This window comes from Aliidiomarina sp., assembly GCF_022565475.1.
Taxonomy (GTDB): domain Bacteria; phylum Pseudomonadota; class Gammaproteobacteria; order Enterobacterales; family Alteromonadaceae; genus Aliidiomarina.
This window is the reverse complement of the sequence record NZ_JAIUMR010000016.1, coordinates 1-41,041: the sequence shown is the minus strand read 5'-3', so window position 1 is coordinate 41,041 and position 41,041 is coordinate 1. Positions and strand designations below refer to the sequence as shown.

Sequence of the window (41,041 nt, the reverse complement as noted above, 5' to 3'; positions counted from 1 at the left end):
CGCTACTGCCAATTCACTTTCAAAACGCATAAAAAAATCCGCAATTAGAGAACCTAATTACGGATTTTGAACCCTTCTAAGGATCGGTCAACCGATCGCGAAAATTTCTTAACTGATCGGCATTACCGTCAGGGTGGCTTTTTATTCAATAAAGAAGGAGAAAATAATAATGGGATTGGGATTATCGTTTATCGGCTTAGCCGTGGTGTTGGTGTTAGTGATACTGGGCGTGATTAAAGCCTATGAAATCATGACCAAGAATAATAAAAATAAAGAGGACTAAACTATGGCAAAAGGAACAAACATAAAAATTGTGGGCGGCATTGTTGTCGGCCTATTTATTCTTTTACTGTCGGTCGGCAGTTTTTATACCGTCGACGAAGGTGAACGGGGTGCCGTCATTCGCTACGGTAGTTTAATCAAGATTTCCGACCCGGGACTTCATTTTAAAATTCCATTGGTTGACAGTATTCGCAAAATCTCTGTCCAGGAACAGGTTGAACTGTATCGCAACATGGAAGCTTACAGTAACGATCAACAGCCGGCGGTAATGAATTTATCGGTGCGTTATCAAATTGATAGCAGCCGAGTTGACGAAGTTTATCGTAACTTTGGTACGCGCCAAGCTTTGATTGACCGTCAGGTTACGCGTATTGTCTTGGAAGAAGCAAAAACCGTGCTTGGTCAATTTAATGCTGCAACGTCGATTCGTGAGCGTGGCCGTTTAAATGCTGAAATGGCTGCTGCGGTTCAGCGGTCAGTGACCGGCCCGGTGATTATCCTTGGTGTGCAAGTGGAAGATGTGTCGTTCAGTGCGGCCTATGAGGAAAGTGTAGAGCAGCGCATGCTTGCCGAAGTTGCGGTTGAACGTGAGCGCCAGAACCTTGAGCGTGAGCGTGTCGAGGCGGATATCGTGCGGACTCGTGCCGCAGCCGAAGCAGACCGGGTGCGTGCGCAAGCGCAAGCAGAAGCGGACAGTATTCGTTTACGCGGTAACGCGGAAGCGGAAGCGATTCGCGAGCGTGCAGCGGCACTCGCTGACAACCCGTTATTGGTTGAGCTGGTGAAAGCGGAAGCATGGGACGGTAAATTGCCGACCACCATGCTGCCGAATAGTACAGTACCCTTTATCGAAGCCAATAAGCAGTAATCCTACCAAGCGGGGCTTCGCCCCGCTTTTTCTTTTCATTCCGCTAGCAAAGCAGGTATCATCCGCTGCCAATATAGTGGCCTTTCGATTTTTCTGGCGGTGGCAAGGTTGTTCCATGAGTAAACTCTTAATGCTCGATAACTACGATTCGTTCACCCATAACTTGGTGCGCTATTTTCGTGAGCTTGAGCAAGAGGTGCAAGTTGAACGCAATGACGCCTTAACCGTCGCTGACATCCGCGCCATGAAACCCGATGGTATTGTGATCTCACCTGGGCCGTGTACGCCAAATGAAGCAGGCATTTGTCTGCAAGTCATTCAGGAGCTCGCTGGCGAAATACCAATGCTTGGTGTGTGTTTGGGACACCAAGCGATTGGTCAGGCATTTGGTGCAAAGGTGGTGCGAGCGCAAGACGTGATGCACGGTAAGACGTCAGTAATTCGCCATAATCAAAGCCCGATCTTTGCTGGGACGCCAGACTCTTTCAGCGTGGTGCGCTATCATTCGCTGGTCCTTGCCGCAGATTCCTTGCCTGCTTGTCTTGAAGCAACAGCGTGGGTCGATCAAGCCGGTTTAGCACCTGAAATTATGGCGTTGCAGCATAAAAATTTGGCTATTTTCGGTGTGCAATTTCATCCAGAATCTGTGCTCAGCGAACATGGTCATCAAGTGCTGGCGAACTTCCTCAATATTGTGAATAGTCGCCTATTAAATCAATTGGTTACGCCAAATCAACAGCAGTGTGAACAGCTCCCACAGCGAGCGAGCTAACACTCGCTGCATGCATACTTATGCGAGCGTGTCGCAATTCTAAATTCCGGTCGCAATTTCTTTCCGTCGCCACCTCGACAGAACACAGACATTTGGCTTTGAACATGCCATAATGTGGCCACAATTGACTTGTCTGTACAATTACAATTTTGGCAACAGGAGAAGCTTTTTTATGTCAGATCAAATGCCAGTTACTCGTGCGCTTTTTGATGAAGTTATGGTTCCAAATTACAACCCGGCGGCGATTATTCCAGTGCGCGGTGAAGGTTCGCGAGTTTGGGATCAAGAGGGTCGCGAGTACGTTGATTTTGCCGGCGGTATCGCGGTGAGCTGTCTTGGTCACTGCCATCCAGTCATGGTCAATGCGCTGACTGAACAAGCGAACAAATTGTGGCATTTAAGTAATGTGTTAACCAATGAGCCTGCCCTGCGGTTGGCGAAAAAATTGACCGACGCAACCTTTGCCGAGCGGGTGTATTACGCTAACTCCGGTGCTGAAGCGAACGAAGCTGCACTGAAACTGGCGCGTCGTTGGGCATTGGAAGAACACGGTGAGAGCAAACAGGAAATTATCGCCTTCCACAAAGGCTTCCATGGCCGTACCTTCTTCACTGTAACCGTCGGTGGTCAGCCAGCTTACTCGGATGGTTTCGGTCCGAAACCAGCGGGTGTGCAGCATGTTGAGTTCAACAACCTCGAAAGCCTGGCTGCAGTCATGTCGGAAAAAACCTGTGCAGTGATGATTGAGCCGTTGCAAGGTGAAGGTGGCGTTGTACCGGGCGACAAAGCATTCTTAAAAGGTGTACGCGAGCTTTGTGACCAGCACAATGCATTGTTGATTTTTGATGAAGTGCAAACCGGCTTTGGCCGCACGGGTACGTTGTACGCTTACGAGCAAACGGGTGTCACGCCAGACATTCTGACCACGGCGAAAGCACTTGGTGGAGGCTTCCCGATTGGTGCGATGTTGACGACTGCAAGCATTGCAGCGCATTTGAAGCCGGGTACTCACGGCAGTACTTACGGTGGTAACCCACTGGCTTGTGCAGTGTCTGAAGCCGTGATGAGCGTCGTCAATACGCAAGAAGTGCTCGATGGTGTGAAGCAGCGGGAACAATGGTTCCGTGAGGCGCTTGCTAAAATCAATGACAAACACAATGTCTTCAAAGAAGTACGCGGTATGGGTCTGTTATTAGGTGCTGAGCTGACCGAAAAGTACAAAGGCAAAGCGCGCGAATTCCTCAATGCTGGTGCCGACGAAGGCGTGATGGTCTTGGTCGCCGGTATGGATGTGATTCGTTTTACACCGTCACTGATTATTAGCGAAACCGATATTGCGCAAGGTATGGCGCGTTTCGAACAAGCGGTTGCAAAAGTCGTCGCAGCTCACGCCTAACCCAAGGACTCAGTATGTTAGTGATTCGACCTATCGAAGCACGTGACTACGAAGCGTTGTATCAGTGTGCAGTAGAATCCGGGCACGGCTTCACGTCGTTGCCCGTTGATGAAGATCTGTTGCACCGTCGTATTGAACGTGCCGAAGAAGCCTTTGCGAAAAATCAGATCGCGCAACCGGGCGAAGAAGGTTACCTATTTGTCATGGAAGACACTGGTAGCGGCGAAATCGTCGGTGTCAGCGGTATTGAAGGTGCGGTAGGGCTCTCTAACGCGTTCTATCATTACCATTTAGGTAAAGTGGTTCACCATTCGACGAAACACAATGTTTACAATGCGTTACAAACCTTGACGCTGTGTAACGATTACACCGGTGTCAGTGAGCTGTGTACGCTGTTTTTGCGTGAACCCCTCCGCCAAGGTCGCAATGGCCGGGTGTTATCGAAATTCCGTTTGCTGTTCATGGCACAGTTCCGTGAGCGCTTTGCTAAGCAAGTCATTGCTGAGATGCGTGGGATTTCCGATGAGGACGGACGCTCGCCGTTTTGGGCTTGGCTAGAAAAGCACTTTTTCACCATGGACTTCCCGAGTGCAGATTATTTAACTGGGATTGGTGAGAAAACCTTTATTGCCGAACTGATGCCGCGTTTCCCAATCTACGTCAATATGCTCGATAAAGCCGCGCAAGAGGTGGTCGGAAAAGTCCATCACAATACCTTGCCGGCCTTGAAGTTATTGCAGTCGGAAGGTTTCCGTTTTCGCGGATATGTTGACATTTTTGACGCAGGGCCGACGGTTGAGGCGGAGGTCAGTCAATTGCGGACGATTCGCAATAGCCGCATCGTTACGGTTCGCATTGGCCAGCCCGAAGTCAGTGAAAACGTTCTGATTTGTAATTCCAAATTAAAAGATTTCCGCGCCTGTCAGGCGGATGTCAATCTCTGTGGTGATGACGTGGTCCTTACCCAGCAACAAGCCGATGCACTGTTGGTGAAAGCTGGTGACCAAGTCCGAATTGCCCCTCTGTAAGGAGAATTGTTCATGAGTTCGAGTAATAGTTTATTTATTAATGGTGAATGGCTTGCCGGTGCAGGCGTCGCAATGGAGTCGATTGATCCGGCCAAAAACCAGGTGGTTTGGCAGGGCCAAGCAGCCTCAGCTGAGCAAGTTGATGCAGCCATGACGGCTGCTCGCGCTGCATTTCCGGCATGGTCATCACAATCGTTTTCAGAGCGATTAGCTGTGGTCAAACGATTTGCCGAGCTGTTAGAAGAAAACAAAGAACATCTTGCTTTGGTCATGGCCAAAGAGACGGGCAAGCCTTTGTGGGAAACGCGTACCGAAGTGGCCGCCATGATGGGTAAAGTCGGTATATCTGAGCGTGCTTATCATGAACGTACCGGCACCGTCGAGAATGAAATGCCGGGCGCGAAAGCATTTATCCGTCACAAACCGCATGGCGTTGTTGCAGTATTTGGCCCGTATAATTTCCCGGGGCACTTACCGAATGGCCATATCGTACCCGCTTTATTAGCTGGTAACGTGGTGGTGTTTAAACCAAGCGAATTAACCCCTTGGGTTGCGGAAGAAACCGTGAAGTTGTGGCAACAAGCCGGCATTCCAAACGGCGTCGTCAACCTCGTTCAAGGTTTAGTGGAAACGGGTAAAGCATTAGTTTCACATCCGCAGATGGATGGTCTCTTTTTCACCGGTTCGTCCACCACGGGTAAGTTGTTACACGAGCAATTCGGTGGTCGTCCAGACAAAATTTTAGCGCTGGAAATGGGCGGCAACAATCCGCTTATCGTTAAAGATGTCAGTGACATCGACGCTGCTGTGCACAATATTATTCAGTCGGCGTTTGTGACGAGCGGACAACGTTGTACCTGTTCACGTCGTTTGTTCTTACCGAATGGCGCGCAGGGTGACGCTATTTTGGCGCGCCTCATTGACGTCACCAAGAATATCGCGGTCGGTGACTATGACGCTGATCCACAGCCGTTTATGGGTGCCATGATCTCAGCAAAAGCAGCTGCTGGTATGGTTGCCGCCCAAAACCAGCTCGTCGAGCTGGGTGCTCGGGCTCTCGTTGAAATGGTTCAACCTGATGCAGCGAAAGGGTTTGTGACCCCTGGCATCCTCGACGTAAGCGCGGTTTCAGCCATGCCAGACGAAGAGCATTTTGGTCCCTTATTAAAAGTGTATCGTTACGACGACTTCGATGCGGCGATTGCCGAAGCGAATAACACGCGTTTTGGCTTGTCAGCGGGCTTACTGGCCGACAATCGTGCCGACTGGGATCATTTCTTTGCCCATATTCGTGCTGGTATTGTCAATTGGAATAAGCCGATTACTGGTGCCAGCAGCGCAGCTCCGTTTGGTGGTATTGGTGATAGTGGTAACCATCGTCCAAGTGCGTATTATGCAGCAGACTATTGTGCGTACCCAGTGGCGTCGGTTGAAGCAGACAAGATGGATATGCCGGCCGCATTAAGCCCGGGCTTAAAGTTTTAAGGAAGTCAGCATGAGCGCAGCAATGACAGCGAAAGTACAGTGGCTCGACGGCATGAAGTTTGTGGCGACATCAGGAACCGGTCACAGTGTGGTCATGGACGGTAACCGCGAAGGTCATGCACCGACGCCAATGGAAATGGTTCTGATGGCCGCAGGTAGTTGTTCGTCGGTCGATGTCGTTAGTATTCTGGAGAAGACCCGCCAGCAATTTGTTCGTTGCGAGGTCGAACTTGAAGGCAAGCGCGCAGACGGCGTTCCGGCCGTATTTACCGATATTCACATGCATTTCAAAGTGTTCGGCAAAGACGTTGCTGAGCAGCATGTCGAACGCGCGGTAAAACTCAGTGCTGATAAATATTGCTCAGTCTCCATTATGCTCGGCGCAAGTGTGAACGTGACGCATAGCTTCGAAGTGATTGACGGTTAAACGCTGATATTTCAGAGCGGGCAAACGATTAAAAGGCTGTCATCTTCAACGATGACAGCTTTTTTAATTCGTCCTACTCAAGGTTGTAATTTCAGTTAGTTGACTTAGTCGTTCAAAGCGATCCGGCGTTTTTCTTGTAAGCGCTGAATTAACGGCGTCAGGATCAACTCCATCGCAAAGCCCATCTTGCCACCGGGCACGACCAAGGTATTCATTCGCGACATGAAGGAGCCATCGATCATTTGTAGATAATAAGGGAAGTCGACGTCGGTAATGCCGCGGAAACGAATCACCACAAAACTTTCGTCCATGGTTGGAATGTCTTTGGCACTGAATGGATTCGATGTATCGACGGTCGGAACGCGCTGGAAGTTAATATGAGTACGCGAAAACTGGGGAACAATGTGGTGAATGTAGTCGTCCATACTGCGCACGATACTTTGCGCCACCGACTCGCGTGAATGACCACGCTCCGAGGTGTCGCGAATCAGTTTTTGAATCCACTCTAAGTTGACGATGGGCACCATGCCAATTTTTAAATCGACAAATTGTTCAACGTTATGTTGTTCATTGGCAACTGCACCGTGTAGGCCTTCGTAGAAGAGCATATCGGTTGCTTCTGGGAGTGGTTCCCAAGGTGTGAACGTCCCCGGCATTTGGTTATAAGGCACGGCTTCGTCAAAACTATGAAGGTAGTGTCGGTGCTGGCCTTGTCCGCTCTCAGCATAACTCGCAAAAAGTTGCTCAAGGGCATCAAAGTCGTTCGCTTCAGGGCCAAAATAACTAATATGTTTACCTTGTTCCTGAGCTTTGCGAATTGCGACATCCATTTCCGGACGGGTATAGCGATGAAAGCTGTCACCTTCAACAAATGCTGCGTTGATTTTGAGATGCCGAAAAATGTGTCGGACGGCTTGACTGGTTGTCGTGGTGCCTGAGCCCGATGAGCCGGTGACGGCAATAATAGGGTGACGCTGTGACATGCATGCTCCTTAACTGTGGTGCGTCCGAATTAGTAATGTGGAGGACGCTCATCAAGCGGTTGTTGGTCCTGGCTGTCGCGCATTTGTTGCATGCGCTCGACGAGCAATTGCAGATGCTTTTGCAGGGTCTGCAGCTCTTGGTTTTGTTTTGTAACCAGCTGATTCAAAGCATCGATGGTTTCTTCTTGAAACGCCAATTGCGATTCGAGATCGTCGCTGCGACGCTCAAGCTCGGAAATGCGCTGACGGGTGTCATCAATTGCGTCTGAAAACGACATTCTTAATCTGCCTCATGGTAATTTGTATGCGTTTGCGTATATGATAGTGCACTTGTTGATTAGGTACAGTACCACGCCTCTTGCGTTAAAACTTACATCATAACGGAGAAATCCATGAAGTTAATGTTTAAATTCCTTTCAGTTGCTTTCGCGACGGTTATTCTTGCTGCCTGTGGTGGCGCGCCTCAGCAAAGCGACTTATCGGACGAGCAATCGTTGCGCTCTTATGCAGTTGGCGCAGCTTCATTGCGGGAAGCGCGTCAGCTTCTTGATAATGTGAAGGAAGAATATCCAGACCTGCAAAATGCGGAAAAGCAGCACATTATGCGTGCTGGCTTTGTTGATTTACTCCATCTGGAGCCTCAGGTTGACGCTGAGCGTTTTCAGTTCGAACTGATGAGCCGTGGTTTAAACGAAAATCCGGTGATGGCAGGTCTGCCGGCTATGGAAGCAATCGACATCGCTGAAGAAGACGAAGCAGCCAACATGCTGTACACCTTAGGTGCATACATGGCGGTGCAAGTACTTATGGTGCATGACTTCCTGTCAGAAATTGATCAGCCATTGAACGGCGGCGCGGTTGTCGAAGGTTTCACAGATTCATTGGCCAACGAAAGTCGCATGAGCGATGAAGAAATCGACGAGCAGTGGGACCAAATGCTGGTTGCATTGACAGAACAGCAGCAGCAATCACAAGAGCAAGCTGGCGCCGAAAACCTACAGATCGGTTTAGCCTATCAAGAGCAAAATGCGCAACGTGATGAAGTGACGGTGACCGCTTCGGGTTTGCAGTACGAAGTGTTACGTGAAGGCCAAGAAGACGGCGCTTCACCAGGCCCAACCGACATTGTCGAAGTGCATTATGAAGGCACTCTCGTAACTGGCGAAGTGTTCGATAGTTCTTACCAGCGTGGTGAATCGATTAGCTTCCCGCTCAATCGTGTTATTTCCGGTTGGACTGAAGGTCTTCAGCTAATGAAAGTCGGTGCTAAGTATCGCTTTGTGATTCCAGCCGAGTTAGCTTACGGCGCAACTGAACGCGCAAATGGTGTGATTCAACCCAATTCGACATTGATTTTTGAAGTCGAATTGCTTGACGTTGTTGACGCGAACGCCAACTAAACCAAGCGTTTTCAAGAAATTTTAAGGCCCGCGGCGTTTTTCGTTGTCGTGGGCTTTTTTATTTCTATACCACCAGACTGGTTTGACCTTTACAAAATAGCCAACAATACTTGCGAATACAAAAAAACAACAAACAACAATGGGGAATCTCCATGAAACCGCTTAGTAATTTGACTCGGTATGGACTGCTTGCAGCTGCATGCAGTCTCGCCTTGACCGGCTGTTTTAGTTCATCTAGCAGCAGTGGTACCTCGCTACCAACCAATCCACCTGACGGCGGTACACCGCCACCACCGCCACGACCCAGTTATTCCTTTCCTGCGGTAACCACGTTTGCTCCGGGTGAGGTGTCTGCGGAAATACGCCGCACCGATTTTGGTGTTCCCTATATTACCGCCGATAGCCTTGAAGGGATTGCTTACGGCACCGCCTATGCATTCGCCGAAGATAATATTTGTATTTTAGCGGACCAGATCGTTCGTTTTAATTCACAGCGTTCTGCCTTCTTTGGACCAGACGCGGTGCTCGGTTCTGGCGATAGCGCGAATGTCATCAACGATTTAACCTACAAAGCGCTGGGCATTCGCGAGCTGGCAGAAAGTAATTACAGCTCGCTCAGTGAGCACAGTCGCGCTTTAGTTGAAGGTTATGCTGCTGGCTATAATCAGTACCTAACCGACACTGGTGTGGCCAATATCGCGCCCCCTTGCGCAGGTATGCCGTGGATACAACCAATAGAGCCTGTCGACATGTTGGTGTACGCGCTTGGTGTCGCATTACTGCCGGGGGCGGCAAACTTCCTTGAGCCGCTCTTCATTGGCACACCCCCGGGTGTGGACTTTGCCCCACAACCGGTCGGCGCGTCGTCATTTGATATGAATTTCGATGCCGCGAGTGTCGGTATCCCTGAGACAAATCCGTCGGATTTAGGCTCCAACGGCTGGGCCTTAGGCAGCGATATGACCGAGAACGGACAGGGCATGTTATTGGCGAACCCGCATTTCCCGCACGTCGGCAATCAAAGGTTCTGGCGTTTTGGTATTGAAATCCCAGGTGAAATGAAAGTAGTCGGCGGCTCACTTTCCGGCATGCCCGGCGTCGTTAATATCGGCTTTAACGAAAACATTGCGTGGACGCACACTTTCTCTACCGCAGAACGTTTTGTAGTGTATCAATTGCACTTAGACCCGAGCGACGCCAGCGGTATGACGTACTTGGTGGACGGTGAGCGTCGTCAAATCCAAGAGAAAACCGTGCAAATTCAGGTGGCCACAGGTCCCGGAAGCAGCATCACGTTAGAGAAAACCTTCTATCATAGCTCGTTTGGACCCATGCTCTCGATCCCGGGCGCATTCCAATGGGGTATGGACTTAGTCGGAACCAAATCGGCGTTTGCGCTGTATGATGCCAACCTACCCAACTTCGACATTCTTGATCATTGGCTTGGCTTGAATCTGGCCTCGGATATAGACGAAGTTGAGCGTCTGTTCTATAACAAAACTGGTCTCATTTTTAATAATGCTATGGTGGCGGATCGCCACGGCGACGTCTTTTTTGCCGACGGATCATCGGTTCCGGATATCGACCCTGAAGCATTAGCCGATTTGCGTACGGACTTAGCGTTTCTTGCTATTCGTGGTCAAGCGCCATTCACGCTTATTCCAGCCAACAGTGAGCGTTTCCGTGCGCAAGGTGTCGTCCCACACGAGCGCGCTCCACGCTTACGGCGGACGGATTTTGTGCAGAACTCGAACAATAGTTATTGGCTCACCAATCCGGCTGCGCCAATTATTACCGACGACGAAAAAGACCTTTTGTTGTTCGGTCCTGCGTTGGATCAACAAACCTTACGGTCACGAATGGGGCAGAAAAAGTTAACCGAACTGAGCGCTGTCACGTTGGCGGATCTTGAGGAAGCATTACTGAGCAACCGCGCATATTTCGGTGAAGAAATCCTTGCTGATCTGCTAGCGATCTGCTCTGCACATGGCGAAACGCCTGTCACGGTTGACGGCCATGACGTCAACGTGGCCCCGGCCTGTTCGGCCTTGTCGCAATGGGATGGCCGGATGAATAAAGAAAGTGTTGGAGCGCACGTATTCCGTGAGTTTGCTCAACAATTCAACCGTAATCCGCAATGGGCAGTCCCGTATAACCGGATGCAACCGCTGACAACGCCGAATGGCTTGGCTAATCCGCCGGTAATCTTGCAACACTTAGCACGTGCAGTACTGACGATTGCCCAAACCCCATTTGCGCTTGATGCGCAATTTGGCGACGTTCAGTTTGTTGAGCGTAGTCTGCCCAACGGCCAACCGAGTGGTATGCGTTTGCCGTGGGGTGGAGCTAACAATATCGAAGGTGGCTTCAATGTATTTGCCTCGCAAGGCGCACAGGACGGTACCTTACTGCCACGTCATCGCTATCCGAGCTTACCGGGGTCGCAAATGACAGAACACGGCTACCACATTACCAGTGGTTCGAGTTGGATGTTTGTCATGCGTTTCACGGAAGACGGACCGGAAGGCCGCGGACTATTAACCTACTCGCAGTCATCTGATATTCGTTCCCCCCATTATCTCGACCAAACGGAATTTTATTCGGAACAACCGCGCTTGGCACCGATTTGGTTCCATCGTGAAGACATTGAAGCGAACACCTTGTCTGTTCGTGTTGTCGGTGGCGACGAGTAATCTAACCACCAATAAAAAAGGCGTTGCAGCTCTGCTGTAACGCCTATTTTTATCGTCAGTGAGGGTTAATTTTCGACCACATCCTTTTCAGCAAGCATTTGAATCAGTTGATCTTCTAACTCGAGTCGTGTTTGCAAGGCTTCCCCTAACGACGAAATATCACGGGTAAAATTCGGTAAGGTATCGGTATCACATACCTCGGCGTAGGTATCATGAAAGTCCAACGCCGTCTCTGTTGTTGTATGAATTTGCGGGTATATCTTGTCACTGAATTCAGCAGTAGACTGATTGTGCGCATTCGCTTCTTCGAGAATATGATCATAGAGCTCAAAATGACCTGCGGAAATATAGTCGACTAAGATTTCGCAAAATGCGCGAATTTCTTGTGCTGGAGGCAGTTGTTCCCAATGTTTGTCATAAGGCGGTAAACTGGCAATCTGACAATAGCGTACAAGTAACTCCTGACGCTCTTCGAGCCAACGGTCTAATGCTTGATGCAGACCCGCCCATTGCTCTTTGGCGGCTTTATTTCGACGTAACATGTATGCTCCTTTTGTCGACCTCTGTTGACTCTTTGCTGTCACTGTACTGCGAGGGTTCACAGAAAATCAACAACTATCGCTGCAATGATCGCGTAAATTAATGGAACGAAAGACAGGGCTGCATCACCTGTTAATGTATTTCCAGCAAGGAGTTAAGCAATGATCAAGCCTGATATCACACCACCAGATGAGCACGCAGTGTGGTGGTTTATTGTCAGCGGCACGCAAGTGTTGGCGACAGCGAGCGAAAATGATGCGGAGCCAATTCCCTATGGGAACGCAAACTTTATCCCCGGTGCCAAAAGCGAATACACCGCGCAAATTGGCGAGTATCGGGGCAAGCCTGCTTTTGTGCTGTCATTAACTGAACCTACCTTGGTGCTCGGTGGTTACGCATGGCAACCCTTACGACAATTACTGCGATTTGGTGATAGCGAACTGTTCGCCATTGCCGGCCGTGGCTGCCAGTTACAGCACTTTCTCACGACCCATCAGTTTTGCGGTAAGTGTGGAACACAGACAGTACAAGACCGCAACGAGCTTGCGGTGCTTTGTCCAGAATGTGAGTTTCGCTGTTATCCGCGCATATCGCCCTGCATGATTGTGGCAGTGTACCGAGATCGTCAAATTCTGTTGGCGCGCGGCGTTCGCCATCCGGAAGGACTGTATTCAGTGTTGGCGGGTTTCGTCGAAAGTGGCGAGTCATTCGAACAATGCGTTCATCGCGAGGTATTCGAAGAGGTGGGTGTACGAGTTCGCAATATACAGTATGTAACGAGTCAGCCGTGGCCATTTCCACATTCATTGATGGCGGGTTTTATTGCTGAATATGACAGTGGCGAGCTGGATCTTCAGGATGACGAGATAGTCACCGCGGACTGGTTTGATATTGATCAACTCCCGAAGACGCCGCCACTTGGTACCATTGCCGCCCGGCTAATCGCAACGGTAAAAGCTGAAGTTTCGGCGTGAAACTGATAGAATCGCGCGCAACTGATTGAAAGGAAAAAAACATGAGCCAAGAGTTAAAGAATGATCGTTATTTGCGTGCCCTGATGCGTCAGCCTGTGGACCGCACACCGATTTGGATGATGCGCCAAGCCGGACGTTACCTGCCAGAGTATCGTCAAGTACGCTCACAAGCTGGGGACTTTCTTAGCCTGTGTAAGAACGCCGAGTTAGCCTGTGAAGTAACCTTGCAGCCACTGCGCCGTTTTCCACTCGATGCTGCGATTTTATTCTCTGACATCCTAACCATTCCAGACGCGATGGGACTTGGTTTGTACTTCGAGCAAGGTGAAGGTCCGCGTTTTAAGCATCCAATCCGCGACGCCAAAGCGGTTGCCGCATTGCCGGTGCCGGATCCGGAAGACGAGCTTGGTTATGTTATGAATGCGGTGAAAACCATTCGTAAAGCCTTAAATGGCGACGTGCCTTTGATCGGCTTTTCGGGTAGCCCGTGGACCCTCGCGACTTATATGGTCGAAGGCGGCAGCACCAAAAACTTCTCGATAGTGAAGTCATTGATGTATCGGGAACCCAAAGTCATGCATCAGTTGCTTGACAAGTTGGCGCAGTCGGTCACCTCCTATTTGAATGCGCAAATCGCCAACGGTGCTCAGTCCGTCATGATTTTTGATACGTGGGGCGGAGTGTTGTCACCGCGTGATTATCAAGAGTTTTCCTTGCGGTATATGCAGCAAATCGTTGATGGTTTAGTCCGCGAAGCAGACGGTCGTCGCGTTCCGGTCACATTATTCACAAAGAATGGTGGCCAATGGTTAGATATTATGGCGGCGACGGGCTGTGACGCATTGGGGGTCGATTGGACCACCGACTTAGGCACTGCGAAAGTACTTACTGGTGGCAAAGTTGCGCTGCAAGGTAATATGGATCCAAGCGTACTCTATGCTGCGCCTGAGCGAATTCGCGAAGAAGTTCAGTGCATTTTAGCCAGCTATGGCGAAGGTACTGGACATGTCTTTAACCTTGGCCATGGTATTCACCCAGAAGTCGATCCTGCGCACGCGGAAGCGTTCATTAAGGCTGTTCACGAATTCAGTCCTGCCTACCATAAGTGATCGTTTTTGCGACCAGTTTCGATATATAAGCGTTGAAGGTGCCCGGAGGCTGGGTGCCTTTAGTTTACAATACCGTCAACGCTAAAGCTGATTGATGTATATAAGGACGCTGGGAGCATTATGTCGAAACGATCTTACTTCACCCCTCTCACGGTTGTTGCTGTGGTCATGGCCGTCGTGGTCGGTTACCTCTTTTTTTATGAAGAAGACCCTACTGGGGGCATGCGACCGCAAGGTGCAGCGAACGTCGTTGGTGCTCGCGCGGAAATGATGGAGTTTCGTGACATCATTGAAGGGTTAGGAACAGCACAAGCACGTGAATCGGTCGATATTATGGCTCGGGTTTCGCAAACTGTTCGCGAGATCCACTTTTCCGACGGTGAAGATGTCGAGGAAGGGCAACGCCTTGTCTCGTTGAATAACCGCGAAGAGCGAGCGCGGGTTCAGGAACTTGAGTTCCGCTTAGCCGATAGTCAGCGTCAATTGAATCGTCTTCGCGAGCTTGCTCAAGAGAATGCAGCGTCGCGCAGCATGATTGAAGAACAAGAAGTCCGTGTTGAACAAACGTCGGCAGAACTTGAAGTGGCGCGCAGCCGTCTTGAAGAGTTAAACATTTATGCACCCTTCACGGGTCGTTTAGGAACGCGTGGTGTCAGTGTCGGGCAGTTAGTGCGACCTGGTGACATCATCTCAACCCTGGATGATATCTCGCCCATTTTTGTCGACTTTGCAGTGCCGGAACTTTACTTACCAAGTCTCGCAGTCGGTCAGCGTGTAATTGCGTTATCTGCTGCCTATCCGGGGCGCGAATTCGAAGGTCAAATTGCGAGCTTAGCTTCGCGAGTCGACCCCGTCACTCGTTCGATTATGGTTCGCGCTTCGATTGCGAACGATAATATGGAACTCCGTCCGGGCATGTTGTTACGCATGCAATTGGAACGCAGTGTTGATTTGACACTGATGGTTCCTGAGTCCGCGGTCATTCCAATTCGCAATGAGCATTTTGTTTATACAGTTGACGATGAACGTGCAGTGCGCACCACCGTGACTGTGGGACGCCGCCTGCCGGGTTGGGTCGAAATCACCAGTGGCCTCGACGAGGGCGACCTGATTGTGGTTGAAGGCACAATTCGTGTTCGTGATGGCTTACCTGTCAACGTTACATTACGGTAACGAAGGAGAGTAGGTCATGATTTTATCAGACATGTCGGTAAAACGACCGGTATTTGCCACGGTTATCAACATCATCCTGATTATTTTTGGTGTCGTTGCCTTTAGCTCGTTACCTTTGCGTGAATACCCAAATATTGATCCACCGGTTGTTTCTATTTCGACGTCCTATCCGGGCGCCAATGCAGAAATTATCGAAACCCAAATTACGCAAGTCATCGAAGAGCGCATCAGTGGTATTCAGGGCATTAAAACGATTTCCTCGAATAGCCGTGACGGCCGCTCACAAATCACCATCGAATTTGAAGAAAACCGCGACATCGATGCAGCTGCAAACGATGTTCGTGAACGTGTGCAACGTGTTTTGCGAAGTTTACCGGAGCAGGTGATGCCGCCGGAGGTCACCAAAGCGAACTCCGACGAAGACACCATTGTTTGGTATAACCTGCGCAGCGAAAACATGACCACGTTGGAGCTGACCGACTTTGCTAACCGATACATTGTCGATCGTTTGTCGGTCGTTGATGGTGTTGCGCGAGTTAACATCGGTGGTGAGCGCCGCTATGCAATGAAGCTGTGGCTTGACCGCAATGCAATGGCCGCCCGCGGCATCACAGTGTCGGATATTGAGAGTCGCTTGCGAGCAGAGAACGTCGAGTTACCTGCCGGTAGCATCGAGTCACGTGACCGTGAATTTACCGTACGTGTTGCACGGAGTTACTTGTCCGCAACTGATTTCGCCAATATGTCGATTGCCACGGGCAGTGATGGTTATCTCGTTCGACTCGGTGAAGTCGCGCGCGTGTCACTCGAGGCGGAGAATGATCGTTCTGAGTTCCGTGGTAACGGCATTAACATGGTCGGTTTGGGCATTATTCGCCAATCTGATGCGAACACGCTTGAGGTGGTTGAAAACGTTAAACGTGAAATCGAACGTTTGAGTGCGACACTGCCTGCCAGCATGTTCTTGGTGCCGAGTTATGACTCTTCGGTGTTTATTGCCGACTCAATTCAAGAAGTCTACAACACACTATTCATTGCCATGGCGATGGTGGTCATCGTTATTTATCTATTCCTTGGCAATTTGCGGGTGACGCTGATTCCGGCGATCACCGTTCCAGTCGCCTTGATGTCTTCGTACATCGTGCTTTATGCCATGGGCTTCTCGATCAACCTCTTAACCCTCTTGGCTCTCGTATTGTCGATTGGTCTTGTGGTGGATGACTCGATTGTTGTCCTTGAGAATATTTATCGTCGCGTCGAAGCCGGCGACCCGCCTTTACTTGCCGCGTATCGTGGTGCGCGCGAAGTTGGCTTTGCCGTCGTCGCAACGACCTTAGTGTTGATCGCTGTATTTGTTCCATTGGTCTTCCTCGAGGGTAATATTGGTATGCTCTTTACCGAGTTTGCCATAGCATTGGCGGCGGCCGTGGCGTTCTCGAGTATAACAGCCCTGACGCTGTCACCCATGTTGTGTTCGAAGTTGCTGAAGAAAAAAGAGCGCAGCAAAGGTTTCGGTGCTGCTCTTGATCGCGGTTTTGCACGGATTGAAGAAGGTTACGAGCGCACAGTACGTAAAACCATTAGTTTTCCGCTCATGGCATTTGTTCTGGTTGGTCTGTCTGGTGCCGCCGCTTACCTCTTGCTCGATAACATCGGACAAGAATTCGTGCCACCGGAAGACCGCGGAAACTTCTTCGTCATGGTCCGCAGCGCAGAAGGTGCTAGTTACGAGTCGAACGCGCGCAACATGGCTAAAGTGGAAGAAATTTTGCTGCCGTATATCGATGAGGGCAAAGTCGACCGCTTGATTATTCGTACGCCAGGCTGGGGTAACAGCGCGGGTATTGCCATTGTTGGTACTGTGCCATTCAGTGAGCGCGATTGGAGTTCTTTTGAGCTTCTCAATGAGGTTCGTGCGAAATTAGAAACAATTCCAGACGTTGTCGCCTTTGCGAACATGCGAAGTGGTATTCGTGGTGGCGGCAGCTCGCGTCCGGTCGAATTCGTTTTGCAGGGCAACACCTTCGAAGATTTAGCGCGTTACCGCGATATCATTTTCGAAGAAGCAGCGAATAACCCGGGGCTTGTTCAGCTTGATAGCGACTACGACGAAACCGTTCCGCAGTTGTTGATTCAAATTAATCAAGAGCGCGCTGCTGACTTAGGCGTGTCGGTCGGGGATATCGGTCGGACATTGGAAAGTATGTTGGGTACTCGTCGCGTGACGACCTATCAAGATCGTGGTGAAGAATACAATGTCATCTTAGAGGGTGAGCGCGAAGATTACCGGACACCGCAGTCGATCGATAATATCTATGTGCGCTCACAACGAACGGGCCAATTGGTGCCGATGTCGAACTTAGTCAGTGTCACTGAAGGCGCCACTGCACGTCAGCTCAACCGTTATAACCGGATGCGGGCGATTACAATTACTGCCAACTTAGCCGACGGTTATTCTCTCGGAGAAGCATTGGGCTACCTTGAAGGTCTGGTTGAACAACACCTTCCTGACGATGTCATGATTGATTACAAAGGCCAGTCAATGCTCTATCAGGAGGGTGGGAGCACGATTATCTTCATCTTTGCTCTGGCACTCGCGATCACTTTCTTAGTGCTCGCTGCGCAATTTGAGAGTTTCGTCCATCCATTTGTGATTATATTGACCGTCCCGCTCGCTGTATTCGGGGCCTTATTTGGTCTTTGGGCGACGGGAATGACGATCAATATATACTCGCAGATAGGGATCATCATGTTGATCGGCTTGGCGGCGAAAAACGGTATTTTGATTGTTGAATTCGCCAACCAGCTGCGTGATGCGGGTATGCGTTTTGAAGACGCTTTGGCACGTGCATCGCGCATGCGTTTACGTCCAATCGTCATGACTGCGTTCACCACGCTAATGAGTGCATTGCCGTTAGTTTTGGCTTCCGGCCCTGGTGCTGAAAGTCGAGCGGTAATCGGTGTGGTAATTTTCTGCGGTGTTGCCTTCTCAGCCTTTATGACCATTTTCCTCGTGCCTGCGTTGTACATGGGCCTAGCGAAGAACACGGGTTCGCCGAAGCAGTTGGCGAAAAAACTTGAAGCGCTCGAAGCCGAGTATCCAGATCGCCGCGGTGAGGATATTGCCGCTGAAGAGGCGATGCAGGAAGCAAACAAAGCTTAACTGCTACAGAAATGAAAGAGCTCCCGTTTTTATGGGAGCTTTTTTTTAACGATACGCTTTTCTAACTGTAAAAGGGTGACGCGCTCGTGTGTCCATAAAGGACATTGCGGGCATGCTGTGGATGGTTCGAAAAGATACCGTCGACGCCCATCTTCTGTAACTCAAGAATATCTTCTGGCTCGTCGACCGTGTAGACATAGACGACCAGTCCGCGTTGATGGGCGTCTTTGACAAAAGCCTCAGTAATGAAGTCAACGTCAATGTGTACTGAATAGGCGTTTAAGTCTGCAGCGAAATGAGCATAGTCAAGTAAGCAGCCTGCATTGAGGGCGCCGTAGCGAATCTCTGGGCGATGTCGTTGCAGAGTTTTTAACCAGTGATGATTAAATGACGACACCAGCAATTGCTCAGGTTGAAAGCCAAACTCAGCTTGTGCGCGCTGCAATGCACGGCTTAATAGCTCGGGTGAGATTTCACCTTTCAGTTCAACATTCAGCACACATTTCCCGGCGATAAATTCGAGCGTTTGTAACAAGGTAGGAATGGGTTGCTGGTTGAACACTCGCAAGCGTTCAATTTGCTCTGCGGTTAAATCTTGGAAGCGTCCCGGCTGAGCAGCGAGGCGGCGCAAATAACGGTCGTGAAAGACGTAGATTTCGTCACCCACTTGCATAATATCTATCTCGATCCCGTCGGCATGGGCATCGAGAGCGCGCTGAAAGGCCGCTAAGGTGTTTTCAGGCGCTTCGAAGCTTGCACCACGGTGGGCGAAGATAAACATGCCTCAGTCCTTGCTAGCCACGTTTCCGAGTACCTGCCCCATCCGAGTCACGACGCCGGGAGCGAGTTCGTCCGCGAAATTCATGGTGTCTTTCGGGAAGACTAAAACCACGGTTGAGCCAAGTTTGAAACGGCCCATCTCTTCGCCTTTGTGTAAACGAATCGAATTTAAGCCTTCAGTTGGGTAGTCCCAAGTATGAATGCGCGGTCCTGTCGGTGGTGTGATGGTTCCAGCCCACACGGTTTCGATACTAGCAACAATCGTGGCACCAACGAGCACCATAGCAAATGGCCCGATCTCGCTATCGAATACTGCGACAACGCGTTCATTGCGCGCGAACAAATTCGGCACATTTTCGGCAGTGAGTGGGTTAACGGAAAATAAATCACCGGGTACATAAATCATTTTGCGCAAGGTGCCAGCCAGCGGCATGTGGATGCGGTGGTAATCTCGCGGTGCCAAATAAATCGTCGCAAATTCACCGTCATTGAATGGTTCAGCAACGGCTGCGTCGCCTCCAAGCAGCGCTTGCATAGAATAGTCATGATTCTTGGCTTGAATAATACTGTCACCACGAATCGGACCGAGCTGACTGACAGTCCCGTCAACGGGATGAGCAAGCTCACCGTCTTGGGCCACGAGTGGCCGCGCGTCAGCTTTCAGTGGCCGGGTGAAGAATTCATTAAAGGTCGGATAAGCACGCGGATCTTCTTCAATTGCCTCGCTCATATCGACGTTGTATTTACTCACAAACCATTGGGTGAACATGCGGGTTAGCCAGCCGGCACGGGCACTGGCAAACTTACCCATGGCGCGCGACAGAAAATGTTTTGGTGCAATGTACTGCAGAGTGATTTTTACACGATCAAAATTGGCCACCGCGGGCTCCTTCACTTTGGTCTAACGATTGAATAATACGATGATAATTTTCTAAACGACCGGCGTCTAGCTTGCCGTCAGCGACGGCTCTTTGCAGTGCACAACCGGGGTCGTCGGCATGTGTGCAATCACGAAACTTACACGTGCCTAAAAATGGCTCAAAGTCGCGAAAACACGCGGTAACGCGGTCCGCTGCGATGTGCCACAAACCAAACTCTCGAATACCCGGTGAGTCAATTAATGCGCCGCCGTTTTCGAGCGGATACCAGCGCGCCACTGTAGTGGTGTGTTGACCAAGACCAGAGTTATCGGAAATGGCGCCAATAGCTAAGTCAACTTCGGGTAAGGCTGCTTTTACAAGTGAGGACTTACCAACCCCAGACTGACCGACAAACACTGATATGTGGCCTTGCATGGTGTCACGAAGCAATTGAATGCCTTCGCCGGTTACGGCACTGACGTGCAAAACGGTGTAGCCGATTTGCTCGTACACGCTGAGCCGCGCGAGAATATGCGCGCGCTCTTCCGGACTGATTAAGTCGGTTTTGTTCATGACAATGACAGCGTCAATTCCGGCATCTTCACACGCGACCAAATAGCGATCGATAATTTGGTCAGAAAACGCAGGCTGCGGACTGGAAATGATAAACACGCGTTCAACGTTCGCCGCGATAGGTTTGATGCCATCATACATATCCGGACGGGTAAGCACTGACTCCCGATCTTCGACCGCTTCGACAACGCCTTGCATACCTTGTTCGGTTTCATCTGCGCGGCGCCATGCCACCCGATCACCGGTCACTAACGAGGAAATGGTACGACGAATATTGCAGCGGAGAATGTCACCTTCAGCGGTTAGGATATCGGCATGTTGGCCAAAGCGACTGACTACGCGCCCATGCTCAAGGCTACCGAGTTGACTATCAATAAACTCAGCTTCCTGTTGGATCTGCCGCTTAGCCAACCGCTTCTCTTGATTGGCTCTAACCCGCCGCATTTGGCCTTTTGTTAGTTTAGCTCGCTTTGCCACGAATTCTCCCGTGCGATTGAGGGGCGCCATAGGCTGCGCCCAAGTTAACTGCATGATACCAAAACTCGCTGAGATCAGTTACTCTCTTTGTCATTGTAGACAGAGGAGTGTATTGATGAGCGAAAATGCTGGCCGCCTAATTTGGATTGACCTCGAGATGACCGGGTTAAGTCCAGAGCAAGATGTGATTATTGAGATTGCGACGATTGTGACTGATGATCAATTAAATATTATTGCCGAAGGCCCGGTGTTAGCGGTCCATCAAAGCGATCAACGGCTGGCGGCTATGGATGACTGGAACACCAAGACACATACCGAGTCAGGCTTAGTAAAGCGCGTGCAAGCAAGTCAGTACCGTGAAGCTGAAGCGGAAGCAGCAACCATTGAGTTCCTGAAGCAATATGTCGAGCCGAACACGTCGCCCATGTGTGGTAACAGTATTTGCCAAGACCGTCGTTTCCTTGCGCGCTACATGCCAAACCTTGAAGCTTTCTTCCATTATCGTAATTTGGACGTGAGCACTGTGAAAGAGTTAGCAAAACGCTGGAAACCTGAGATTTTGCCTGGATTTACCAAGCACGGTAAACATGAAGCATTGGCTGATATTCAAGAATCGATCGCTGAATTACAGTACTATCGTGAACATTTTTTCAGCGAACAAACAAAATCTTGAAAAAAGGGGGTTGCATTACCCCCTAAATTCAGTAAAATGCGCTCCGCAGTCAACAGACAGCGATACAAAAATGCGGGAATAGCTCAGTTGGTAGAGCACAACCTTGCCAAGGTTGGGGTCGCGAGTTCGAGTCTCGTTTCCCGCTCCAAATTCGATAATAAAGCCACCTTCGGGTGGCTTTATTGCTATGTAGGTGATGGAAACGAGACTACGTCTCGATTGCGAGCGCCATCCATGGCCCTCGCCCTACGGGCTCCCTGCGGTCGCGCTCACGCGCATCCATCAGTTCCCCAACCAGCGCGTTCGGGTGACAAAACCGATACCGAATGCGTTTGGTCCTGAGTCGTAGTTGAGGTGGACACCAAATTTTTCGCCGATGAATGCGATGCCGATATTACCGTTGAGACGATGACGCGACTGTGTGTCGTAATTAAAGAACGTTTGCCGCTGATAGGAATAGCCGGGACCACCAAATAGATAGACATTGTCAGTCACTTGGTACGTTAGTCCAGCACTCACGACAGTCACTGAATGCCGATTGACGTCAGATGATTTAAATAATTCAGCTTCTGGAATCCCCACGTTCAAGTAATAACCGGTTTCCCGCGTAAATGCGCGTGGCTGAGCCACCCAGAGCGGCAAATAAGCGCCGCGCTGGCTCGACTCTTCACTAAAGCTCGGCGCACTGGCAAAGCCTAATGTGATTAATAGTTCATCTTGTTGAGCTGTAGCAGTGTGCGTACTTAAAAGTAGTCCGAGTGAGAGAAGTAGAGTCGCTGGGCTATTAAATCGAGAGGTCATGTTGATGATGTCCTTGTAATGTGTCAGTCCTGTTGGAAGCAGAATAAAATAATCGGCAGTCAACTTCGAGGCTGCCTGACACTTGTTGACAAAATCAGTCTAAGGACACCGGCTCACGATCAGCCTGCAGCGCACGTCAGTTGTTAAATTTTAATGAAAATAACCGAAAAAGATTGACAAAGTTTTTTTTCACCTCTATATCGTCACCTGAGCACGGCAGTTAGCTGCCTAATAGGAAAGTTGTCTGAATGGTGGAAATGATATGGCGACTGTAACCCGTGATACCCTACTTCGGAAGCCCTTTAATGACTTCCGTAATTATCCTTATGGTTTTTCGCGCTCTGGCGACTTTTCAATTCGCGAGAGTGATGCACTGCTACATTATGGCTGCTTAGTTACTGCGATGTTGAATGGCGAGTTTGTGCCAGAAACTGCAGAAGATAAGGCGCTATTAGCCGTGGCAAAGGGCGAACAAACAGCAGAGACAGCGGTTGAGAAAGCGTGGGCGAAATATCAAGCACGCATTAATCGACCGAAAGTTGGCAGTATGTATGGACGTTCGAAAGTTGTCGATGACGACAGCGACTTTGACTCCAGCACTGCCGATGATGACTTAGTCGTCGAAGATTAAAACAATGGCTCCCGAGGGAGCCATTGTTGTTTCTGGGGACTATTTTTGTTCGCGACTGATGGCGCGGTGCGCGATATCGGTGCGGAAATAAACGTCTTGCCAGTGAATGGCTGAGACCAATTCGTAGGCGCTTTGCTGGGCCTGTGTCACGCTGTCGCCCAGTGCAGTGCAACAGAGCACACGACCACCGGCGGTGACAATGTGATCATTGGCCATGGCAGTACCGGCGTGAAATGTTTTGCTGGTTGTGGTTGCCGCCGGAATACCCGTAATCACATCGCCTTTCTTGTAGCTGTCTGGATAACCGCCTGCGGCCATCACAACACCGACTGCAGCGCGCGGGTCGAACTCGATGGGGGTTGCGCCTAAGCGGCCTGCTAGTGCGTCTAAGCACAGTTCAACTAAGTCTGACTGCAAGCGCAACATGATCGGCTGTGTTTCTGGGTCGCCAAACCGGCAGTTGTACTCGAGTACTTTCGCAGTGCCGTCAGGGGCGATCATTAATCCCGCATACAGGAAGCCGACATAGGTATTGCCTTCGGCTTTCATCCCTTCAACGGTCGGCTTCATGACATGCTCCATCACCCAAGCATCGACTTCTGGGGTGACCACTGGCGCCGGTGAATAGGCACCCATACCGCCTGTGTTCGGGCCTTTATCGCCATTGTCGCGTGCTTTATGATCTTGGCTCGAAGCGAATGGTAAAATGGTGTCACCGTCGACCATGGCAATAAAGCTTGCTTCTTCGCCAACTAAGAACTCTTCAATCACCACACGACTGCCAGCGTCACCGAACTTATTGCCAGCGAGCATATCGTCAATGGCTGCATCGGCTTGCTCGAGTGTTTCCGCAATAATTACGCCTTTACCGGCCGCAAGGCCATCGGCTTTAATGACGATCGGCAATTGCTGAGCGCGCACATACGTTTTCGCAGGAGCGATTTCAGTAAAGTTTTCGTAGGCTGCTGTGGGGATATTGTGACGTGCGAGAAAGTCTTTACAGAACGCTTTCGAGCCTTCTAGTTGAGCTGCTTGTTGGGTCGGCCCAAAAATCGCTAAACCATGGCTTTGGAATAAATTGACCACACCTTTCACTAGCGGTGCTTCGGGACCGACGATGGTTAAGTCAATGTGCTCTTTCTGTGCGAACGCCAATAAACCGTCGATGTCTTCGGCGCTAATAGCGACATTGGTCATGCCAGACTCGACCGCGGTTCCGGCATTGCCCGGGGCTACGTAAACGTGCTCAACCCGTAAAGACTGTGCGGCTTTCCACGCCAACGCATGTTCGCGACCACCGCCACCGATAATTAATACTTTCATTCTGATGCTCCTAAATTCGTGTCAGGGCAGTTAGTGACGGAAATGGCGCATGCCAGTGAACACCATGGCAATACCTTGTTCATTAGCTGCCGCAATAACTTCGTCGTCACGCATGGAACCGCCCGGCTGAATAATCGCTTTCACGCCCGCTTCGGCGGCGGCATCGATACCATCACGGAACGGGAAGAAGGCGTCTGACGCCATCACTGAGCCAGCAATCGTGAGGCCTTCGTCTTGGGCCTTCAAAATAGCGACTTTGGCGCTATAAACACGACTCATTTGCCCGGCGCCGACACCGACGGTCATCCCGTCTTTGGCGTAAACAATGGCGTTTGACTTCACATACTGCGCCACTTTCCACGCAAACATCAAGTCTTCCAACTGTTTTGCATCGGGCTTGATGTCAGTGACAATTTTCAGTTCGGACTCGCTGACCACACCGTGATCAATGTCTTGTACCAGTAAGCCACCTTGTACGCGTTTGAAGTCAAACTGCGCGCGACGCTCAGCGAACTCGTCGGTGACTAACAGGCGCACGTTCTTCTTCGCGGCAACAATCGACTGTGCTTTCTTGCTGCAACCAGGGGCAATGATCACTTCAACGAACTGTTGGTTAATAATCGCATGCGCCGTCGCTTCGTCAAGTGGACGGTTAAACGCAATAATACCGCCAAATGCTGAAGTTGGGTCGGTTTTAAAGGCACGCGTGTAGGCTTCTTGAATGGTTGCACCGACGGCAACGCCACATGGATTGGCATGTTTGACAATTACACAAGCGGGCGCCTCGAAGGTCTTCACACACTCAAGTGCGGCGTCGGTGTCGGCGATATTGTTAAAGGACAGTTCTTTGCCTTGCAGTTGCTGTGAACTTGAAACTGATGCTTCGCTGTGGCTTGGGTCAACATAAAACGCTGCTTGTTGATGGCTATTTTCACCGTAGCGCAGGTCTTGTTTTTTGTGCAGCTGGAAATTAAGCGTGCGCGGGAAGCGCTCTGGTTGCTCAGGGTTTAAGCGCTGACCGAAGTAATTCGCAATCATGCCATCATACGCGGCGGTATGCTCGAAGGCAGCAATGGCGAGGTCGAAACGGGTTGCATCGGTCACTCCATCAAACTCTGCAAGCTCACCAAGGACGCGATCATAGTCATGAGCGTTGACAATAATGGTGACGTCACGGTGATTCTTGGCCGCAGCGCGCACCATGGTCGGGCCGCCAATGTCGATATTTTCGATTGCATCTTCGAGGCTGCATCCTGGCTTCTTTACTGTCTCCGCAAAAGGGTACAGGTTCACCGCAACCAAATCGATAGGGGCGATATTTTGCTTTTCCATAACTGCTTGGTCAACGTCACGACGTCCAAGGATACCGCCATGAATTTTGGGGTGTAAGGTTTTCACGCGTCCGCCCATGATTTCCGGCTGGCCAGTATGGCTGGCGACTTCAATCACTGGGATACCGGCTTCTTCTAGTAGCTTGGCGGTGCCACCAGTAGAGAGGATTTCAACAGAGCGCTGATGCAACGCGGTGGCAAATTCAACAATGCCGGTTTTATCAGAAACACTTAACAACGCACGACGAATAGGGCGGATCTGGCTCATGGTCAGTTCTCGTAATTAGCTTGTATGGAAGAGTAAAGCCTGTTTCATATTTTGCGAGTTGGTTAAAACATGAACAGTGCTTGTGCGGGTGCATATTATACGTAAAACGGCTCAATAAGGCGAACTTCTGAGCCGTTTTATTGCGTGAATTGACAATCTAAGTGTTACTGAGCGCTGCGCAGGCGCGCGATAATCCGCTCAGCCGGATTATATCCGGGAAGAATACCGCCTTGAGACAGAACAATAAACGGTGTACCACTAATGCCAATTTCTTGTCCTAAATCGAAACCATTGGCTACATGCTCACGACAAGTGTCGGTTACCGTCACGGTATTAAAATCATCGACATTTGTACCTGTCTTAAATGCATGCATGGCAGCGGCTTTGTCGTCAGCGCACATGATTCGAGTTAACTGGTCATAGTCGCGGCCACCACTCATTAAACCTGAACGTGGATAGGGTACATAGATGACTTCAACCCCAGCTTGCGCATAGGCGTCCGCCTCATCGTGAAAACGCTGGCAGTATGGGCATGTGGGATCGGTAAATACCCAAACCGTACCTAATTGCTCGACTTCGTTCGCGGCGGGTAGCGTGACGACTTGTTCAGCGTTAAGTTGCGGCAATCTCGCCAGAGCAATACGTTCCATGTTCTGTTCGCGACGCTCAGCGGACAGGTTTGTGACCGTACTCAATGCAAATAAATCACCAACGACTGCATACTGACCACTCGCATCGACCACCATAGTTTGGCCGCCGAGTATTATTTCATACAAACCAACCATGCCGTATTCCGATAATTCTTTGACGACACTGATGGGTGCATTGGCTAATTGTGGATTACTGCTACGAATCGCGCTAATCAATTCAGCTTCGGACACCGCGGCGGGTGTGGCGTTAATATTCGTGTCGGAGGAGGTGGTACTGTCATTACAGCCAGTCAAAGCGAGCGTAGCAGCGACGAGAGCGCCCGAAAAAAGCAGTTTAAACTTCATAACGCGTCCATTGTTGTGCGAATTCATTGTGGAGAAATACTCTATCTGAACTGCCCGGTCTTGGCAAAAGTATTCACGCCAAAAAAAAGCGCCACCGAAGTAGCGCTCTTGCAAATTAATTCATGCCGTATTTTTTCAGTTTCTTGCGTAAAGTACCGCGGTTGATACCTAACATGGTTGCCGCACGGGTTTGGTTACCACGAGTGAAGGTCATCACTTCTTCCAATAACGGTGCTTCAACTTCAGACAATACAAGCTCGTATAAATCGTCTGGGTCCTGACCATCAAGTTGCTTCAGGAAGTTGTTCAGCGCCTGCTTTACCGAATTGCGCAGAGGCTTCGGGTTAGAGTTTTGGCCAATGGTAGTCAAAGGCGTGGATACTGCATCACGATTTCCGTTTTGGTCAAACATAATAGCGCTCTTATCTCTCGTCTAAGTTAACAAAATAGGTTTCTAGGGCATCTAACTGCTGTTGAGGGTCTTCAATTGCGTTAAAGTCGCGCTTGAATTGCTCACTGCTGTCAATGTGCTGCAGGTTTCCCTGCAAGTACCAACCGATGTGCTTGCGTGCAATCCGAGGACCACGGGCACCATAAAACTTATGCAGCGCATGCAAGTGCCTGCGCATGACATGGGCGATTTCAGCTCCCGTTGGCGGAGCATGTTCTTTCCCAGTTTGGAGAAAGTGGACAATCTCACGAAATATCCAAGGATTCCCCTGTGCACCGCGGCCGACCATCACGGCATCTGCGCCGGTATAGTGCAAAACCTCGTGTGCTTTTTGCGGCGTTGTCACGTCACCATTGGCAATCACAGGGATTGAAATTGCCTGTTTAATCGCGCGAATCGTGTCGTACTCCGCGGAGCCTTTATACATGCAAGCTCGAGTGCGGCCATGAACCGCTAAAGCTTGAATGCCAGCTTGTTCTGCGATTTTCGCAATCTCAACGCCGTTGCGATGTTCCGGGGCCCATCCGGTTCGAATCTTGAGTGTTACGGGAACATCAACTGCTGCCACCACACTCCGCAGAATTCGCTGAACTAGCTCGGGCTCTTGCAACAATGCTGAACCAGCTAGCTTTTTGTTTACCTTCTTTGCTGGACAACCCATGTTGATATCGATGATTTGCGCACCTTCAGCAACATTGTGCTGAGCTGCTAAAGCCATCAATTCTGGATCAGACCCAGCAATTTGTACCGAACGAATTCCCGGCTCATCGCCATGCACCATTCGCGCTCTAGACTTGTCAGTTTGCCAAACTAGCGGATTACTCGAGAGCATCTCGGATACCGCTAGACCAGCACCTAACTCCACACATAAGCGACGGAATGGCAAGTCAGTGACACCTGCCATGGGTGCAAGAATTACGTTGTTTTCTAATTGATAAGGACCTATCCGCATCGGTTATTTTCTGTTCAGCGAAAGGGGAGAGAATTTTAGGGAATTTGCTCGCGAAAGGAAAGGCGATAAAGTGACCAAAATCACAGAAAATTGCAATTTTTGCTCTTGACTTTATCGCGCCTGGCGCGCTACCCCTGGTGAAATGTTAAGCAGGTGTTAGCAGACTCATGCACCGCCGCGTTGACCATGAAGAAAAGTCCACTCTTCCTGATAACGTGCTTCAGCGAAGCTAATCGTTGGACGATACGCGTCTTGCACCGCCTCTGCTTGCCGGCGGAGGATACCCGACATACCGAGTAAACCATGCGGCTTTAAGTATTGCAGCATAATTGGGGCTAAGTCTTGTAACGGGCCGGCTAATATATTGGCAATAACGACGTCAGCTTCAATCGCTGGGGTTTGTTCTGGTAAATACACCTCGAATCGATCAGCTACACCATTTAATTCTGCGTTTTCACGTGTCGACAGCAGCGCTTGCTGGTCGATATCGGTGCCAATGCATTTTGCCGCGCCGAGCTTTAATGCAGCGATACCGAGCACGCCTGAACCACAGCCAAAGTCGACCACGGTTTTACCTTGCAAATCTTGCTCAGCCAACCAGCGTAAACACATCGCCGTCGTCGGGTGCGTGCCAGTACCGAACGCCATACCCGGGTCCAACAAGATATTGGCAGCGTCAGCGACCGGCGGTGTATGCCATGACGGCACAACCCAAAGGCCATTGCCGAAGTCGATAGGTTTGAAATTATCCATCCACTCGCGTTCCCAGTCTTTGTCTTCAAGTTGGTCGGTTTTATATTGCAGCGGCTTTTGCAGAAAACTGACTTTCTTTAAATTGGTTAAAACCGGCGTCATGTTGGTTTCGGCAGGAAAAAGGCCAGTGACTAAGGTTTGTTCCCAGAGTGGAACCTCGCCCGGTGCCGGCTCAAAGATCGGCGCATCTTTCGCATCTCGATAGGTTACTGCCTGCGCACCGTTCGCCATCAGAATGTCGCCAAGCTGGCGACCATAGTCTTGTTTTGTGGTGAGCGTTAGTTGTAACCAAGCCATGCGTGAATCCCCGCCTTTACTTATATCGGTGCAGAAATAAAGAAGCTCAGGGTGAACCTGAGCTTCTATTCAGAATGAGCTTAAGTTTACCACAAGGGAATTAGCTCATGCCTAGCTTTTTCTCAAGATAATGGATGTTGGTTCCACCATGTTGGAAGTTCTCATCCGCCATAATATCTTTTTGTAGCGGCACGTTGGTCTTGATGCCTTCAATGATCAGTTCGCTCAATGCATTACGCATCCGCGCAATAGCAACATCACGATTCTCACCATAGGTGATTAATTTGCCGATCATCGAGTCGTAATTGGGTGGTACACGATACTCGGTGTAAACGTGTGAGTCCCAACGAACACCCATTCCGCCGGGCGGATGGAAGCGGGAAATAGTCCCGGGTGACGGCATGAAGGTCTTCGGATCTTCAGCATTGATACGACACTCAATCGCGTGACCACGAATTATAATGTCTTCTTGGCTAATCGATAATGGCCGACCAGCGGCAATACGCAACTGCTCTTTGACCAGGTCGATACCGGTAACCATTTCGGTAACTGGGTGTTCAACCTGAATACGGGTGTTCATTTCGATGAAATAGAACTCGCCGTTCTCGTACAAAAACTCAAATGTACCAGCGCCTCGATAACCAATTTCAACACAGGCACGGGCACAGCGCTCGCCGATATTCTTGCGCATTTCGGCGGTAATTCCTGGTGCTGGCGCTTCTTCTACTACTTTCTGGTGGCGGCGCTGCATTGAACAGTCACGTTCACCAAGATGAATGGCATTACCTTGTCCGTCTGCCAAGACTTGGATTTCGATATGACGTGGGTTTTCAAGGAATTTTTCCATGTACACCACAGGATTACCAAATGCAGCACGCGCTTCGCTTTGGGTCGCGGAAATCGACTTCATTAAATCTTTTTCTTCGCGAACCACACGCATTCCGCGGCCACCGCCACCACCGGCAGCTTTGATGATTACCGGGTAGCCGATGCGCCGCGCAATCTTCTTGTTCTTTTCTTCGTCGTCATCCAATGGTCCACCTGAACCCGGCACACAAGGAACACCCGTTTTTTTCATCGCTTCAATAGCCGAGACCTTGTCACCCATGATGCGAATGACGTCAGGCGTTGGGCCCACGAAAATAAACCCAGAGTTTTCTACTTGCTCAGCAAAGTCGGCATTTTCAGCCAAGAACCCATAGCCGGGATGAATAGCTGCCGCATCGGTAACTTCGGCAGCACTGATAATGCGTGGAATATTTAGATAACTTTCAGTTGCTGACGCCGGACCAATACAAATTGACTCGTCCGCGAGCAACACGTGCTTTAAGTTTTTATCCACCGTCGAGTGAACGGCTACGGTTTTAATGCCGAGCTCTTTACAGGCTCGTAAAATCCGAAGCGCAATTTCACCGCGGTTGGCGATGACTACTTTATCAAGCATAGTTGTTGCCTTTTTATTCGATGATGAACAGCGGTTGGTCAAACTCAACAGGTGCTTCGTTATCCACCAAGATTTGCTTCACAACACCGGCAACGTCAGCTTCGATGTGGTTCATCATTTTCATTGCTTCGACGATACATAACGTGTCGCCAACATTGACCCGCTGGCCGACAGTAACAAACGCTTTTGACCCTGGCGCTGGTGACTCGTAGAAAGTACCGACCATCGGTGAACGCACAATATGACCGCTCACTTCTTCAGCCGCTGCTGGGGCTGGTGCGGCTGGCGCTGCAGCAGGTGCAGGCGCTGATGCTTGTGCTGGCGCGGCCATTGGCATTTGCATATGTGTCATTTGTGGATAAACAGGCGCAGAAGAGTGACGACTGATACGAACTGACTCTTCGCCTTCCGTGATTTCTAATTCAGAAATACCTGACTCTTCGAGTAGTTCGATTAGTTTCTTAATTTTACGAATATCCATTGTTTCAATAACCTTTTGCTGTGAGCGTAAATGAGTCGTTTTAATTGTTTTGTTTTAAATAGTTCACGGCAGCTGCCAAAGCGAACTCATACCCTTGCGCACCGCATCCGCAAATGACAGCGTGCGCAAGGTCAGAAAAATAGGAATGACGACGAAATGCTTCGCGACTATGCACATTGGACAGGTGCACTTCAATAAAGGGAATGGCTACCGCCGAGAAAGCATCGCGCAAGGCAATACTGGTATGGGTATAAGCGGCTGGATTAATGATGATAAAGTCGATGGCGTTGCGGGCATCTTGTACTGCTTCAATCAGTTCATGCTCGCGATTGCTTTGCATAAACGACAGGGTGACACCCAACTGCTCTGCCTGCAGTTGCAGTTGACGCTCGATATCACTCAGGGTTAACGCGCCATAAATTTCAGGCTCGCGAGTACCGAGCAAATTGAGGTTTGGTCCATTGATGACCAAGATTTGATTCTTTTTCGCCATTAAGCTGCCATTGTGTCGCTATTTGCTACGAAGTTTAGTTTATCGTGCCCATAATAAAAATGACCCGACACTTTTCGAAAAGTTCGGGTCATTATACGACTAATTTTTCAATTCGCAGCAAAATACTGGTCTAATCAGCGACGTTCGCAGCAAACTTCTATCGTTCCATGATGCGCTCGAGATGAGCTTGAAACCGTTCCGCGTTCATAAAGCCGGTCACACGATATTCGCTAAGTTCGTTACCGTCGCGGTCAAAGAATAAAATAGTCGGTAACCCGAGCACCTGATAGGCGCTGAGTAGTTCCGTATTGGTGTTATTCACAGCGGTCACGTCGGCTTGCAACACAGTAAAGTTTTCGAGTGTTGTCTGTACCTCTGCGTTGGCAAAGGTGTAGCGCTCAAGTTCCAAACAGGCGGTGCACCAGTCGGCATAGAGATCGAGCATGACCCATTCGCCACGCGCGGCCGCTTCGTCGACTTTGACTTCGAGTTCACTCAAGGACGTCACGTAGGTGAACTCCAGTTTATTCGCATGGAAGGTACCGTCGACATAGGGCTTTTGCCAAAGTGTTCCAGCGGCTGCATAGGTAATCAGCAATACAGCGGCCACGATTCGCCCGCGCAATTTAAGTTGCTGCTGAAGTTCACGATAAACCAGCACAGCACTGACTACGAAAAAGCTGATCCACAGCCAGCCGGCAACGGTAACGGAGAGCAGACGTTCGACTAAGAACAGGGCAACGGCGATCATCAGCACGCCGAAGAGCATTTTCACGGTGTTCATCCACTGACCACTCTTCGGTAGCAGCTTACCGCCGGAAACACCAATCAACAACAAGGGTACACCCATACCTAAACTAAGCAGGTAAAGAGCGATACCACCGAGAGCAATGTCTCCCGACTGAGCGATAAATAGGAGCGCGGCCGAAAGCGGCGCGGTTGTGCATGGTGAGGCGATCAATCCTGACAATGCGCCCATCGCGAACACACTAGGGTAAGCACCGCCTTTTTGGTTTTGAGAAATTTGATTAAGGCGGTTCTTCCAGCTCGCAGGCAGATCAAAATTGAAAACACCAAACATAGCCAGAGCGAAAACGACAAATAGCGCAGCGAGTGTTCCGAGCAAAATCGGGTGTTGCAAATAGGCTTGATACTGCATGCCAGCAAGTGCAACGACAATGCCGAGCACAGTGTAGGTAATCGCCATGCCTTGCACGTAGACAAATGACAACGCAAAGCCGCGGCGCGCGGTCAGTTTCGATTGACCACCTTGTTGTTGGCCAATGATGATGCCAGACAAAATAGGGTACATCGGAAAAACACAGGGTGTGAATGCAAGGCCAATGCCTAGCACAAAGAAGATGCCGGCAATCCACCACAGATTATCCGATGCCAACACGGCTGCAAGTCCGGTTGGCTCGCCAGCGGTCGAGAAATCTTGCAGTTGATAACCACCGGACGCAAGCTCGCCCGAGGTTGCTTGCAGATAAACTTCAGTGGTCGTAGGGGCATAACAGAGTCCCGCATCCGCGCAACCTTGATAGCGGACCGTGAGGACATCACCAGTCTCGACTTCAGCTAAATGAACGGTAAGCGCAACATAATGGCGAAAAATGTTCACGTCCCCGAAAAACTCGTCGTTGTAAGGCTTACCTTCAGGTACTTCAAATTCACTGACGAAATGTTCAGGCGTTAAACCAAAGCGATGTTCGTAGAGGTAATAGCCTTCAGCAATCTCGAAGTATAAATGCAGAATATCGCCGTCTTGTTCATAGGAAAACGGGAAGGCTTGCTGAACGGGCAAGAACTCACTGCTATTGTTCCCGAAAAACGACTGTTGTGCCTGTGCCGTGGGATGCGCTGACAGCATGAAAACGGCGGCAAAAAGCAATAAGAAACGAGAAAAAGTGACAGACCATAAGGTTCGAATATCTTGCAGGTTTAACATAGTACGGCTTCTACTTATCAGTTGATTCAGGTCGCTAAAGGTCGTTAACCTCGCGTGTTTGTCGTTATCCATGCCAAGTAATCTGGTGCCCCCATGGCAATCGGCACAGCAATCACCTCGGGTGTATCGTACGGATGCAAGGCGAGCAGTGATTGCTCCAGCTTAGGGTAACATGCTTGGGTCGTTTTGATTAGGAGTAGGCATTCTTGGTCTTCCTCGATTTTGTCCTGCCAACTGTATACAGACAAAATAGACGGCAGAATGTTCACACATGCGGCATAGTGTTGTTCTACCACTTCTGCAGCAATACGTTTGCCGGTATTGATATCTGGAACCGTGCAATAGACCACGACAGCATCAGTGCTCATGAAATACCCCTAATTATGTCAATTACGTTTTTTGTCAGAAAACGATTACTTTTTGTCCGTGCAGCCTTGAATTTGCTAACACTATGCCCCATCTCAGCAGAGTAACCAAGATAGGAAAGCTTATGTTCCCACTTTTACTACTTTTATTTATCGGCATGCCCATTATTGAGATTTTAGTACTCATTCAAGTGGGACAGGTCATAGGCGGTATCAACACCGTATTACTATTAATTGTCACTGCGGTCATCGGTGCGTCTTTGGTCCGAAGCCAAGGTCTCCAGTCTTGGCAACGTGCTCAGCAAAAAATGGCAATGGGTGAGTTACCCAGTATTGAGCTTGCGAGCGGAATCTTACTTTTTGTTGCCGGACTCATGTTTGTTACGCCCGGATTTGTAACCGATTTATTTGCATTGGTGATCGTGTTGCCGCCCGTGCGCGTTAGCCTTGCGAAGAAAATGATGCAACGAATGCAAGTTCAAATGGTGCATGGTCAAGCTTTCGGTTTTCACCAACGCCAGCGCCCGTCTCAGCAAGACCGTCAGCGCGGAGACGGTGACGTTTTTGAAGGCGAGTATGTCGATCCGGAGCGGGACCGCTTGCGCCGTGATGATGACGACGCAAAAAAATAAAAATTTTTTCGCTGGGGGCTTGGAAATCCATAGCTAGCCCCCATTGTTAGTGCACAAACATCTTTAACACCGGCCATTGGGCCTTTCGTTAATCGTAAACATAGATATGGGAGTATCTCGAATGAAACTTCGTCCATTACATGATCGTGTGATTGTTAAGCGTGCTGAAGCCGAAAGCAAATCACCGGGCGGTATTGTTTTAACCGGCTCTGCAGCAGAAAAATCAACGCGCGGAGAAGTGGTAGCCGTCGGTAACGGTCGCATTCTCGACAGTGGTGATGTCCAGCCATTGGACGTAAAAGTTGGCGATGTCGTTTTGTTCAATGATGGCTACGGCGTCAAAGCTGAAAAAATTGACGGCGAAGAGTACTTAATCATGAGCGAATCGGACATTTTAGCGATCGTCGAGTAATGATTAAGTCAGACGTGAAATAGCACATCATCAATTTCAGAAAAGGAAAAGAATCATGGCAGCTAAAGAAGTAAAGTTTGGTAACAGTGCCCGCCAGAAAATGTTGAAAGGCGTAAACGTACTCGCTGACGCAGTGAAAGTCACGCTAGGTCCGAAAGGCCGTAACGTTGTTTTGGAAAAGTCATTTGGCTCTCCAGTCATCACGAAAGACGGTGTCAGTGTTGCCAAGGAAATCGAGCTTGAAGACAAGTTCGAGAACATGGGCGCACAGATGGTGAAAGAAGTTGCGTCAAAAGCCAACGATGAAGCGGGTGACGGTACGACGACTGCGACCGTACTTGCGCAGTCAATTGTCACCGAAGGTTTGAAAGCGGTTGCTGCGGGTATGAACCCGATGGACCTGAAGCGCGGTATCGATAAAGCAGTGATTGCTGCGGTTGCCGAATTGAAGAAGATTTCTCAGCCATGTGCGGACAACAAAGCGATTGCTCAAGTCGGTACGATTTCTGCGAACGCCGACAGCACGATTGGTGAAATCATTGCGAAAGCGATGGACAAAGTCGGTAAAGAAGGCGTCATCACCGTTGAAGAAGGTCAAGGCCTTGAAGATGAATTGGAAGTGGTTGAAGGTATGCAATTCGACCGCGGTTACCTATCGCCTTACTTCATTAACAACCAAGAGTCTGGTTCAGTTGAGCTCGACAACCCGCTAATTTTGTTGGTTGACAAGAAAGTGAGCAACATCCGTGAACTGTTGCCAGTTCTCGAAGGTACTGCGAAAGCAGGTAAGCCACTTTTATTAGTTGCTGAAGATGTTGAAGGTGAAGCGTTAGCGACGTTGGTTGTCAACAACATGCGCGGTATCGTCAAAGTTGCCGCAGTCAAAGCACCTGGTTTCGGCGACCGTCGTAAAGCCATGTTGCAAGACATCGCTGTGTTAACCGGTGGTACTGTGATTTCTGAAGAAATCGGTATGGAACTGGAAAAAGCGACTCTTGAGCACTTAGGTAGCGCGAAGCGTGTGGTCATCAACAAAGACAACACCACAATTGTTGACGGTGCTGGCGATCAGAAAGCGATTGAAGGTCGGGTTACGCAAATCCGTCAGCAAATCGAAGAAACGTCTTCAGACTATGACCGTGAAAAACTGCAAGAACGTCTGGCTAAACTCGCTGGCGGTGTTGCTGTGATTAAAGTTGGCGCGGCAACTGAAGTTGAAATGAAAGAGAAGAAAGACCGCGTTGAAGATGCGCTACACGCAACTCGCGCTGCGGTTGAAGAAGGTGTGGTACCAGGTGGTGGTGTTGCCTTGGTTCGCGCTGCGAGCAAGTTGCAAGACCTGCGTGGTGACAACGAAGAACAGAACGTTGGTATTAAGCTTGCATTGCGTGCAATGGAATCACCATTGCGTCAAATCGCCATGAACGCTGGCGCTGAAGGCTCGGTTGTTGCTAACAACGTCAAAAACGGTGAAGGTAACTTCGGTTACAACGCGGGTAATGACACTTACGGCGACATGCTAGAGATGGGTATTTTGGATCCAACCAAAGTGACACGCTCAGCGTTGCAGTTCGCAGCATCAATCGCTGGTTTAATGATTACCACCGAAGCCATGATCGCTGAATTGCCAAAAGATGACGCACCAGCAATGCCTGGTGGCGACATGGGCATGGGCGGCATGATGTAATTGATTTAAAATTCAATTACTTAATTTCCAAGAGAAACCGCGCTTCGGCGCGGTTTTTTTTGCAGTATTCTTACATTTCTTGACAAAATCGACCTTGTTGTTTACCCCCCAATCCCCTATAACTAAGACAGGCACTTAACATTGATATAAGGAGGGCCTATGTCGAAGGTAATCGCTTTTGCCATGGCAGCAGGTCTCATGCTGCCCATAACTGGCTTATCCGCTGCAAACGCTGCGGACGTAAAAGTAACTTGGGAAGAACCAAGTAAATATGTGGACGTGCAAGCGGCTGATGGCAGCCAAAAACGTTTTCAAGAGAATGTCTTTGCGCGCTTTGAAGAAATATTCGCGGAGCTCGCGAGTGAGTTGCCGAGCGATCAGACGCTGCATATTACGGTCACTAATGTGGACTTAGCGGGTGCGATTGAGTACCACAATATTAACGGCATCCCACGTGAAATGCGTGTGGTTCGCGGTCATGACTTCCCAATGATGCAGCTCTCCTATCAATTGGTTGGTAGTGACGGTGAAGTCATTCAAGAAGGTGAATCGCGCATGCGCGGACGTGAATTACCTGGACAAAGTCGTTTGTCGACCCCGTCAAGTAGTCGCGGCGGTAACCTCTTAGAGTACGAGAAGCCTATGGTCGCTGAGTGGTTTAAGAACGAGTTTAAGCAGGACTAATCTAGTTTCACAGTAACCCCTTCAGCCTGACCCTCGTGGTCAGGCTTTTTTTGTGGGTCAAAGTGGCGTTTTATTGGGTTCGCCAGGGATCTCACGAACCAGCGTGGGGACTAAAAAACCGGGCAGTTGCTTACGCAACTCCGCACTCAAGCGCATAGCCTTCGCGTCATCTACAGCGAAATGTGCCGCACCGGCAACCGTATCCAGTTGGTGTAAATAATAGGGCTGAATGCCTGCTTGAAACAGCGCTTCGCTCAACGCCGAAAGTGCTTCGACGGAATCATTGATGTCTTTTAGCAACACGCTTTGATTCAATAGCCAAACCCCCTGTTGACGAAACTTCGCAAGCTGGTGCTTTAATTCGGGAGATATCTCACGGGCATGATTCGCATGCAGTACCAAAACGCTTTGTAAGCGACTCGACGTTAACACCTCCAGTAATGACTGTGTCAAGCGCGACGGAATGACAATTGGCAGGCGGGTATGAATCCGCAGACGTTTGATATTGGCAAACTGCTCAATGCGCTGTATTGCCTCAAATAGGTGTTGTTCTTTAGCCATAAGTGGATCGCCGCCACTTAATATGACCTCGTTAATTTGCGGGTGATCGTTCAAATAGCGCTCAATTTTGTCCCAATCTTCTCGCTTTAATTGATGATCTGCATAAGGAAAGTGACGTCGGAAGCAATAACGACAGTTCACTGCGCAGCCGCCGCGAAAGATAATTAGAACACGACTCGTATACTTGTGTAGCAATCCGGGAGCGGGAGAATGTTCCGCTTCAGCAAGCGGATCGACCTGATAGCCGGGCACCTCGAGGAACTCATCTGTTAATGGCATGACTTGCAGGAGTAATGGATCCCGAGGATTACCTTTTTCCATGAGTTCAGCAAAAGGACGCGGAACACGCATCGAAAATAACTTTCGCGCTTGCCCATGCTGAGCTGCCCACTCTGGAGAAAGTTCAAGAAACTCAGCCAGTTGTGCGGGATTAGTATAGGACTGCGCGAGCTCTAGCTGCCATGGTTCACGAATTTCTAACGGCACAGATAAAACAACCTTCTGCTTTTCATTACGGATTTGCTATCATTTTACCTGAAAGTTATCCGGCTTTGGTTTATTATTACGCCGGTTTAATTAGTGCTTTAGGGTATGAGGGGCGTATGGCCAATTATAGTACGAATGAATTTAAAGCTGGTTTGAAGATTATGCAGGACGGCGAGCCGTGCGCAATTCTTGAGAACGAAATGGTAAAGCCTGGTAAAGGCCAAGCGTTCAACCGTGTGCGCATTCGCAAGTTATTGTCAGGCAAAGTGGTCGAGAAGACGTTTAAGTCAGGTGATAGTGTTGAAGGTGCTGATGTTGTCGATGTCGAGTTAGCTTACCTCTACAGCGATGGTGAGTTCTGGCACTTCATGAACAACGAAACGTTCGAGCAGCTCGCTGCTGATGACGCAGCGGTTGGCGACAATAAAAAATGGTTGGTCGAGCAAGACGTGTGTACCTTAACCTTATGGAACGGTAAGCCGATTAACGTTGCCCCACCTAACTTTGTTGAATTGGAAATCACTGAAACCGATCCTGGCCTGAAAGGCGATACTGCTGGTACCGGTGGTAAGCCAGCAACATTATCAACAGGCGCAGTCGTCCGTGTACCATTGTTCGTACAAATTGGTGAAGTGATTAAAGTGGATACTCGTAGCGGCGAATACGTTTCACGCGTGAAGTAAACATGACTGAACTTGACTGGCGGCCTGCAGCAACGTTGCAAGCTATCAAAGAACGCGCGGATTTGCAGGCGAGCATCCGCGCTTTTTTTCGGCGTCGAGGTGTGCTCGAAGTCGAAACGCCGATATTGGCGCGGGCCGGTGTAACCGACTTACATGTGCACAATCTAAGCACGCGCTTGTCCGGACCGGGTATGCCAGAGCCGACGACGCTCTTCCTGCAAACCTCACCTGAATATGCCATGAAACGCCTCTTGGCAGCGGGAAGCGGTCCTATTTTTCAACTGTGTAAAGTGTTTCGCGACGATGAGATTAGCCGTCGGCATAATCCTGAATTCACGATGTTGGAATGGTACCGCCCTGGTTATGACGACTATCAGTTGATGCAGGAGCTGGATGAGCTGATGCAAGAACTGCTCAGTACAGAGCCTGCAGAGCAAATCACATATCAGCACGCGTTTCTCGACATCGTTGGCATAGACCCGTTTGCAAGCAATGCGCAGGGCAAGTTGCTCGATTATTTAAGCGCCAACGGTTACGACGGTGTGGTCACCGCGGCGGACTCCCTTGATACCGTGTTGCAATTGGTGATGAGCGTTATTATCGAACCACGCATTGGCCAAGAACGCCCCTGTTATGTTACCCACTTCCCAGCATCGCAAGCAGCTTTAGCGAAGCTGGATCCGGCAGACACGCGAATGTCGCGTCGTTTCGAGCTATTTTTTCGTGGTCTTGAACTCGCCAACGGATTCTGGGAATTGACTGATGCTGCCTTACAAGCCGAACGCTTTCACGCTGACAATCAGCAACGGTTGGCGAACGGTCTGCAGCCACAGCCAATTGATGAGCAATTACTCGCGGCACTTGCCGCTGGCATGCCCGAATGCGCTGGTGTTGCGGTCGGAGTGGATCGCTTATTGATGCTCAAGCTTGGTGCAGCTTCGATTGCGGAAACACTCTGCTTTCCAATAGACCGCTGCTAGCACCCAGGTGTGTCAGATTGTCTCGCCTTGGAGCAGGCGCTCAAAAAATAGCCGCCTGCACTTGGCGCTGAAGATGAAATGTTATACTATTACACCCCTTGCTCACCTCGCGGAGCATTCTTAAGTTTGACGGAGTCGAAGTATGCACCATAAACCCCTAGATAAAGCCGGAATCATTGTTGCCGTTTTATGCGCGCTGCATTGTTTGCTGGTGCCCGTCGTGTTACCGACGTTGGCACTCATGGGCTTGTCATTTTTGGGTTTCGAGTTGTTTGAACGAATTATTCTATCGATCTCGCTGCTGATAGGGGGAATTGCGATTGTTCTCGGTATTCGCCACCATCAAAGCCCGTGGCCACTCGTATTGCTGACCTTGGGCGGTGTGTTGTATTTCAATAAGGATTTTTTCGGTCATGGCTGGGAGCCACTATTGATCGTCTTTGGTGCGGCATTCCTAGTGATCGCGCATACTCTGAATTTGCATCTATGCCGTGCTAAAAATCGTAAACCATGTGAGCAAGTGGAAGAAGCAATTACAGCGGCAGAGCACCCGACGACTTAAAAGCAGGTTGCAAACATTAAAATAAAGGCGCCGAATTGGGTAATGCCGATCAGTTAAGAAATTTTCGCGATCGGTTGACCGATCCTTAGAAGGGTTCAAAATCCGTAATTAGGTTCTCTAATTGCGGATTTTTTTATGCGTTTTGAAAGTGAATTGGCAGTAGCG

40 protein-coding genes and 1 tRNA gene are annotated in these 41,041 nt (G+C 49.8%); 22 read left to right on the top strand and 19 right to left on the bottom strand.

Features of this window, described 5'->3' with window-relative positions:
• The first annotated feature begins 286 nt into the window (after positions 1–286).
• From LAT77_RS11745 to LAT77_RS11720, 6 genes are all read left to right on the top strand, one after another.
• Complete coding sequence (locus LAT77_RS11745; RefSeq protein WP_290564755.1) at positions 287–1,150, top strand: prohibitin family protein; 864 nt, start codon at positions 287–289, stop codon at positions 1,148–1,150.
• A 115-nt stretch (positions 1,151–1,265) separates the two neighbouring features.
• A complete protein-coding gene (locus LAT77_RS11740; RefSeq protein WP_290564754.1) occupies positions 1,266–1,922 on the top strand; it encodes an aminodeoxychorismate/anthranilate synthase component II in 657 nt (218 codons plus the stop codon).
• A gap of 184 nt (positions 1,923–2,106) precedes the next feature.
• On the top strand, positions 2,107–3,318 hold the full coding sequence (locus tag LAT77_RS11735) for an aspartate aminotransferase family protein (protein ID WP_290564757.1): 1,212 nt from the start codon (positions 2,107–2,109) through the stop codon (positions 3,316–3,318).
• Positions 3,319–3,332: 14 nt separating this feature from the next.
• Positions 3,333–4,346 carry an arginine N-succinyltransferase gene (gene astA, locus LAT77_RS11730; RefSeq protein WP_290564753.1) on the top strand — a complete coding sequence of 338 codons (1,014 nt, stop codon included), beginning with the start codon at positions 3,333–3,335 and terminating at the stop codon, positions 4,344–4,346.
• Between the two features lie 12 nt (positions 4,347–4,358).
• Positions 4,359–5,831, top strand: a complete 1,473-nt coding sequence (gene astD, locus LAT77_RS11725) for a succinylglutamate-semialdehyde dehydrogenase (protein ID WP_290564752.1) — start codon at positions 4,359–4,361, stop codon at positions 5,829–5,831.
• 10 nt (positions 5,832–5,841) lie between these two features.
• Positions 5,842–6,258, top strand: coding sequence for an OsmC family protein (locus LAT77_RS11720; RefSeq protein WP_367118155.1), 417 nt, complete (start codon positions 5,842–5,844; stop codon positions 6,256–6,258).
• Positions 6,259–6,362: 104 nt separating this feature from the next.
• On the opposite strand, the gene LAT77_RS11715 is transcribed toward LAT77_RS11720, so the two are convergent.
• Positions 6,363–7,241, bottom strand: a complete 879-nt coding sequence (locus tag LAT77_RS11715) for a phosphoribulokinase (protein ID WP_290564751.1) — start codon at positions 7,239–7,241, stop codon at positions 6,363–6,365.
• 29 nt (positions 7,242–7,270) lie between these two features.
• A complete protein-coding gene (locus LAT77_RS11710) occupies positions 7,271–7,519 on the bottom strand; it encodes a SlyX family protein (RefSeq protein ID WP_290564750.1) in 249 nt (82 codons plus the stop codon).
• 114 nt (positions 7,520–7,633) lie between these two features.
• On the opposite strand from LAT77_RS11710, the gene LAT77_RS11705 reads away from it, so the two are divergent.
• Entirely contained in the window at positions 7,634–8,641 is a 1,008-nt protein-coding gene (locus LAT77_RS11705; RefSeq protein WP_290564749.1) for an FKBP-type peptidyl-prolyl cis-trans isomerase, read from the top strand.
• Between the two features lie 152 nt (positions 8,642–8,793).
• Positions 8,794–11,334, top strand: a complete 2,541-nt coding sequence (locus tag LAT77_RS11700; RefSeq protein WP_290564748.1) for an acylase — start codon at positions 8,794–8,796, stop codon at positions 11,332–11,334.
• A gap of 65 nt (positions 11,335–11,399) precedes the next feature.
• Here the strand turns inward: LAT77_RS11700 and rsd are convergent, their stop codons facing one another.
• On the bottom strand, positions 11,400–11,876 hold the full coding sequence (gene rsd / locus LAT77_RS11695; protein WP_290564747.1) for a sigma D regulator: 477 nt from the start codon (positions 11,874–11,876) through the stop codon (positions 11,400–11,402).
• A 159-nt stretch (positions 11,877–12,035) separates the two neighbouring features.
• Here rsd and nudC point away from each other — a divergent pair, with 159 nt between their 5' ends.
• The 4 genes from nudC (at position 12,036) to LAT77_RS11675 (ending at position 18,293) form a co-directional block, all read left to right on the top strand.
• The gene (gene nudC, locus LAT77_RS11690) at positions 12,036–12,848 is read left to right on the top strand and encodes an NAD(+) diphosphatase (protein WP_290564746.1); all 813 of its coding nucleotides are present in this window, start codon (positions 12,036–12,038) and stop codon (positions 12,846–12,848) included.
• Between the two features lie 41 nt (positions 12,849–12,889).
• Positions 12,890–13,957 (top strand): uroporphyrinogen decarboxylase, encoded by a 1,068-nt coding sequence (gene hemE, locus LAT77_RS11685; protein ID WP_290564745.1) that lies wholly within the window; start codon positions 12,890–12,892, stop codon positions 13,955–13,957.
• Positions 13,958–14,077: 120 nt separating this feature from the next.
• On the top strand, positions 14,078–15,130 hold the full coding sequence (locus LAT77_RS11680; protein WP_290564744.1) for an efflux RND transporter periplasmic adaptor subunit: 1,053 nt from the start codon (positions 14,078–14,080) through the stop codon (positions 15,128–15,130).
• A 16-nt stretch (positions 15,131–15,146) separates the two neighbouring features.
• Positions 15,147–18,293 carry an efflux RND transporter permease subunit gene (locus LAT77_RS11675; RefSeq protein ID WP_290564743.1) on the top strand — a complete coding sequence of 1,049 codons (3,147 nt, stop codon included), beginning with the start codon at positions 15,147–15,149 and terminating at the stop codon, positions 18,291–18,293.
• Positions 18,294–18,354: 61 nt separating this feature from the next.
• Here the strand turns inward: LAT77_RS11675 and LAT77_RS11670 are convergent, their stop codons facing one another.
• From LAT77_RS11670 to rsgA, 3 genes are read right to left on the bottom strand one after another with little or no spacing between them, the layout of a single operon-like run.
• Positions 18,355–19,074 (bottom strand): glycerophosphodiester phosphodiesterase, encoded by a 720-nt coding sequence (locus LAT77_RS11670; protein ID WP_290564742.1) that lies wholly within the window; start codon positions 19,072–19,074, stop codon positions 18,355–18,357.
• Between the two features lie 3 nt (positions 19,075–19,077).
• Positions 19,078–19,953 (bottom strand): archaetidylserine decarboxylase, encoded by an 876-nt coding sequence (gene asd / locus LAT77_RS11665; protein ID WP_290564741.1) that lies wholly within the window; start codon positions 19,951–19,953, stop codon positions 19,078–19,080.
• On the bottom strand, positions 19,940–20,983 hold the full coding sequence (gene rsgA, locus LAT77_RS11660; RefSeq protein ID WP_290564740.1) for a small ribosomal subunit biogenesis GTPase RsgA: 1,044 nt from the start codon (positions 20,981–20,983) through the stop codon (positions 19,940–19,942). The genes asd and rsgA overlap by 14 nt, the downstream gene beginning before the upstream one ends.
• A 115-nt stretch (positions 20,984–21,098) precedes the next feature.
• Between rsgA and orn the strand changes: the two genes are divergently transcribed.
• Together orn and LAT77_RS11650 are read left to right on the top strand one after the other, a co-directional pair.
• Positions 21,099–21,656, top strand: a complete 558-nt coding sequence (gene orn / locus LAT77_RS11655; protein ID WP_290564739.1) for an oligoribonuclease — start codon at positions 21,099–21,101, stop codon at positions 21,654–21,656.
• 72 nt (positions 21,657–21,728) lie between these two features.
• A tRNA-Gly gene (locus LAT77_RS11650) sits at positions 21,729–21,804 on the top strand.
• 134 nt (positions 21,805–21,938) lie between these two features.
• Here LAT77_RS11650 and LAT77_RS11645 read toward each other — a convergent pair.
• Entirely contained in the window at positions 21,939–22,457 is a 519-nt protein-coding gene (locus tag LAT77_RS11645; RefSeq protein ID WP_290564738.1) for a hypothetical protein, read from the bottom strand.
• A gap of 262 nt (positions 22,458–22,719) precedes the next feature.
• On the opposite strand from LAT77_RS11645, the gene maoP reads away from it, so the two are divergent.
• Entirely contained in the window at positions 22,720–23,088 is a 369-nt protein-coding gene (maoP, locus tag LAT77_RS11640; RefSeq protein WP_290564737.1) for a DUF413 domain-containing protein, read from the top strand.
• A gap of 39 nt (positions 23,089–23,127) precedes the next feature.
• Here the strand turns inward: maoP and purD are convergent, their stop codons facing one another.
• The 11 genes from purD to cutA all read right to left on the bottom strand — a co-directional run bounded on the left by purD (position 23,128) and on the right by cutA (position 34,192).
• Entirely contained in the window at positions 23,128–24,411 is a 1,284-nt protein-coding gene (gene purD, locus LAT77_RS11635; protein WP_290564736.1) for a phosphoribosylamine--glycine ligase, read from the bottom strand.
• Between the two features lie 30 nt (positions 24,412–24,441).
• Positions 24,442–26,010, bottom strand: a complete 1,569-nt coding sequence (gene purH, locus LAT77_RS11630; protein ID WP_290564735.1) for a bifunctional phosphoribosylaminoimidazolecarboxamide formyltransferase/IMP cyclohydrolase — start codon at positions 26,008–26,010, stop codon at positions 24,442–24,444.
• A 164-nt stretch (positions 26,011–26,174) separates the two neighbouring features.
• Positions 26,175–27,005, bottom strand: a complete 831-nt coding sequence (locus tag LAT77_RS11625) for a DsbC family protein (RefSeq protein WP_290564734.1) — start codon at positions 27,003–27,005, stop codon at positions 26,175–26,177.
• Positions 27,006–27,120: 115 nt separating this feature from the next.
• Positions 27,121–27,417, bottom strand: a complete 297-nt coding sequence (fis, locus tag LAT77_RS11620) for a DNA-binding transcriptional regulator Fis (RefSeq protein WP_126792445.1) — start codon at positions 27,415–27,417, stop codon at positions 27,121–27,123.
• Positions 27,418–27,427: 10 nt separating this feature from the next.
• Positions 27,428–28,408 (bottom strand): tRNA dihydrouridine synthase DusB, encoded by a 981-nt coding sequence (dusB, locus tag LAT77_RS11615; RefSeq protein WP_290564733.1) that lies wholly within the window; start codon positions 28,406–28,408, stop codon positions 27,428–27,430.
• A 165-nt stretch (positions 28,409–28,573) separates the two neighbouring features.
• On the bottom strand, positions 28,574–29,458 hold the full coding sequence (prmA, locus tag LAT77_RS11610) for a 50S ribosomal protein L11 methyltransferase (protein WP_290564732.1): 885 nt from the start codon (positions 29,456–29,458) through the stop codon (positions 28,574–28,576).
• A gap of 100 nt (positions 29,459–29,558) precedes the next feature.
• Complete coding sequence (gene accC / locus LAT77_RS11605; RefSeq protein ID WP_290564731.1) at positions 29,559–30,902, bottom strand: acetyl-CoA carboxylase biotin carboxylase subunit; 1,344 nt, start codon at positions 30,900–30,902, stop codon at positions 29,559–29,561.
• Between the two features lie 13 nt (positions 30,903–30,915).
• Complete coding sequence (gene accB / locus LAT77_RS11600; protein ID WP_290564730.1) at positions 30,916–31,383, bottom strand: acetyl-CoA carboxylase biotin carboxyl carrier protein; 468 nt, start codon at positions 31,381–31,383, stop codon at positions 30,916–30,918.
• Positions 31,384–31,423: 40 nt separating this feature from the next.
• Positions 31,424–31,876, bottom strand: coding sequence for a type II 3-dehydroquinate dehydratase (aroQ, locus tag LAT77_RS11595; protein ID WP_290564729.1), 453 nt, complete (start codon positions 31,874–31,876; stop codon positions 31,424–31,426).
• Positions 31,877–32,033: 157 nt separating this feature from the next.
• A complete protein-coding gene (locus tag LAT77_RS11590) occupies positions 32,034–33,824 on the bottom strand; it encodes a protein-disulfide reductase DsbD (RefSeq protein WP_290564728.1) in 1,791 nt (596 codons plus the stop codon).
• 44 nt (positions 33,825–33,868) lie between these two features.
• A complete protein-coding gene (gene cutA / locus LAT77_RS11585) occupies positions 33,869–34,192 on the bottom strand; it encodes a divalent-cation tolerance protein CutA (protein ID WP_290564727.1) in 324 nt (107 codons plus the stop codon).
• Positions 34,193–34,314: 122 nt separating this feature from the next.
• Between cutA and LAT77_RS11580 the strand changes: the two genes are divergently transcribed.
• The 4 genes from LAT77_RS11580 to LAT77_RS11565 all read left to right on the top strand — a co-directional run bounded on the left by LAT77_RS11580 (position 34,315) and on the right by LAT77_RS11565 (position 37,604).
• A complete protein-coding gene (locus LAT77_RS11580; protein WP_290564726.1) occupies positions 34,315–34,821 on the top strand; it encodes an FxsA family protein in 507 nt (168 codons plus the stop codon).
• Between the two features lie 121 nt (positions 34,822–34,942).
• The gene (locus LAT77_RS11575) at positions 34,943–35,233 is read left to right on the top strand and encodes a co-chaperone GroES (RefSeq protein WP_290564725.1); all 291 of its coding nucleotides are present in this window, start codon (positions 34,943–34,945) and stop codon (positions 35,231–35,233) included.
• A 55-nt stretch (positions 35,234–35,288) separates the two neighbouring features.
• The gene (gene groL / locus LAT77_RS11570) at positions 35,289–36,920 is read left to right on the top strand and encodes a chaperonin GroEL (protein ID WP_290564724.1); all 1,632 of its coding nucleotides are present in this window, start codon (positions 35,289–35,291) and stop codon (positions 36,918–36,920) included.
• 159 nt (positions 36,921–37,079) lie between these two features.
• Positions 37,080–37,604 carry a DUF3016 domain-containing protein gene (locus LAT77_RS11565; protein WP_290564723.1) on the top strand — a complete coding sequence of 175 codons (525 nt, stop codon included), beginning with the start codon at positions 37,080–37,082 and terminating at the stop codon, positions 37,602–37,604.
• Between the two features lie 57 nt (positions 37,605–37,661).
• On the opposite strand, the gene epmB is transcribed toward LAT77_RS11565, so the two are convergent.
• Positions 37,662–38,651, bottom strand: a complete 990-nt coding sequence (gene epmB, locus LAT77_RS11560) for an EF-P beta-lysylation protein EpmB (protein WP_290564722.1) — start codon at positions 38,649–38,651, stop codon at positions 37,662–37,664.
• A gap of 116 nt (positions 38,652–38,767) precedes the next feature.
• On the opposite strand from epmB, the gene efp reads away from it, so the two are divergent.
• The 3 genes from efp (at position 38,768) to LAT77_RS11545 (ending at position 40,876) form a co-directional block, all read left to right on the top strand.
• The gene (gene efp / locus LAT77_RS11555) at positions 38,768–39,334 is read left to right on the top strand and encodes an elongation factor P (protein WP_290564721.1); all 567 of its coding nucleotides are present in this window, start codon (positions 38,768–38,770) and stop codon (positions 39,332–39,334) included.
• 2 nt (positions 39,335–39,336) lie between these two features.
• Positions 39,337–40,314: an elongation factor P--(R)-beta-lysine ligase gene (gene epmA / locus LAT77_RS11550; protein WP_290564720.1), complete on the top strand. Its 978-nt coding sequence runs from the start codon at positions 39,337–39,339 to the stop codon at positions 40,312–40,314.
• A 142-nt stretch (positions 40,315–40,456) separates the two neighbouring features.
• Complete coding sequence (locus tag LAT77_RS11545; protein WP_290564719.1) at positions 40,457–40,876, top strand: MerC domain-containing protein; 420 nt, start codon at positions 40,457–40,459, stop codon at positions 40,874–40,876.
• Positions 40,877–41,041: the final 165 nt, after the last annotated feature.

Bases quoted from the DNA above. Each gene is read 5' to 3' on its own strand.
- LAT77_RS11575 (WP_290564725.1), top strand. From the start codon at position 34,943: ATGAAACTTCGTCCATTACATGATCGTGTGATTGTTAAGCGTGCTGAA.
- orn (WP_290564739.1), top strand. From the start codon at position 21,099: ATGAGCGAAAATGCTGGCCGCCTAATTTGGATTGACCTCGAGATGACC.
- LAT77_RS11710 (WP_290564750.1), bottom strand. From the start codon at position 7,519: ATGTCGTTTTCAGACGCAATTGATGACACCCGTCAGCGCATTTCCGAG.
- astA (WP_290564753.1), top strand. From the start codon at position 3,333: ATGTTAGTGATTCGACCTATCGAAGCACGTGACTACGAAGCGTTGTAT.
- fis (WP_126792445.1), bottom strand. From the start codon at position 27,417: ATGTTTGACCAAAACGGAAATCGTGATGCAGTATCCACGCCTTTGACT.
- efp (WP_290564721.1), top strand. From the start codon at position 38,768: ATGGCCAATTATAGTACGAATGAATTTAAAGCTGGTTTGAAGATTATG.
- accB (WP_290564730.1), bottom strand. From the start codon at position 31,383: ATGGATATTCGTAAAATTAAGAAACTAATCGAACTACTCGAAGAGTCA.
- aroQ (WP_290564729.1), bottom strand. From the start codon at position 31,876: ATGGCGAAAAAGAATCAAATCTTGGTCATCAATGGACCAAACCTCAAT.
- LAT77_RS11745 (WP_290564755.1), top strand. From the start codon at position 287: ATGGCAAAAGGAACAAACATAAAAATTGTGGGCGGCATTGTTGTCGGC.
- dusB (WP_290564733.1), bottom strand. From the start codon at position 28,408: ATGCGGATAGGTCCTTATCAATTAGAAAACAACGTAATTCTTGCACCC.
- nudC (WP_290564746.1), top strand. From the start codon at position 12,036: ATGATCAAGCCTGATATCACACCACCAGATGAGCACGCAGTGTGGTGG.
- purD (WP_290564736.1), bottom strand. From the start codon at position 24,411: ATGAAAGTATTAATTATCGGTGGCGGTGGTCGCGAACATGCGTTGGCG.
- groL (WP_290564724.1), top strand. From the start codon at position 35,289: ATGGCAGCTAAAGAAGTAAAGTTTGGTAACAGTGCCCGCCAGAAAATG.
- LAT77_RS11680 (WP_290564744.1), top strand. From the start codon at position 14,078: ATGTCGAAACGATCTTACTTCACCCCTCTCACGGTTGTTGCTGTGGTC.
- rsd (WP_290564747.1), bottom strand. From the start codon at position 11,876: ATGTTACGTCGAAATAAAGCCGCCAAAGAGCAATGGGCGGGTCTGCAT.
- LAT77_RS11645 (WP_290564738.1), bottom strand. From the start codon at position 22,457: ATGACCTCTCGATTTAATAGCCCAGCGACTCTACTTCTCTCACTCGGA.
- LAT77_RS11735 (WP_290564757.1), top strand. From the start codon at position 2,107: ATGCCAGTTACTCGTGCGCTTTTTGATGAAGTTATGGTTCCAAATTAC.
- LAT77_RS11705 (WP_290564749.1), top strand. From the start codon at position 7,634: ATGAAGTTAATGTTTAAATTCCTTTCAGTTGCTTTCGCGACGGTTATT.
- prmA (WP_290564732.1), bottom strand. From the start codon at position 29,458: ATGGCTTGGTTACAACTAACGCTCACCACAAAACAAGACTATGGTCGC.
- astD (WP_290564752.1), top strand. From the start codon at position 4,359: ATGAGTTCGAGTAATAGTTTATTTATTAATGGTGAATGGCTTGCCGGT.
- LAT77_RS11675 (WP_290564743.1), top strand. From the start codon at position 15,147: ATGATTTTATCAGACATGTCGGTAAAACGACCGGTATTTGCCACGGTT.
- LAT77_RS11715 (WP_290564751.1), bottom strand. From the start codon at position 7,241: ATGTCACAGCGTCACCCTATTATTGCCGTCACCGGCTCATCGGGCTCA.
- LAT77_RS11590 (WP_290564728.1), bottom strand. From the start codon at position 33,824: ATGTTAAACCTGCAAGATATTCGAACCTTATGGTCTGTCACTTTTTCT.
- LAT77_RS11625 (WP_290564734.1), bottom strand. From the start codon at position 27,005: ATGAAGTTTAAACTGCTTTTTTCGGGCGCTCTCGTCGCTGCTACGCTC.
- LAT77_RS11580 (WP_290564726.1), top strand. From the start codon at position 34,315: ATGTTCCCACTTTTACTACTTTTATTTATCGGCATGCCCATTATTGAG.
- maoP (WP_290564737.1), top strand. From the start codon at position 22,720: ATGGCGACTGTAACCCGTGATACCCTACTTCGGAAGCCCTTTAATGAC.
- LAT77_RS11545 (WP_290564719.1), top strand. From the start codon at position 40,457: ATGCACCATAAACCCCTAGATAAAGCCGGAATCATTGTTGCCGTTTTA.
- epmA (WP_290564720.1), top strand. From the start codon at position 39,337: ATGACTGAACTTGACTGGCGGCCTGCAGCAACGTTGCAAGCTATCAAA.
- LAT77_RS11670 (WP_290564742.1), bottom strand. From the start codon at position 19,074: ATGTTTATCTTCGCCCACCGTGGTGCAAGCTTCGAAGCGCCTGAAAAC.
- hemE (WP_290564745.1), top strand. From the start codon at position 12,890: ATGAGCCAAGAGTTAAAGAATGATCGTTATTTGCGTGCCCTGATGCGT.
- LAT77_RS11700 (WP_290564748.1), top strand. From the start codon at position 8,794: ATGAAACCGCTTAGTAATTTGACTCGGTATGGACTGCTTGCAGCTGCA.
- accC (WP_290564731.1), bottom strand. From the start codon at position 30,902: ATGCTTGATAAAGTAGTCATCGCCAACCGCGGTGAAATTGCGCTTCGG.
- purH (WP_290564735.1), bottom strand. From the start codon at position 26,010: ATGAGCCAGATCCGCCCTATTCGTCGTGCGTTGTTAAGTGTTTCTGAT.
- cutA (WP_290564727.1), bottom strand. From the start codon at position 34,192: ATGAGCACTGATGCTGTCGTGGTCTATTGCACGGTTCCAGATATCAAT.
- LAT77_RS11740 (WP_290564754.1), top strand. From the start codon at position 1,266: ATGAGTAAACTCTTAATGCTCGATAACTACGATTCGTTCACCCATAAC.
- LAT77_RS11720 (WP_367118155.1), top strand. From the start codon at position 5,842: ATGAGCGCAGCAATGACAGCGAAAGTACAGTGGCTCGACGGCATGAAG.
- LAT77_RS11565 (WP_290564723.1), top strand. From the start codon at position 37,080: ATGTCGAAGGTAATCGCTTTTGCCATGGCAGCAGGTCTCATGCTGCCC.